The organism is Brachybacterium hainanense (assembly GCF_042434575.1).
GTDB lineage: Bacteria > Actinomycetota > Actinomycetes > Actinomycetales > Dermabacteraceae > Brachybacterium > Brachybacterium hainanense.
Genome location: NZ_JBHLSV010000029.1, coordinates 1 through 55985 on the forward strand (window position 1 = coordinate 1; position 55985 = coordinate 55985).

General features: G+C 72.9%; 51 protein-coding genes (1 of these 51 running past the window's edge). 22 read left to right on the top strand and 29 right to left on the bottom strand.

The features are described from left to right. The 5 genes from ACFFF6_RS17385 to ACFFF6_RS17405 form a co-directional block, all read left to right on the top strand. Nucleotides 1–264 (top strand): hypothetical protein (locus ACFFF6_RS17385; protein ID WP_376982759.1); only part of this gene is annotated, 264 nt, incomplete at its 5' end. Nucleotides 265–408: 144 nt separating this feature from the next. After that, nucleotides 409–1062: a ribonuclease FAU-1 family protein gene (locus tag ACFFF6_RS17390; RefSeq protein WP_376982760.1), complete on the top strand. Its 654-nt coding sequence runs from the start codon at nt 409–411 to the stop codon at nt 1060–1062. 37 nt (nt 1063–1099) lie between these two features. After that, a complete protein-coding gene (pepN, locus tag ACFFF6_RS17395; RefSeq protein WP_376982761.1) occupies nt 1100–3646 on the top strand; it encodes an aminopeptidase N in 2547 nt (848 codons plus the stop codon). A 69-nt stretch (nt 3647–3715) separates the two neighbouring features. Beyond that, a complete protein-coding gene (locus ACFFF6_RS17400; protein WP_376982762.1) occupies nt 3716–4663 on the top strand; it encodes a mechanosensitive ion channel family protein in 948 nt (315 codons plus the stop codon). Next, complete coding sequence (locus tag ACFFF6_RS17405) at nt 4660–5124, top strand: globin (protein ID WP_376982763.1); 465 nt, start codon at nt 4660–4662, stop codon at nt 5122–5124. The genes ACFFF6_RS17400 and ACFFF6_RS17405 overlap by 4 nt, the downstream gene beginning before the upstream one ends. A 15-nt stretch (nt 5125–5139) precedes the next feature. Here ACFFF6_RS17405 and ACFFF6_RS17410 read toward each other — a convergent pair whose 3' ends face one another. Beyond that, nucleotides 5140–5622, bottom strand: coding sequence for an acyl-CoA thioesterase (locus ACFFF6_RS17410; RefSeq protein ID WP_376982764.1), 483 nt, complete (start codon nt 5620–5622; stop codon nt 5140–5142). A gap of 47 nt (nt 5623–5669) precedes the next feature. Here ACFFF6_RS17410 and ACFFF6_RS17415 point away from each other — a divergent pair, with 47 nt between their 5' ends. Continuing rightward, entirely contained in the window at nt 5670–6548 is an 879-nt protein-coding gene (locus ACFFF6_RS17415; RefSeq protein ID WP_376982765.1) for an acyl-CoA thioesterase, read from the top strand. A 13-nt stretch (nt 6549–6561) separates the two neighbouring features. On the opposite strand, the gene ACFFF6_RS17420 is transcribed toward ACFFF6_RS17415, so the two are convergent. The 8 genes from ACFFF6_RS17420 to ACFFF6_RS17455 form a co-directional block, all read right to left on the bottom strand. Then, nucleotides 6562–7869 (bottom strand): ABC transporter substrate-binding protein, encoded by a 1308-nt coding sequence (locus tag ACFFF6_RS17420; RefSeq protein WP_376982766.1) that lies wholly within the window; start codon nt 7867–7869, stop codon nt 6562–6564. 64 nt (nt 7870–7933) lie between these two features. Further along, a complete protein-coding gene (glgP, locus tag ACFFF6_RS17425; RefSeq protein ID WP_376982767.1) occupies nt 7934–10507 on the bottom strand; it encodes an alpha-glucan family phosphorylase in 2574 nt (857 codons plus the stop codon). 67 nt (nt 10508–10574) lie between these two features. Beyond that, nucleotides 10575–11897, bottom strand: coding sequence for an ABC transporter substrate-binding protein (locus ACFFF6_RS17430; protein WP_376982768.1), 1323 nt, complete (start codon nt 11895–11897; stop codon nt 10575–10577). 54 nt (nt 11898–11951) lie between these two features. Further along, nucleotides 11952–12782: a carbohydrate ABC transporter permease gene (locus ACFFF6_RS17435; protein WP_376982769.1), complete on the bottom strand. Its 831-nt coding sequence runs from the start codon at nt 12780–12782 to the stop codon at nt 11952–11954. Between the two features lie 10 nt (nt 12783–12792). Continuing rightward, nucleotides 12793–13650, bottom strand: a complete 858-nt coding sequence (locus ACFFF6_RS17440) for a carbohydrate ABC transporter permease (protein WP_376982770.1) — start codon at nt 13648–13650, stop codon at nt 12793–12795. A gap of 26 nt (nt 13651–13676) precedes the next feature. After that, nucleotides 13677–15359 carry an energy-dependent translational throttle protein EttA gene (gene ettA, locus ACFFF6_RS17445; RefSeq protein WP_376982771.1) on the bottom strand — a complete coding sequence of 561 codons (1683 nt, stop codon included), beginning with the start codon at nt 15357–15359 and terminating at the stop codon, nt 13677–13679. Nucleotides 15360–15458: 99 nt separating this feature from the next. Beyond that, nucleotides 15459–16145 (bottom strand): HAD family hydrolase, encoded by a 687-nt coding sequence (locus ACFFF6_RS17450; RefSeq protein ID WP_376982772.1) that lies wholly within the window; start codon nt 16143–16145, stop codon nt 15459–15461. Beyond that, a complete protein-coding gene (locus ACFFF6_RS17455; protein WP_376982773.1) occupies nt 16142–17281 on the bottom strand; it encodes a YlbL family protein in 1140 nt (379 codons plus the stop codon). The genes ACFFF6_RS17450 and ACFFF6_RS17455 overlap by 4 nt, the downstream gene beginning before the upstream one ends. 122 nt (nt 17282–17403) lie before the next feature. On the opposite strand from ACFFF6_RS17455, the gene ACFFF6_RS17460 reads away from it, so the two are divergent. Then, on the top strand, nt 17404–18849 hold the full coding sequence (locus ACFFF6_RS17460) for a zinc-dependent metalloprotease (RefSeq protein WP_376982774.1): 1446 nt from the start codon (nt 17404–17406) through the stop codon (nt 18847–18849). After that, entirely contained in the window at nt 18836–19396 is a 561-nt protein-coding gene (locus ACFFF6_RS17465) for an NUDIX hydrolase (protein ID WP_376982775.1), read from the top strand. The genes ACFFF6_RS17460 and ACFFF6_RS17465 overlap by 14 nt, the downstream gene beginning before the upstream one ends. Nucleotides 19397–19399: 3 nt before the next feature. Here the strand turns inward: ACFFF6_RS17465 and ACFFF6_RS17470 are convergent, their stop codons facing one another. Next, on the bottom strand, nt 19400–19996 hold the full coding sequence (locus tag ACFFF6_RS17470) for a M48 metallopeptidase family protein (RefSeq protein ID WP_376982776.1): 597 nt from the start codon (nt 19994–19996) through the stop codon (nt 19400–19402). Between the two features lie 515 nt (nt 19997–20511). On the opposite strand from ACFFF6_RS17470, the gene ACFFF6_RS17475 reads away from it, so the two are divergent. Next, entirely contained in the window at nt 20512–20670 is a 159-nt protein-coding gene (locus ACFFF6_RS17475; protein ID WP_198025429.1) for a DUF5679 domain-containing protein, read from the top strand. A 52-nt stretch (nt 20671–20722) separates the two neighbouring features. Here the strand turns inward: ACFFF6_RS17475 and ACFFF6_RS17480 are convergent, their stop codons facing one another. The 3 genes from ACFFF6_RS17480 to nudC form a co-directional block, all read right to left on the bottom strand. Then, a complete protein-coding gene (locus ACFFF6_RS17480; RefSeq protein ID WP_376982777.1) occupies nt 20723–21019 on the bottom strand; it encodes a WhiB family transcriptional regulator in 297 nt (98 codons plus the stop codon). A 311-nt stretch (nt 21020–21330) separates the two neighbouring features. Then, complete coding sequence (locus ACFFF6_RS17485) at nt 21331–23448, bottom strand: ATP-dependent DNA helicase UvrD2 (protein ID WP_376982778.1); 2118 nt, start codon at nt 23446–23448, stop codon at nt 21331–21333. A gap of 39 nt (nt 23449–23487) precedes the next feature. Then, nucleotides 23488–24408, bottom strand: a complete 921-nt coding sequence (gene nudC / locus ACFFF6_RS17490; protein ID WP_376982779.1) for an NAD(+) diphosphatase — start codon at nt 24406–24408, stop codon at nt 23488–23490. Nucleotides 24409–24457: 49 nt separating this feature from the next. On the opposite strand from nudC, the gene ACFFF6_RS17495 reads away from it, so the two are divergent. Then, nucleotides 24458–25471 (top strand): phosphotransferase, encoded by a 1014-nt coding sequence (locus tag ACFFF6_RS17495; RefSeq protein ID WP_376982780.1) that lies wholly within the window; start codon nt 24458–24460, stop codon nt 25469–25471. Here the strand turns inward: ACFFF6_RS17495 and ACFFF6_RS17500 are convergent. Further along, nucleotides 25426–28740, bottom strand: a complete 3315-nt coding sequence (locus ACFFF6_RS17500; RefSeq protein ID WP_376982781.1) for an ATP-dependent helicase — start codon at nt 28738–28740, stop codon at nt 25426–25428. The two genes, ACFFF6_RS17495 and ACFFF6_RS17500, sit on opposite strands and share 46 nt — an antisense overlap. Further along, complete coding sequence (locus ACFFF6_RS17505) at nt 28737–31907, bottom strand: PD-(D/E)XK nuclease family protein (protein ID WP_376982782.1); 3171 nt, start codon at nt 31905–31907, stop codon at nt 28737–28739. The genes ACFFF6_RS17500 and ACFFF6_RS17505 overlap by 4 nt, the downstream gene beginning before the upstream one ends. A 58-nt stretch (nt 31908–31965) precedes the next feature. Here ACFFF6_RS17505 and ACFFF6_RS17510 point away from each other — a divergent pair, with 58 nt between their 5' ends. The 3 genes from ACFFF6_RS17510 (at nt 31966) to ACFFF6_RS17520 (ending at nt 34841) form a co-directional block, all read left to right on the top strand. Then, a complete protein-coding gene (locus ACFFF6_RS17510; RefSeq protein ID WP_376982783.1) occupies nt 31966–32562 on the top strand; it encodes a TetR/AcrR family transcriptional regulator in 597 nt (198 codons plus the stop codon). A 105-nt stretch (nt 32563–32667) separates the two neighbouring features. After that, nucleotides 32668–32889, top strand: coding sequence for a DUF3107 domain-containing protein (locus tag ACFFF6_RS17515; protein ID WP_376982784.1), 222 nt, complete (start codon nt 32668–32670; stop codon nt 32887–32889). A gap of 293 nt (nt 32890–33182) precedes the next feature. Continuing rightward, the gene (locus ACFFF6_RS17520; protein ID WP_376982785.1) at nt 33183–34841 is read left to right on the top strand and encodes a DEAD/DEAH box helicase; all 1659 of its coding nucleotides are present in this window, start codon (nt 33183–33185) and stop codon (nt 34839–34841) included. 81 nt (nt 34842–34922) lie between these two features. Here ACFFF6_RS17520 and ACFFF6_RS17525 read toward each other — a convergent pair whose 3' ends face one another. Continuing rightward, the gene (locus ACFFF6_RS17525) at nt 34923–35552 is read right to left on the bottom strand and encodes a MarC family protein (RefSeq protein ID WP_376982786.1); all 630 of its coding nucleotides are present in this window, start codon (nt 35550–35552) and stop codon (nt 34923–34925) included. After that, nucleotides 35549–36457 carry a PHP domain-containing protein gene (locus tag ACFFF6_RS17530; protein ID WP_376982788.1) on the bottom strand — a complete coding sequence of 303 codons (909 nt, stop codon included), beginning with the start codon at nt 36455–36457 and terminating at the stop codon, nt 35549–35551. Before ACFFF6_RS17530 ends, ACFFF6_RS17525 begins: the two co-directional genes overlap by 4 nt. 39 nt (nt 36458–36496) lie before the next feature. On the opposite strand from ACFFF6_RS17530, the gene ACFFF6_RS17535 reads away from it, so the two are divergent. The 4 genes from ACFFF6_RS17535 to ACFFF6_RS17550 are packed head-to-tail and all read left to right on the top strand — an operon-like array spanning nt 36497 to nt 41199. Next, entirely contained in the window at nt 36497–38083 is a 1587-nt protein-coding gene (locus ACFFF6_RS17535; RefSeq protein ID WP_376982830.1) for an aminopeptidase P family protein, read from the top strand. Continuing rightward, nucleotides 38080–39402, top strand: a complete 1323-nt coding sequence (locus tag ACFFF6_RS17540) for a magnesium transporter MgtE N-terminal domain-containing protein (RefSeq protein WP_376982789.1) — start codon at nt 38080–38082, stop codon at nt 39400–39402. Before ACFFF6_RS17535 ends, ACFFF6_RS17540 begins: the two co-directional genes overlap by 4 nt. 2 nt (nt 39403–39404) lie before the next feature. After that, entirely contained in the window at nt 39405–40022 is a 618-nt protein-coding gene (locus ACFFF6_RS17545) for a DUF1003 domain-containing protein (RefSeq protein ID WP_376982790.1), read from the top strand. A gap of 34 nt (nt 40023–40056) precedes the next feature. Continuing rightward, on the top strand, nt 40057–41199 hold the full coding sequence (locus ACFFF6_RS17550) for a P-loop NTPase (protein WP_376982791.1): 1143 nt from the start codon (nt 40057–40059) through the stop codon (nt 41197–41199). A 21-nt stretch (nt 41200–41220) separates the two neighbouring features. Here the strand turns inward: ACFFF6_RS17550 and ACFFF6_RS17555 are convergent, their stop codons facing one another. After that, on the bottom strand, nt 41221–41607 hold the full coding sequence (locus ACFFF6_RS17555; protein WP_376982792.1) for a twin-arginine translocase TatA/TatE family subunit: 387 nt from the start codon (nt 41605–41607) through the stop codon (nt 41221–41223). Nucleotides 41608–41758: 151 nt separating this feature from the next. Here ACFFF6_RS17555 and ACFFF6_RS17560 point away from each other — a divergent pair, with 151 nt between their 5' ends. Beyond that, nucleotides 41759–42412 carry an O-methyltransferase gene (locus tag ACFFF6_RS17560; protein WP_376982793.1) on the top strand — a complete coding sequence of 218 codons (654 nt, stop codon included), beginning with the start codon at nt 41759–41761 and terminating at the stop codon, nt 42410–42412. A 105-nt stretch (nt 42413–42517) separates the two neighbouring features. Here ACFFF6_RS17560 and ACFFF6_RS17565 read toward each other — a convergent pair whose 3' ends face one another. The 6 genes from ACFFF6_RS17565 to ACFFF6_RS17590 all read right to left on the bottom strand — a co-directional run bounded on the left by ACFFF6_RS17565 (nt 42518) and on the right by ACFFF6_RS17590 (nt 48755). Next, the gene (locus ACFFF6_RS17565; protein ID WP_376982794.1) at nt 42518–42688 is read right to left on the bottom strand and encodes a DUF3117 domain-containing protein; all 171 of its coding nucleotides are present in this window, start codon (nt 42686–42688) and stop codon (nt 42518–42520) included. 151 nt (nt 42689–42839) lie between these two features. After that, nucleotides 42840–43049, bottom strand: a complete 210-nt coding sequence (locus ACFFF6_RS17570; RefSeq protein ID WP_376982795.1) for a hypothetical protein — start codon at nt 43047–43049, stop codon at nt 42840–42842. Then, nucleotides 43046–43783 carry an LOG family protein gene (locus ACFFF6_RS17575; RefSeq protein WP_376982796.1) on the bottom strand — a complete coding sequence of 246 codons (738 nt, stop codon included), beginning with the start codon at nt 43781–43783 and terminating at the stop codon, nt 43046–43048. The genes ACFFF6_RS17570 and ACFFF6_RS17575 overlap by 4 nt, the downstream gene beginning before the upstream one ends. Continuing rightward, nucleotides 43780–44901, bottom strand: a complete 1122-nt coding sequence (gene dapE / locus ACFFF6_RS17580; protein ID WP_376982797.1) for a succinyl-diaminopimelate desuccinylase — start codon at nt 44899–44901, stop codon at nt 43780–43782. The genes ACFFF6_RS17575 and dapE overlap by 4 nt, the downstream gene beginning before the upstream one ends. 40 nt (nt 44902–44941) lie before the next feature. Then, nucleotides 44942–47425 (bottom strand): FAD/NAD(P)-binding protein, encoded by a 2484-nt coding sequence (locus ACFFF6_RS17585; RefSeq protein ID WP_376982798.1) that lies wholly within the window; start codon nt 47423–47425, stop codon nt 44942–44944. 37 nt (nt 47426–47462) lie between these two features. Then, the gene (locus ACFFF6_RS17590; RefSeq protein ID WP_376982799.1) at nt 47463–48755 is read right to left on the bottom strand and encodes an MFS transporter; all 1293 of its coding nucleotides are present in this window, start codon (nt 48753–48755) and stop codon (nt 47463–47465) included. A 90-nt stretch (nt 48756–48845) separates the two neighbouring features. On the opposite strand from ACFFF6_RS17590, the gene ACFFF6_RS17595 reads away from it, so the two are divergent. Genes ACFFF6_RS17595 through ACFFF6_RS17605 form a run of 3 tightly spaced genes read left to right on the top strand, consistent with a single transcriptional unit; the run spans nt 48846 to nt 51436 of the window. Beyond that, nucleotides 48846–49481, top strand: a complete 636-nt coding sequence (locus tag ACFFF6_RS17595; RefSeq protein WP_376982800.1) for an ArsR/SmtB family transcription factor — start codon at nt 48846–48848, stop codon at nt 49479–49481. A gap of 54 nt (nt 49482–49535) precedes the next feature. Further along, on the top strand, nt 49536–50513 hold the full coding sequence (gene dapD, locus ACFFF6_RS17600) for a 2,3,4,5-tetrahydropyridine-2,6-dicarboxylate N-succinyltransferase (RefSeq protein WP_376982801.1): 978 nt from the start codon (nt 49536–49538) through the stop codon (nt 50511–50513). A gap of 5 nt (nt 50514–50518) precedes the next feature. Next, nucleotides 50519–51436, top strand: a complete 918-nt coding sequence (locus ACFFF6_RS17605) for a hypothetical protein (RefSeq protein ID WP_376982802.1) — start codon at nt 50519–50521, stop codon at nt 51434–51436. 172 nt (nt 51437–51608) lie between these two features. On the opposite strand, the gene ACFFF6_RS17610 is transcribed toward ACFFF6_RS17605, so the two are convergent. From ACFFF6_RS17610 to fdxA, 3 genes are read right to left on the bottom strand one after another with little or no spacing between them, the layout of a single operon-like run. After that, nucleotides 51609–53006 carry a citrate synthase gene (locus ACFFF6_RS17610; protein ID WP_376982803.1) on the bottom strand — a complete coding sequence of 466 codons (1398 nt, stop codon included), beginning with the start codon at nt 53004–53006 and terminating at the stop codon, nt 51609–51611. Nucleotides 53007–53050: 44 nt separating this feature from the next. Then, nucleotides 53051–54211: a succinyldiaminopimelate transaminase gene (dapC, locus tag ACFFF6_RS17615; protein WP_376982804.1), complete on the bottom strand. Its 1161-nt coding sequence runs from the start codon at nt 54209–54211 to the stop codon at nt 53051–53053. 26 nt (nt 54212–54237) lie between these two features. Beyond that, nucleotides 54238–54561 (bottom strand): ferredoxin, encoded by a 324-nt coding sequence (gene fdxA / locus ACFFF6_RS17620; RefSeq protein ID WP_376982805.1) that lies wholly within the window; start codon nt 54559–54561, stop codon nt 54238–54240. A gap of 109 nt (nt 54562–54670) precedes the next feature. Here fdxA and ACFFF6_RS17625 point away from each other — a divergent pair, with 109 nt between their 5' ends. Then, nucleotides 54671–54949: an acetyltransferase gene (locus tag ACFFF6_RS17625; RefSeq protein ID WP_376982806.1), complete on the top strand. Its 279-nt coding sequence runs from the start codon at nt 54671–54673 to the stop codon at nt 54947–54949. Nucleotides 54950–54972: 23 nt separating this feature from the next. Here the strand turns inward: ACFFF6_RS17625 and ACFFF6_RS17630 are convergent, their stop codons facing one another. Then, complete coding sequence (locus ACFFF6_RS17630) at nt 54973–55404, bottom strand: hypothetical protein (protein ID WP_376982807.1); 432 nt, start codon at nt 55402–55404, stop codon at nt 54973–54975. Continuing rightward, nucleotides 55401–55985 carry the 3' end of a translational GTPase TypA gene (gene typA, locus ACFFF6_RS17635; RefSeq protein WP_376982808.1) on the bottom strand. Its footprint extends 1338 nt past the window's final position, so 585 of the gene's 1923 nt are visible here — the last part of the coding sequence; its start codon lies off the right edge, out of view — the gene reads right to left on this strand; it ends in the stop codon at nt 55401–55403. Before typA ends, ACFFF6_RS17630 begins: the two co-directional genes overlap by 4 nt.

A 55985-nucleotide genomic window follows, 5' to 3' on the forward strand; every position in this document is an offset into this window, starting at 1 on the left:
CCGCGCCGGCGCGGGCGGCGCCTCCTGGCCGGGGCGGGGATCTGCGCCCTCGCGGTCTCCGCGCTGCTCGGCGTGCTCGCGGCCCGCGGGGAGCTCGGCGCTCCGGACGCGGAGGAGCTCGCGCGCCGCGACGCCGGCGTCAGCATCGGCGCGCCCTGCTCCTGGACGGAGGAGGGGACGCAGGTGACGAGCGCCTCCGGGACCCCGGCGGTGTGCACGCTCGAGGAGCCGGGGACCTACCGGTGGGAGCGCGCGAGGCGGTGAGCCCTCCGCGCGCCGCTCGCACCGCCGGCTCCTGCGAGGGGTAGGGTCGCCCCATACACCTTCCCCCTCGAGGGCGAGCATCGTCCGGGCCGTCGGCCGACCGGCCCGGATCACCCGCGGGGGCCGACGCGGCCAGGAACCGACATGCCACCGACGAAGCGCTGGTCGCCCGGCGACCAGGTGACCTGGACCTACTACACCCTGCAGCACACGACACGCACCGTGCGCCCCGGCACCGTCGTCCTCGACGACGACCGCGGCATCGTGGTGTGGATCGCCCCCGGCACGGAGGTGCTGCTCCCCGTCCTCGAGAACGGTGCTGCTCTGCGCCGCGCCGGCGACGAGGGCATGTTCACACGCCCTCGCGTGCAGTCCAAGCAGCTGTGGACCGGGAACGGGATCCTCATGATCGGACTTCCCGACGCCCCCTATTCGGTGTGGCTCTTCTACAAGGACGACGGCTCCCTGGGCTGCTACTACGTGAACCTCGAGACGCCGCTCGAACGCACCGAGGAGGGCGTGCGCACGCGCGACCTCGTGCTGGACCTCGTGGTCCTGCCGCGGCGGGACTGGCACTACAAGGACGAGGACGAGCTCGAGGGCGCCGAGCGCGTCGGCTACTTCAGCGCCGAGGAGGCCCGGGAGATCCGTGCCGCGGGCCGCCGCGCCGTCGCCGACATCGACGCCTGGCGCTACCCGTTCTCCGCCGGATTCGAGCACTTCTTCCCCGACCCGTCCTGGCCGATCCCCGCCCTGCCGGACCACTATCGCTGGGATCTGGACCTCACGCGCCGATGACCCGGGGCGGTGCCGCGCAGATGGCAGGATGGGAGGCATGTCCTCTGAGAACCTCACGCGCGACGAAGCCCGGGACCGGGCCTCCTTCCTCCAGACCGACGCCTACGACGTCCGCCTGGACCTGACCACGGGTCCCACGACCTTCCGCACGGAGTCGACGATCCGCTTCACCTCGACCCAGGCGCGCAGCACCTTCGTGGACCTCATCGCCCCCGCGATCCACGAGATCGAGCTCAACGGCGTGCTGCTGGAGGACCCCGCCTCCCGCTTCGACGGGGCGCGCGTGCAGCTGCCCGAGCTCGCGATCGGCGAGAACACGGTCCGCATCCTCGCCGACGGCGCCTACATGAACACCGGCGAAGGGCTGCACCGCTTCGTCGACCCCGTCGACGACGAGGTCTACCTGTACACCCAGTTCGAGGTGTCCGACGCGCGCCGCATGTTCGCGAACTTCGAGCAGCCCGATCTGAAGGCCGAGTTCACCTTCACCATCACCGCCCCCGCGCACTGGCGCGTCATCTCCATCTCCCCCACGCCCGTCCCCGCCCCGGCCGGCGAGGGCACCGCCACCTGGTCCTTCGCCCCGACCCCGCGCATCTCCACCTACCTCACCGCGCTGATCGCCGGGAAGTACGAGGGGACCGAGGGCACGATCCGCTCCCGCAGCGGTCGTGAGATCCCCGCGGGCGTCTTCGCCCGAGCCTCGCTCGCCGAGCACCTGGACGCCGACCACATCCTCGCCGTCACCCAGCAGGGCTTCGACTTCTACGAGGAGAAGTTCGACGTCGACTACCCGTTCCCGACCTACGACCAGATCTTCGTGCCCGAGTACAACATGGGCGCGATGGAGCACCCGGGCGCGGTCACCTTCGTGGAGGCCTACGTCTTCCGATCCGAGGTGTCCGATGCGATCCGGGAGCGCCGCGACCTCACGATCCTGCATGAGCTGGCGCACATGTGGTTCGGGGACCTCGTGACCATGCGCTGGTGGGACGACCTGTGGCTGAACGAGTCCTTCGCCGAGTTCGCCTCGACCCTGTGCTCGGCCGAGGCGACCTCCTGGACCGATTCCTGGACGACCTTCGCCGGGTCGGAGAAGGCCTGGGCCTACCGTCAGGACCAGCTTCCCTCGACCCATCCGATCGTCGCCGACATGGTCGACTTCGACGCCGTGGAGACGAACTTCGACGGCATCACCTACGCCAAGGGCGCCTCCGTGCTGCGCCAGCTCGTCGCCTACGTCGGCGAGGAGGCCTTCTTCGAGGGGCTGCGCGCCTACTTCCGCGCACATGCCTGGGGCAACACGGAGCTGGCGGACCTGCTGGTCGAGCTCGAGGCCACCAGCGGCCGCGACCTGCGTTCCTGGAGCGCGCTCTGGCTCGAGACCGCGGGAGTGAACCTGCTGCGCCCGGTGATCGAACGGGACGCGGACGGCACCGTCACCTCCTTCGCGATCGCCCAGGAGGCGGTGCCCGAGCATCCGACCCTGCGGCCCCACCGCCTGGGCGTGGCCGGTTTCACCGTCCAGGGCGACAGGCTGGTGCGCACCACCACCGTCGAGGTCGACATCGACGGCGAGCTCACGCAGATCCCCCAGCTGATCGGCGAGCGCGCGGACCTGTGGCTGCTCAACGACGGGGACCTCGCCTACGCGAAGATCCGTCTGGACGCGCCGTCGCTCGAGACGGCCCTCGCCTCCCTGCGCACGATCGAGGAGCCGCTCGCCCGCACCCTGATCTGGTCCGCGGCCTGGGACATGGTGCGCGATGCGGAGCTGCCCTCGCGCCGCTTCGCCGAGCTCGTGCTCGCCAACATCACGGGCGAGGACTCCTCGAGCGTGCTGCGCACGCTGCTGGGGCAGCTCGCCACGGTCTCGACCGCCTACGCCGCCCCTGCCGAGCGCCCCGTCCGACGGGCCGCGGCCGCCGATGCCCTGCTCGCCCTCGCCCGCGAGGCCGCCCCCGGCTCCGATGCGCAGCTCCAGTTCCTGGAGGCCTTCGCGCAGCTGGCCTCCACGCCCGAGCACCGCGACCGGATCGCGGCGCTGCTGGACGGGAAGGACTCGCTGGACGGCCGCACGATCGACACCGACCTGCGGTGGAAGCTCGTGATCTCCCTGGCCGCCGTCGGCGGGGTCGACGAGGCCGTGATCGACTCGGTCCTGGCCGAGGACGACACCCAGTCCGGGCGCAAGAGCGCGCTCACCGCCCGCGCCGCCCTCCCCACGGAGGCGGCGAAGGCGGAGGCCTGGGCCCGCACCGTCAGCAGCGACGAGCTTCCCAACGAGTCCCTCACCGCGGTCGTACAGGGCTTCGGCCGCGTCGTCGACCCGGCGCTGATCGCCCCGTACGTCGAGCCGTACTTCGCCGCGCTCGAGCTGATCTGGGAGCAGCGCTCGAACGAGATCGCGAACCGGCTCATCCAGGGCTACTTCCCGGACTCCTTCGGGGACCAGGACGTGATCGACGCGGCCGATGCGTGGCTCGCCGCGCATCCGCAGGCGCCGCTGGGACTGCGCCGCCCGATCCTCGAGGGACGGGACACGGTCGCTCGGCAGCTGCGGGTCCAGGCCGCCGACGTCTGAGCCCGCTGCGGGATCGGCGCGGGGCGGGTGTCCAGCCCGCGCCGATCCCGGCGAGCTAGAGTCTCGCCCATGCCCGAGTTCGACCTCCCCCTGCTCGCCGACCCCTCCGCCGAGGCGACCCTCAGCTACCTCGACCAGGCCCTGCGCTGGCTGCTGAGCAACGGCCTCATGATCGCCGTGATCCTCGTCGGCGCCGCGATCTTCACCGCCCTCGCCCGCTGGCTGATCCACCGCTTCTTCCGGACCATGATCGCCTCGAGCACCAAGCTCACGGGCATGGCCGGCTCGGTCGCCAAGCGGGACCGCCGCGATCAGGCCGCGAGCGCGAAGCGCATCGAGCAGCGCGCCTCGACCCTCTCGAACGTCGCCGTGAACGTGGCGACCCTCATCATCTGGCTGATCGCGACCGTGATGATCCTCGACAAGATCGGGGTGAACATCGCCCCGGTGATCGCGTCGCTCGGCGTGGTGGGGCTCGCCGCCGGCATCGGCGCCCAGACCATCATCAAGGACATCGTCGCAGGCGTCGTCATGCTGTTCGAGGACATCATCGCCGTGGGCGACGTCGTCGACCTCGAGTACGCGACCGGCACCGTCGTGAACATCAACCTGCGGGTCACGCAGCTGCGTTCCCTGGACGGCAGCCTCTGGACCGTCCGCAACGGCGAGATCATCCGGGTCGGCAACATGTCCCGCGGCTACTCCAAGGCCGTCGTCGTGCTGGATCTGGACGCGGGCGCCGATGACGCCCGGGTCTCCGAGGTCCTCGCCCGGGTGGGCGAGGAGCTCACCGCCGACCCGGAGTGGGATGACGTCCTGGCCGGCCAGATCGAGGTCAGCGGCATCCTCAGCGAGGACGGCGCGCGGTACCAGCGGCGCGTCGTGGTCACCGTGACGCCGGGCTCCCAGTGGGCCACGGAGATGGAGCTGCGTCGCCGCATCCGGGAGGCCTTCGCGTCCGAGGGCATCAGCTTCGCCCTGCCCCGCTTCGCCGACACGACAGGAGCCTCCGCATGACCATCCCGCTGCGCCCCGCCGGACCCGGCCACGAGGTCGAGCAGACCTTCTACGAGGCGGTCGGAGGGCACGAGACCTTCGTGCGGCTCGTGGACCGCTTCTACGAGGGCGTGGCCGACGACCCGCTGCTGCGGCCGATGTACCCGGAGGAGGACCTGGCCGGTGCCCGGGAGCGCCTGACGATGTTCCTCGCGCAGTACTGGGGCGGGCCGAAGACCTACGGGGAGCGCCGCGGGCATCCGCGCCTGCGGATCCGCCACGCCGTCTTCCCCGTCTCCCCCGCCGCCCGGGACGCCTGGCTGCGCCATATGCGCGAGGCCGTGGACTCTCTCGCGCTGCCCCCGCTGCAGGCGGAGACGCTCTGGGACTACCTCGAGCGTGCCGCGCATTCCCTGGTCAACACCGTCGACGGCGGCGAGGCCCCGATGCCCGGCGGACAGGTCCCCGGGCACCTGGGCTGAGGCCGGGGCCGCGGCTCAGGCGCGGAAGAGGATCGGCTCGTCGCGATACTCCTCGAGCTGCCGCCGGGTGGGCCCGTCCAGGCGGGCCGCACGGTTCGTCCCCCGGTCCACGACGACGACCACGGTGCGCGCGGAGACGTACGGGGCCTGCGCCCCTGCATCGTCCTGGCGCAGCACCCGATAGTCCACATCGAGGCTGGCGCCGCCCAGACGGGAGATCCACAGCCGCACGAGCGCGCCCTCGCGCAGGTACGGGATCGGCCGGTGGTACTCCAGGCGCTGGGAGGCGATGAGGGTCAGCTGGGGGCTCGCCGCGTCGAAGACCCCCATCGCCGTGGGCAGACGCACCGCGCCCCGGGCGATCTGCTCCTCATCGGGCGCCCAGAAGGCCGCGATCCGCGCCTCCTCCAGCAGCCGCACCACTGCGGCGTTGTTCACATGCCCGTAGGCGTCCAGATCGGTCCAGCGCACGGGCACCGTGATGTCGAGATGAGCCATGGGGCCATCGTACGGAGCGGTGTCCTCTCGAGACGTAGCATCGGGTCATGACCGATCCCAGCCATGTCTCCGCCGCCCTGCTGGACCTGCTCGACCTGCGCCCGCAGGAGGCGGGCCCGGGGCAGGCCGCCGTCTTCGAGGGGGACACGCTCGCCCATCCGGGCGGACATGTCTTCGGCGGGCAGGTCATGGGCCAGGCGGTCGTCGCGGTGGGTCGCACCGTGCCCGAAGGCCGCGCGATCCACTCGATGTACTCGTACTTCCTGGCCCCCGGCGTCGCCGATCAGCCGATCCGCTTCGAGGTCGACGCGCTGCGGGACGGCGGCTCCTTCTCGGTGCGCCGTGTGCTCGCCCTCCAGGAGGATCGGACCATCCTCGCGATGACCGCGTCCTTCCAGGAGCGCCAGGACGGCCTGGAGCACCAGCTGCGCGCCCCCGCCGCGCCGAGCCCCGCGGACCTGCCCACGACGGCGCAGGTCCTCGAGGGCATCGACCATCCCGTCGCCCGCTACTGGGCGACCCAGCGTCCCATCGACATCCGCCACGTCACCGATCCGATCTACCTGCGGCCCGACGGATCCGGCTCCGAGTCGCAGATGCTGTGGATGCGCACGGTCGCGCCCGTCGAGGCGGACCCGCTCATGCACGACGCGATCCTCGCCTTCGCGAGCGACTACACGCCCTTCGAGCCGATCCTGCGCCGGCAGGGCCTCAGCTGGGTCACGCCCGGACTGCGGATGGCGACGATCAACCACGCCATCTGGTGGCACCGCCACGTCGAGATGGACGAATGGCTGCTGTACGTGCAGCGCTCCCCCTCCGCCTCCGGTGGGCGCGGCCTGACCGAGGGCAACCTGTTCGACGAGGCCGGCGACCTCGTCGCGACCGTCGTCCAGGAGGGGATGATCCGCGTCAAGCCGGCGTGAGGGCCGGGCCGGCTCAGGCCGCGGCGGCCTCGTTCGCGGCGGCCTGGGCCCGCGGCAGGGCCTCGGCGGCCTCGGCCTCTCCGGTGAAGACCTCCTGGATGATCGTCATCGCCGCGGCGGTCCCCGCCGCCGAGCGGGCCCCGAGCTCCGGCATCGCCACCTGTCCCATGTCCTCCAGCAGCGGTGCGACGTCCACGCCCTGCCCGCTCCAGTGCTCCTGCCAGGCCCCGCGCAGATCGCGGTGGGCCGGGATGCCCAGGCCCGTCGCGACGAGACCCCGCTGCGCGTCGGCCGTGCCGAGGAAGGCGAGCAGCTCGGCGATCGCCGCCGTGCGGTCCTCGCTGTCGGTGGCGATCCCGACCGCGGCCGTCGCGTGGACGAGGGGCCTGCGCCCCTGCGGCCCCGCGACGACGGGATGCAGGTCCCATGCGAAGGCGCCGTCGATCCCCGCGACCAGCTTCGGGAGGTCGTAGCTGCCGCTCTGCAGGAGAGCCAGGCGACCGCCGATGAACAGGTCCCGGCACAGCGCCGGATCCGCCGCGGTCTGCACCCCCGGGGGCGCGGCGAGATCGACCCCGGCGAGGTCGGCGAGGTACTGGACGGCGGAGATGCCCTGCTCGGACGCGAAGGAGAAGGCATCGTCCTCCCCCTGCCAGGCCCCTCCGGCCCCGGCGATGAAGGGACCGAGCACGCCGGTGCGGTCGGCCTGGGCGCTGAAGCCGTACACGGGCTCGCGGGCGTCGGTCCCGGAGCCGGCCGACGCCGCCATGGTCGCGAGCGCCGCCTCCCGCAGCGTGTCGTTCCCTCCCGCGGGATCGAAGACGAGGCCGCGCGGATCCACCTCGACCGGGTCGACGAGGGCGCGATCCGCCGCGAGCATCGACACGTTCCACAGCTGCGGCACGCCCCACAGGACGTCCTCGCGGCGGTACAGCTCCGTCGCCGCCGTCTCCCAGGCCCCGGCCGCATCGCCGACGGCGGAGCCCACCTCGACGATGCTCTCGGCCTGCTGCAGCTGGACCAGGTTCGCGGTGTTCATCCAGTAGACGTCGGCCGCGGACTTCGTGGCGAGGTCCTGGGGCAGCGCCGTCCAGTACTCGTCCCACGCCTGCGCCTCGACGGCCACCTCGATGCCGCTCTCCTCCGTGAAGGAGCGCAGCGCCTCCTCGTAGGGGGCCACGGCGCGCTCGTCCCAGATCCGCAGCACGAGCGTGTCCTCGTCCGGTTCCGCATCCTCTCCGCTGCCGCGGCCGCAGGCCGAGGCCGTGCTCGCGATGCCGAGGGCGGCCAGGGAGGCGAGCAGCTGACGGCGACTGGGCATGAGGGTCCTTCCGACGGGAGCGGGGGCGGGGCACCATTGTGCCCCGCCCCCGCCCCGGAGATGCTCAGGCTGTCGCGACCAGACCCAGCTCCGCCCGCGAGGCGAGGGCCGGATGCTGCGGGAGGACCCGCACGCTCGTGCCCACCGTGCCCGGACGACCCAGGGTCAGCCGTGCCTGGAAGCGGCCGTCCTCGCCGCGCCGCAGCGTGATGATCTGCGGGTCCACGAGCTCGCCGTCCTCCCCGACCGGGCCCAGCAGGGCCTCGACCGTGACCGAGGACTCCTCCAGGGACCCCAGCTCGACCGCGGCCGACAGCGTGATCTCCGCTCCCGTGCCGACCTGACCGGTGTCCTCGACCGGCGCGCCGTCCGCGGTGCTCATGCGCACGTCCTGGACCGAGACCTGCGACCACGCATCAGCCGTCCGGCCCTTCCACGCGGTGAAGGACGCCGCGAGCGACGGGTCCTCGGCGTAGGCCGCCGCCGCATGGGCCGCCGGCAGGTACAGCTCGGTGACGTAGTCGCGGACCATGCGCGCCGCGGTGATGCGGGGCGCGATCTGGACCAGCGACGCGCGCACCTTGCGCAGCCACCCGGCGCGCTGCCCGCGGGCGTCGGTGTCGTAGAACAGCGGTGCGATCCGGTGCTCGAGGATGTCGTAGAGGGCGGCTGCCTCGAGCTCGTCGCGATGGTTCTGGTCGGCGACCTCGGCGGTGGGGATCGTCCATCCGGCCTCGTCGGTCGCCATCTCGTCCCACCAGCCGTCGGAGATCGAGAAGGTCAGCCCGCCGTTGAGGACCGCCTTCATGCCGGAGGTTCCGGAGGCCTCCTCGGGACGGATCGGGTTGTTCAGCCACACGTCGGACCCGGCGATCAGCACGGAGGCCATGCGGATGTCGTAGTCCGGGAGGAAGGCGATGCGGTGGCGCACCCCGGCCTCGTCCGCGAACCGCACGAGCTGCTGCATGAACTCCTTGCCCGGCCGGTCGGCCGGATGCGCCTTTCCGGCGATCACGAGCTGGACCGGCCGGTCCGGGTTCAGCAGGATGCGACGCAGCCGCTCCGGGTCGCGCAGCATCAGGGTGAGGCGCTTGTAGGTCGACACGCGGCGGGCGAAGCCGATCGTGAGGATCTCCGGGTCGAGGATCTCGCGGGTCCAGGCGAGCTCGGACTCGTCGGCCCCGCGGCGGATCCAGGCGTCGTGCACATGCGTGCGGGCCATGTCGACGAGGGCGGCGCGCAGCTGGTCCCGCGCCCGGTCGAGCTCGGCGTCCTGCAGCGTCGCCAGCGGGCTCCAGTCGCTCAGCGCGGAGATGTCCACGTCGCCGAGCGCCTTCTTGAACAGGTCGTCCATCGTGTGGGAGATCCAGGTGCGGCGGTGGACGCCGTTGGTGACCGAGGTGATGGGCACCTCCGGCACCTCGAACCCCGGGTACAGGTCGGCGAACATGCGACGCGACACGGCGCCGTGGAGGGCGGAGACGCCGTTGGCGCGCTGGGCGAGGCGGAAGCCCATATGCGCCATGTTGAACACCTGGCCGCCGTCCTCGGTGCCGAGCGCGAGCGCGGCCTCGACCGGCAGGGCGCCGATGAGGCGGGAGATCCCGGCCGGATCCGCGTCGAGGTAGCGGCGCAGCTCCTCGACGTCGAAGCGGTCGATGCCCGCCGGCACCGGGGTGTGCGTGGTGAACACGGTCCCGGCGCGGACCTCGCTGAGGGCCTCCGCGAAACCGGCGCCGCCGCGCATGAGGCGGCCGATGCGCTCGAGCCCGGAGAAGCCGGCGTGCCCCTCGTTGAGGTGGAAGACCTGCGGGGTCGGGAAGCCGGAGGCCTGCGTGTACGCCTCGACGGCGCGGACCCCTCCGATGCCCAGGACGATCTCCTGCACGATCCGGTGCTCGTGGTCGCCGCCGTAGAGGCGGTCCGTGATGTTCCGGGCGTCCTCGTCGTTGCCCTCGAGATTCGTGTCCAGCAGCAGCAGCGGCACGCGCCCGACCTGCGCGACCCACAGGCCGATGCGGACCTCCCGGCTGCCGGGCAGGGTCACCGACACCGTCAGCTGCTCCCCGTCCTCGCCGCGGACCGGCTCGACGGGCAGCTTCGCGGGATCGTTCAGCCGGTAGGTCTCCTGCTGCCAGCCGTCGCGGTCCAGGCTCTGGGAGAAGTACCCGTACTGGTACAACAGGCCGACGGCCACGAGCGGCACGCCCAGGTCCGAGGCGGACTTCAGATGATCGCCTGCGAGGATGCCCAGGCCCCCCGAGTAGATCGGGAGGGTCGGGGTGATCCCGAACTCCATCGAGAAGTAGGCGACGGCGGGGACGGGGCCGCCGGTGGGCACGGTGCGCTGGAACCAGCGGCCGGATCCGAGATAGGTCTCCAGGTCGCCGAGCTCCGCGCGCATGCGCGCGAGGAAGGACTCGTCACGGGAGGCCTCGGCCAGCCGCGTGGCGGAGACCATCGGCAGCATCGCGACAGGGCTCTCGCCGCTGCGGGAGAACGCCTCCGGGTCCAGGGTGCGGAACAGGTCCTCGCTCTGGCGGCGCCAGGTCCAGCGGAGGTTCATGGCCAGGGTGCGCAGCGGCTCGAGCGCGGCGGGGAGCGCAGAGGTGACCTCGACGGTCATGGTGGGCTTCATGGCGCTCACCGTACCTGGTCCGGATGCGCCCCATCAGGTGCTTCCGGGGACCGGCCAGGGACGTTCGTCACGCCATCTCCGCGTTGCCCTTCTCCTGCGCCTGCGGGACCCCCTCGGCCGCGCTCAGACGGCCGATGAAGATCTCCTGGAAGATCGGCATGACCGCCGTCAGCCCGGCGTTCGCCCGCGCGCCGGTGTCCGCCGGGGCCGGGTCCTTCGCCGCCTCCACGAAGACGTTCACGTCGACGCCCCGCTCCTCCCAGTAGGACAGGAAGGCGGGCTGCGCCTCCCGGTTCGCCGGGAAGGACACGCCCATCTCGCCGAGCGGCGCCTGCCCCTCGGCCGAGCCCAGCCACGTCAGCAGCTGCGCGATGCCTTCCTGCCGCTCCTCCTCCGCCTTGGCGTTGCCGACCGCGACCACTCCGTGCACGAGGGACTTCGCGCCCTCGGGCCCGGCGATCATCGGGGCGAGCGCCCACTCGAAGGAGTCCCCGACCCCGTCCTCGACCGCGGGGAGGCTGTACGGGCCCGACTGGAACAGCGCCAGCTTCCCCTGGGTGAACAGGTCCCGGCAGAAGTCGCCGTTCTCGTTCGTGTCCGCGGCGCTCGGCGCGATCTGCGCGTCGTTCACGAGAGCGGCCATGTAGGCGAAGGCGTCGATCCCCTGGGGGCTCGCGAAGGAGTACAGGTCATCGGTCTGCCAGACCGCACCGTTCGAGGCGAGGAACGGGCCGATGATCGCCTGCCGGTCCGCGGAGGAGTTGACGCCGAACTGGGCGCGGGAGTCCGCGTCGAAGCCGTCGTCGCCGGGATGGCGGCCCTCGCCGTCCACGGTGAGCGCGCGTCCCGCCTCGCGCAGCGGATCGCTCGCCGCCGACGGGTCGAAGGACAGGGCGGCGGGGTCGACGCCGGCGGCCTCGACGAGGGCCTTGTTGTAGAACAGGGCGATCGAGTCCCACAGCTGGGGCACGCCCCACAGCTTCCCCTCGCGCGTGTAGAGGTCCACGACGGACGTCTCCCACTGGTCCGCGCCCTCGGTGACCACGTCGTCGATCGCGAGCAGGTCGCCGGACTCCTGCAGGAGCACGAAGTTCGCGGAGTTCAACCAGTACACATCCGCGATGTCTCCGCTGGCCACGTCCAGGGGGAGCTTCGTCCAGTAGTCGTTCCACGGGACCAGGTCGATGCTGACCTCCCAGCCGCTCTTCTCGGTGAAGGCGGCGAGGGACTTCTCGTAGGCGGGCTTCGCGGCCTCGTCCCAGAGGCGGAAGGTCAGGGTCTTCGCCCCGCCTCCCTCGCCGCCGGAAGGGGCCGACGGCGAGCAGGCGGCGACCGCGCCGAGCGCGCCGGTCGCGGCAGCGGAGGCCAGGAGGTGACGACGGGTGATCATCTGCGGTCCTTCCAAGGGCGGGATACGGATCACCCCACTCTATCCGCGCACGGCCTACCGCATCTGCGCCTGTCCGATCGAGCTCGTGATCTGCCGCTGGAAGGCGACCATGAGCACGACCAGCGGCAGCATCGCGAGCGTCGTGCCCGCCATCACGAGCGTCCAGTTGCTGTTGTACTGCGACTGCAGGGCGCTCGTCGCGACGGTGATGGTCCGCCAGGCGGGCCCGGAGGTGATCACCAGGGGCCACATGAAGCTGTTCCAGTGGGTGACGATCGTGATCAGCAGGAGGGTCACGAGGACGGGCCGGTTCAGCGGGACGACGAGGTTCCACAGCAGACGCCGGGTGCCGGCCCCGTCGATCCGCATCGCGTCCATGAGCTCCGAGGGCAGGGAGCGGAAGCTCTCCCGCAGCAGGAAGATCGCGTAGGGGGACCCCAGCACGAAGGGGAGCACGAGCGCCCAGAAGGTGTTGCGCAGCCCGGCCTCGCTGAGCATCAGGTAGAGGGGGACGACAACCACGACCTGCGGGACCATGAGCGTCGCGACGTACACCCAGAACAGCAGGTCCCGCCCCGGGAAGCGGAGGAAGGCGAAGGCGTAGGCGGCCAGCACCGAGAGCACCATCTGCCCCGCGAGGATCACCAGCACCATCTGCACGGTGACGACCACCGGGGTGAGGAAGCCGTCCCGGGAGCTCAGCAGGGACCAGAAATTCTCGAAGGTGGCGGGGTCCGGCAGCGACAGCGGGCCCTGCTGCGCGAACTGGCGCGCGGAGGTGAGCGCCGTCAGCACCGAGAACGCGAAAGGGGCCAGGGTGCACGCGGCGGCGAGCAGCAGCACCGCGTAGGTGCCCGCCAGCGCCAGAGAGCGTCGCAGCGTCATGATCGGCCCCTCAGCTCATGTCGTAGGTGATACGCCGGGCGAAGTAGCGCTGCTGCACCACGGTGATCGCCACGAGCAGGACGAACAGGATGACGGCGACGGCGCTCGCCCGACCCAGGCGGCTCGCCCCGAAGGCCTCGTTGTACACCAGGGAGGCGATCACCTCGGTGCGGTGCTGCGGTCCGCCGCCGGTGAGGGCGTAGACCATGTCGAACACCTGGAAGCTCGCCACCACCTGCGTCACGGCGAGGAAGAAGGTCGTCGGGCGCAGCAGCGGCACCGTCATCGACCACAGGATCCGGGCCGGGCCGGCGCCGTCGATCCGTGCGGCCTCGTAGATCGAGGACGGGATGCGGGCCAGGCCCGCGCTGAAGAACAGCGACACGTAGCCGACGTTCTGCCAGACCGCGACGAAGGCGACCGCGGGCAGCGCGAGGCTCGGCGAGGTCAGCCATTCGACACGGAAGCCCAGCAGGGCGTTCAGCGCTCCGTTCGACGGCTGCAGGATCCACGTCCAGACGACGCCGAGCGCGAGCGGAGCGCAGACCCACGGGACCACGACGATCACCCGCACGAGGGAGGAGCCGGGCAGGCCGCGGTCCAGCTGGGTGGCCAGCCCCAGCCCGAGGACGAGCGAGAGCGGGACGGAGATCAGCGTGAACAGGGCCGTCACGGCGAGGGAGTTCAGCAGAGCTCCCCCGCCGATCAGGTCCCGGTAGTTGCCCAGCCCGATGAACTCGCGCGTGCCCAGCAGATCCCAGTCGAACAGCGACACCGCGAAGGCGGCCGCGACCGGGAGCACCAGGAAGCAGGCGACGCCGATCAGGCTCGGCGCCACCAGCAGCCAGGCGAGCAGGGGTCTGCGCATCGGACCTCGTCCTCGGTCGCGCCCGATCAGTCGCGGGTCAGGCGACGGTGCGTCACACGATGCGGGCGCGCCGCGTCCTCGCCCAGGCGCTCGACCTTGTTCTTCTCGTAGGCCTCGAAGTTGCCCTCGAACCAGTGCCAGTTCGCGGGATCCTCCTCGGTGCCCTCATAGGCGAGGATGTGGGTCGCCACGCGATCGAGGAACCAGCGGTCGTGGGAGACGACGACGGCGCAGCCCGGGAACTCGAGCAGGGCGTTCTCCAGGGAGCCCAGCGTCTGCACGTCCAGGTCGTTCGTGGGCTCGTCCAGCAGGAGGACGTTGCCGCCCTGCTTGAGGGTCAGCGCCAGGTTCAGGCGGTTGCGCTCTCCGCCGGAGAGGATGCCCGCCTTCTTCTGCTGGTCCGGGCCCTTGAAGCCGAACTGGGAGACATAGGCGCGCGAGGGGATCTCGACCTTGCCGACCTGGATGAAGTCGAGCCCGTCGGAGACGACCTCCCACAGGTTCTTCTCCGGGTCGATGTTCTCGCGCCCCTGGTCGACATAGCTGATCTTCACGGTCTCGCCGATCTTCAGCTCCCCGCCGTCCAGCTCCTCGAGGCCCACGATCGTCTTGAACAGGGTCGACTTGCCGACGCCGTTCGGTCCGATCACGCCGATGATGCCGTTCGGCGGCAGGGAGAAGCTGAGCCCGTCGATGAGGACGCGCTCGCCGAAGCCCTTCTTCAGGTCCTTCGCGTCGATGACGATGTTCCCCAGGCGCGGGCCCGGGGGGATCGTGATCTCCTCGAAGTCGAGCTTGCGGGTGCGCTCGGCCTCCGCGGCCATCTCCTCGTAGCGGGCCAGACGCGCCTTCGACTTCGCCTGGCGGCCCTTGGCGTTGGAGCGCACCCACTCCAGCTCCTCCTTGAGGCGCTTGGCGAGCTTCGCGTCCTTCTTGCCCTGGACGCTCAGGCGCTCCTCCTTCTTCTCCAGGTAGGTGGAGTAGTTGCCCTCGTAGCCGATCAGGCGGCCGCGGTCGACCTCGGCGATCCACTGGGCGACGTGGTCCAGGAAGTAGCGGTCGTGGGTGACGGCGATGACGGCGCCCTCGTACTGCTGGAGGTGCTGCTCGAGCCACAGCACGCTCTCGGCGTCGAGGTGGTTGGTGGGCTCGTCCAGCAGCAGCAGGTCCGGCTTCTCCAGCAGGAGCCGGCACAGGGCCACGCGGCGGCGCTCGCCGCCGGAGAGGTGGGTGACGCTCTCGTCGCCGGGCGGGCAGCGCAGGGCGTCCATCGCCTGCTCGAGCTGGGAGTCGAGATCCCAGCCGTTCGCGGCGTCGATGTCGGTCTGGAGCTTGCCCATCTCCTCCATGAGGGCGTCGAAGTCGGCGTCCGGCTCGCCCATCTCCTCGCCGATGGCGTTGAAGCGCTGGACCTTGCGGTACAGGTCGCCCATGCCCTCCTGGACGTTCTCGAGCACCGTCTTGTCCTCGTCCAGCGGCGGCTCCTGCAGCAGGATGCCGACGCTGTAGCCGGGGCTGAGCCGGGCCTCGCCGTTGGAGGGCTGGTCCAGGCCCGCCATGATCTTCAGGATCGTGGACTTGCCGGCGCCGTTGGGGCCGACCATGCCGATCTTCGCCCCCGGGTAGAAGCTCATCGTGACGTCATCGAGGATGAGCTTGTCGCCGACGGCCTTGCGGGCCTTGTACATGGTGTAGATGAACTCTGCCACTGCGTGGATCTCCTGGGGGTTCAGAGGTGGAGGGACGTGTCGTGTGGGCTGCGCGGCGCTCGCGCGGGGCCGCGCGCCCGGCCCAGCCTACCCGGGCGGTCAGTCCAGGACGATGCCGCGCCCGGCGAGGACCTCGCGCGCGATCTCGCTGCCATGGCGGACGCCGTCGGGATGCGCCTCGCCGTTGCGGGGCCACAGGTGGGCGTCGATGCCGAGCGCCCGGGCGGCGTCGACGTTGTCCTGCCGGTCGTCGAAGAAGAGGACGCTCCCGGGCACCGCCACACCGCCCGACTCGTGGGCGAGCACGTCCAGCAGGATCCGATAGATCGCGGGCTCGGGCTTGGCGACCCGCTCCTCGGCGGAGATGATCGCGAAGCTCATCGCCTCGAACCAGTCGGCGCGGCGCACCGACTCCCCGAAGGCGGCGGACGCGTTGGACAGCAGCGCGAGGCGCAGGCCGGAGCGGGCCATGTCGTGCAGCAGGGCGCGGGAGAGCGGGTCCAGCCGCAGGAAGTAGCGGTCGTCGACCTCCTGGAGCTCCGCGATCTCCTCCTCGGAGAGGTCCTCGAGCCCCGCCGCCGAGGCCACGCCCCGCCAGTACTCGTCCCGCCCGATCCGCCCCTCGTCATAGGCGGGCCGGCCCTCCCAGACGGCGCGGCGCAGCGTCTCCGCGTCCCCGCCCAGCAGGGCATGCAGGTCGGGCACCGGGTCGTGCCCGGCGGACAGCACGCCGCCGAAGTCGAGGACGACGGTGGGACGGGGCGGGGTGCGGCGCTTGCGGCTCATGAGTCCTCACAGGTGGGAAGGCCGTCCACGGATCCCGTGTCGGCGATGGTCCGGGTGGCGTGCAGCGCCTGGTCGAAGGTGTCCACGCGCACGACCTGCAGGCCCCCCGGCTCGTAGCCGGTGACCTCCTCGCAGTTCGCGCCCGGGGCCAGGAAGAAGTCGGCTCCGGCCTCGCGCGCCCCGACCATCTTCTGGCGGATCCCGCCGATCGCGCCGACGGAGCCGTCCGCGGCGATGGTCCCGGTCCCGGCGATGTCCTTGCCGCCGGGCAGGGCGCCCTCGGTGAGCTCGTCGTAGATGCCGAGCGAGAACATGAGCCCCGCGCTCGGGCCGCCGATGTCCCCGACCGCGAGATGCACGTCGAAGGGGAACTCGTAGCCGTCGGCGAGGACGATGCCCATGCGCGTCGCCCCGTCCACGACGGCCGTGGGGACCGACAGCTCCCGCTCCTGCCCGTCGCGGCGGACGGTCACGGCGAGGGGTTCCCCGGGGGGCGCCGCCGCGGTGAGCTCCTGGTATCCGGCGATGTCCGGGGCGCTCCTGCCGGCGATCGCGAGGATCTCGTCCCCGCTCTCGAGGACGCCGGAGGCCGGGGCATCGGCCTGCAGACCGGCGACGACGACGGTGCGCTCGTAGTCGATGCCGAGCTCGTCCAGGGCGACGGCGACCGCGCCCTGCTGGGAGGTGCTCATCTGCACGGAGTTCTCGAGGGCCACGTCCTCGCGCGTGCTCCCCTCGGGGAACAGCACCTCGCGCGGGTACACGGCCCGGGTGCGGTCGAACCAGGCCATCATCACCTGCGCGGGGGTCACCGTGAACCCGGGCCCGCCGTCGACGGAGACCGTCGTCATCATGAGCCGCCCCTGCGAGGGGAAGGTCTCGTGCCCCGTGGCCGTGATGATGTCCGCGTCGTCGTACCGGCCCAGCACATCGATCGCGGGCCCCGGCTGCTCGATCACGTACGGGACGGGGATCAGCGATCCGCCCACCATGAGGGCGACCAGAGCCGCTCCGCTCGCGAGCGCGGTGCGCGGATGCGCGAACTGGGCGCGCCGCAGCACCTCCTCGCAGGCGGCGGCCAGGCGGCCCCGCGGGCGCGGGGGCGCATCGGGGACAGGGGCAGGGGCGTCAGGCACCGGACCATTGTGCCAGGCGGCCCCGGTCGCGCCCACAGCGAACACCGAGCGGGCGGCCAGCTCCCCCGGCGACGGCCTGGATAGGCTCAGGGCATCCGCGATCCCCAGCAGGAGGTACCCCGATGGCGTCCGACGACATGTCCCGCGATCCGCAGGAGGAGGCGCTGCGCCGCCTGCTCGAGGAGGCGTTCGGGGGGGCGCTCCCGCCCGAGGCCCTCGAGGGGATGGACCTCGGGGAGCTGGCGCGGCAGGCGAACCTGCCGACCGACCCGAACCAGCTGCGCGCCGCGGCCGCGCAGATGCAGCATCTCTTCGCCCAGGGCGGGGACGGCCCGGTGAACTGGAAGCTCGCCGGCGACCTCGCCCGGCAGACCGCCATGGGCGTGCAGCGCCTGCCCGGGCAGGAGGCGCCGGCCGGCTCCCCCGGCGATCCGACGCCGTCCCCCGAGCAGGTCCGCGCGCTGCGCGAGGCCTCCCAGATCGCCTCGCTATGGCTGGGCGCCGTGATGGACTTCGACGTGCCCGCGCAGGAGCTGGATGTGTGGGGCCGCGCGACCTGGGTGCATCGGACCCTGCCGCGCTGGCAGTCGACGGTCGAGCCGGTCGCGAAGTACATGGCGGGGGCGATCGGCGATGCGATCACGGCGCAGATGCAGGGGTCCGGCATGGCGCTTCCCGGGGATCCGGCGCAGATGATGGAGCGCATGGGCGGGACCCTGTTCGGCATCCAGTTCGGGCAGGCCATCGGCTCGCTGGCGCGCGAGGTCGCCGGCGGCTCGGATCTGTCGCTCCCGCTGGGCCCCGAGGGCCGGCCCGCCCTGGTCGCCGCGAACGTCGAGGACTTCATCGCCGCGCAGTCCCTGGACCCCGCGGCCGCGAGGATCTTCCTCGCCTCCCGCGAGCTCGCCCACACCGCCCTGTTCACCGCCGCGCCCTGGCTGGGCCGCACCCTGTTCGCCGCGATCGAGGACTACGCGCGCGGCATCACCCTGGATCTCGATGCGCTCGACGAGATGGTGCGCGGGCTGGACCTGTCCGATCCGGAGTCCCTCCAGGCCCACCGGCCCGAGGACCTGTTCGTCTTCACCCGCCGCGCGGCGCAGGAACGGGCGCTCGAGGAGCTCGCGACGACCCTCGCCCTCGTGGAGGCCTGGGTCGATCACGTGACCACGCGCGCGCTCACGGGGAAGCTCCCGCAGGTCGAGGCGATGCGCGAGGTCCTGCGCCGTCGTCGTGCGAGCGGCAGCCCGGCCGAGGGCATGCTGGCCCGGACCGTGGGCATCGAGCTGCGCCCGCGCCGGGTGCGCGAGGCCCTCGCCTGGTGGGAGAGCGTCCTGGCGACAGAGGGCGAGGCCGGCCGCGAGGCGCACTGGGCGCATCCGGACCTGCTGCCCGGCGTCGACGTGCTGGCGGGGACACCGCAGGCGCCCCGCCCGGCCGAGGCCGCCACCGCGGATCTCGCCGATGCGGCGCTGCCCGAGGACTTCGATGCCGAGCTCGAGAAGCTCCTCTCCGGCGAGGACGGCGATGCGCCGCAGCAGGACGAGCCGGGCGATGAGCGTCCCTGAGGCGCTCGCGGAGCTCGCGGCGGCACGCTCCCCCGCGATCGACGAGACGCTGCGGGCCCGCTTCGGCGCGCTGCTCGAGGCGGAGCCGCGGCTCCTGCACCGCGACGGCGGCCCCGGACACATGACGGCCAGCGCCTTCGTCGTCGATGCCCCCGGGGAGCACGTGGCGCTGCTGTGGCATCGCAAGGGCGGCTTCTGGGTGCAGCCCGGCGGTCATGTCGAGGAGGACGAGACGAGCTTCGAGCGCGCCGCCCGCCGCGAGGTCGCCGAGGAGATCGGGCTCGCGGGGCTGCAGCGCCTGGGCCCGGGACCGGCGATGCTGCACCATCACGGGCTCGACGCCGCCTTCGGCAGCTGCCGGGAGCACTTCGACGTGCAGTTCCTGCTGCGCGCCCCGGCACCCGCCGCGCAGCTCCCCCTCGCGCCGAGCCCGGAGAGCCCCCGGGTCTGCTGGGCGCGCTGGGAGGAGTACCCCGCGGGCACGGTCGCGGACATCGTCCCGACCCTGCGCCGGCTGCGGCCCGTGGTGCGGGAGCTGATCGGCTGAGGCTCAGGCCTGCGCGGCCTCGGGGACGTCGTCCTCGAGCCCGAGGTCCCAGCTCTGGGCGTGCGAGACCCCGTCGAGGAACCCCATCGCCCTCTCCATGCGCGGATAGCGCCGGGTGAGAGCCTGGAAGTCGGGACCGTGCCCGGGGACGAACAGATGCGCGAGCTCGTGCACGAGCACCGCCTCGACCACGTAGGAGGGCATGCCCTGCAGCCGATGCGAGAGGCGGATCGTCCTCTCCGAGGGGGTGCAGGAGCCCCAGCGGCGGTTCTGCCGCGTCGACCAGGTCACCGCGGCGGGATGAGCTCTGCCCTCGAAATGCGCGACGGAGAGCTCCTGCGCGAGGTGCTGCAGATCCTGGTCCGTGCTGCCGCGCGAGGTCCGGGCCGCCTCGGAGCGGCCGAGGCGCTCGAGCATCCGGTCGACCCATTCGCGCTCCTCGCGCCGGCTGAAGGAGGCGGGGATCGCGACGACGAGGTCGCCGTCCCGCCGGGTGATCGAGACGCTGCGGCGGCGACGGGCCGAACGCCGTACGAGGACGCGCTCCCCGCGGGGCCCGGTGCGCTCGCTCAGGCATGTCTGGGCGGTGGTGCGTGGCATGCTCCCAGACTCGCAGAAAAAAGTTGCCCGTGCGTGTCGTCCACAGCTGTGCACGGCTGCCCGTGCACGTCAGAGGCCCCCGGGTCGGATGCGTCCCCGTATCATCCACAGGTGCGCCCACCGTCGCCCACCGTCTTTCCACACAGATCGAGCACTTGTCCACAGCGTCGGGGAGATCCGCCTTTGACCGCCGTCCCCCCGAGGCACTAGGTTCGCTGAGAAGTGAGGCCCCGGGATAACTAGCAGACGCACACGGGGAAGGTGCGCGTGGTGCTGAGCGCCCCCGGGGCCTCGCCCGGACTGCCGCTCCGCACGGTTTCCGGCACTCACGGTCGTGGTCCGTCGCGCGCACTTCCCCCGCTCCTCGAGCATCCTCTCCCGAAGCGCGCGACGGGCCCCCGGCCCGCCTCCCCGGATTCGTGAGGACCCCTCCGACCCCGTTAGAGTGGACCGACCCCGCTCGGCGCGGGCGGCGCAGCAGGTGCTGGTCGCGCGAGCCCACTGAAGGAGATTGCATGGCTGACGAGAAGTACGCAGGGGAGTTCTACTGCGTGAAGTGCCGCGAGAAGCGCGAGGCCGAGGGCGACGTCGTCGTCTCGAACGGTCGGCGCATGGCGAAGGCCGTGTGCCCCGAGTGCGGCACCAAGCTCAACCGGATCCTCGGCAAGGCCTGAGACGTGGGGAAGGGGCGGGACACCATCGGTGTCCCGCCCCTTCTGCATGCGATCACGCCGCGGCGTTCTTGCGGGGGCGGCCGCGGCCGCGCTTGACCGCGATCACGCGGCCGTCGGCGAAGATCTCGCCGCCCCAGACGCCCCACGGCTCACCGCGCATGACGGCGCCCTGGAGGCACTCCTGGCGCAGCGGGCAGTCGGCGCAGAGCTTCTTGGCCTGCTCGAGCTCGGCAGGCCGCTCGGAGAAGTAGAGGTCCGCGAGGTCGCGGCGCTGGCAGGGCAGCCCGTCGAAGGCGGGGACCTGTGCGGATGCGGGTGCGGAGGAAGTATGGGTGAGGACGTTCGTCATCGTCTCGCTGCTTCAGAGTCGTCGTTGTCGGAGGGTTCGGCTGCGGTGCCGCCCACTCCGGGCTGAGGCAGGGCCTCAGATCAGCATCAGTGGGTGCACACCAGGGGGCGCTTGTTCCGGAAGCGCGGCAGCTGCACGGCGCGCACGAAGGCGCCGAGGGTGTCGCCGTAGGGACCGGATTCGGCCTCGATATTCCTGTCGATCACAGCGACACCTCCTTTCTGGCTGCGCGCTCCGGTGCCCCGGACCACGATGCGGACGATGAACGAGAGCAACTCTACATGGTCTTCCCGACCGCGCCAATCTTTTTTCTACCTGGGGTTTTGCCGATCCGGACGGTGCTTCTCGAGCAGCGCGAGGATCTGCGAGCCCTCGGCCTCCCGGGCCACGGCACCGGCCCCGGGGATGCGCACCAGCTCCGCGGCATCCTGCGGATCGCGCTCCGCGATCGCCTCGAGCGCGGCATCGGTCAGCAGGGAGTGCGGCGGGATGCGCAGCTGCCCGGCACGGCCGCCGCGCCAGCTGCGCAGCGCGTCCAGCAGCTCCTCGGGATAGCTGGGCGGGCAGGTCTCGTGACGACCGATGCGGGACTCGTGCGGGGTCGCGAGCCCGCCGCGGCAGACGCGGCACACCGTGTGGACGCTCGCGCTGCGGCGGCCCGTGCGTCGGGCGCTCGCCCCGGCGCTCTGCGGAGCCGCCGGGTGATCCTCCACGCCGTCGAGGAAGCGGCTGGGCTTGCGGGATCCCCGGGATCCGGGGGTGCGGGCCGCGGCCCAGGACACCGTCAGCAGATCCCGTGCCCGCGTGAGCGCGACGTACAGCAGGCGGCGCTCCTCCTCGATCTCCGCCGCGGTCTGCGCCATCGAGATCGGCAGCAGCCCGTCGCTCGCGCCGATCAGCCAGACCGCGGACCACTCGAGACCCTTCGCGGCGTGCACGGAGGCGAGGGTCACGCCGTCGACCTCGGGGGCGCTCTGCGCCTCCGCCCGCTCCTCGAGCTCGCGCACGAGCTGCGGGAGGTCCGCGCCAGGACGGGCCAGCACCGTGTCGGCCAGGTTCACGAGGGCGTTGAGCGAATCCCAGCGCTCGCGCACGGCGCCGCTCGCAGCAGGGGGCTCCGCCGCCCACCCCTGCTGCCCGAGCACGTCGCGGACCATGCGCGCAGGATCCTCGGCCTCGAGCCGGGCCGCGGCACGCAGCGCCATCACCCCGCGGCGCACCTCCTGCCGCTCGAAGAAGCGATCCCCTCCGCGGACCAGGTATCCGATCCCCCGCCCCGTCAGAGCCTCCTCCACCGCCTCGGACTGGCTGTTCGTCCGGAACAGGACGGCCATGCCGGAGGCCGGATGCCCCTCGGCCATGCGCGCCGCGATCCGCTCCGCGACGCCCTCTGCCTCGGCCACGTCGTCGGCGTAGGTCTCGATCACCGGCACCGGTCCGGTCTCGCGCTGGGAGACGAGGGTGAGACGGTGCTCGCGGGTGCGTCCGCGGGCCCCGTCGAGCACGGTGTTGGCCAGGCGCACGATCTGCGGGGTGGAGCGGTAGTTGCGCTCGAGGCGGATCGTCTGCGCGCCGCGGAACTCGCGGCCGAAGTCCAGCAGGAAGGACGCCCTCGCGCCCGCGAAGGTGTAGATGGTCTGGGCGGCGTCGCCGACCACGCACAGATCCGTGCTGGGGCCCAGCCACAGACGCAGCAGGGCGTGCTGGAGGGTGGAGACGTCCTGGTACTCGTCGACCACCAGATGGCGGTACTGCGCGCGGACCTCGCGGGCGACATCGGCCCGCTCGGAGAGGAACCCGACCATGTGGAGCAGGACGTCCTCGAAGTCGAGCACGCTCCTCTCCTTCTTGACCTCCTCGTACTGCGCGAGGATCCGGGAGATCGAACGGGCGCCGAAGCCCGCGACGCCCGGGCGGCGGGCCCGCTCGGCCGCCTCCGGGTAGTTCTCCGGGGTGAGCATCGAGACCCGGGACCACTCCACCTCCGCGACGACGTCCCGCAGAGCCGCCCGGTCCACGCTCATGTGCAGGCGGGCGCACGCCTCCGCCACCCCCGCGAACTTGTTCGGCATGATCTCGGGCATCGGCCCGCCCACCACGCGCGGCCAGAAATGGCGCAGCTGACGCAGCGCCGCGGCGTGGAAGGTGCGCGCCTGCACAGCCGGAACCCCCAGGTCCCGCAGGCGGGCGCGCATCTCCGCGGCGGCCTTCGCCGTGAACGTCACGGCGAGGACGTGGCGCGGGTTCAGCTGGCCGGTCGCGACGCCGTAGGCGATCCGGTGCGTGATCGCCCGGGTCTTGCCCGTCCCGGCGCCGGCGAGCACGCAGACCGGCCCGCCGAAGGCGCGGGCCACCTCGCGCTGCTCAGGGTCGAGGCCCGCGAGGATCGAGTCCGCGGAGGTGCTGGGGTCGGGGATGCTCTGGTTCATCGCCTCCCAGTGTGCCAGCGGGGCCCGACGGACGGATGCTCAGGCCGCGGGCAGCTCCCCGCCGTACCAGTCCTCGATGAGCGCCCGGCCGATCGAGGATCCCGCGGGCACCTCGATCTCCCCGTCCGCCAGCGCCGCGGCGAGCTCCTCGCGGGAGAACCAGCGCGCCTCGGCGAGCTCGCCGTCCTGCAGGCGGAGCCGCTCCGGATCCGCGACCCAGGCGCGGTACCCGATCATCAGCGACCGGGGGAAGGGCCAGGGCTGCGAGCCGATGTACTCGAGCTCGGTCACCGCGAGGGAGACCTCCTCGTGGACCTCTCGCACGACGGCGTTCTCGAGGGTCTCCCCCGGCTCGACGAAGCCCGCCAGCACCGAGTGGAAGCGACTGCGGAAGGCGGCGTTCCGCGCCAGCAGCAGGCGGTCCTGCCCGTCGCGCACCCCCATGATCACGGCGGCATCGGTGCGCGGGAAGTGCTCGGAGCCCTCGACGGTGCAGCGCAGCACCCAGCCGCCCGTGGTGGGCTCGAGCAGCGCCCCGCAGGCCGGGCAGAAGCGAGTGGTCCGATGCCAGGTCGCCATCGCGCTGGCCGTCAGCGCGTAGCTCGCGGTGACGGGGTCCAGGCGCGGCGCGACCTGCCGGATGTCGTGCATCTCGCGCCCCGGGTCCTCCAGCTCCGGTCCCGGCTCGGGATCCTCCGCCGCGATGATCCGCATCCCGTCCAGCCGCCCCAGATACACCAGGGGGTTCTGCACGCCGATCCGCGGGTCGCGGGTCTCGAGCGCCAGCTCGAGACGACCGCCCTCGCCCTCGCGCAGGCTCACCGATCCCGCACGGGTGACCAGATAGCGGGCGTCCTCCCCCGCATCGAGGATCCCGTCCCCCGTCCGGCGCAGCGCATCCCGGTCGGGGCCGAAGTGCGTCAGGGGCGTCATGAGCTGGGTTCCACGCATCGTCACCATGGCGGCAAGCCTACGCGGAGCCCGGAGCCGCGGACGGTACGGTGAACGGGTGCGACGCAATCCTTACGCCCTCGCCGCCGTGGCGGCAGCCGCCGTCCCCGGCATGGTCCCGGTCTCGACGGTCCCCATCGCGACGCCTGCGGAGGACCTCGAGGTCGCCGGGGTCACCGGGGAGGACGGGCGGCGCGTCATCGTCGCCTGCCCCGTGACGGCCGCGGCCGGCGCCGAGCTGGAGAAGTCGGTGCGGGTCGCGGACTCGCTCTCGGGATCCGATCTGCGGGATCTCGTGCCCGAGGTGCTGGGGTTCGTGACCCTCCCGGAGGGCGGCCGCGCCGCCGTGACCGCCGCCCCCGAGGGCGTCCCCCTCATGTTCGACCGGCTCGCGTCGGACCGGAGCCTCGCCGCCTCCCTGGGCGCGACCCTCGCCCGGATCCACTCCCTGCGCGGCTACGCGGCGGAGGCGACCGGGGTGGAGTCCTTCAGCGCCGCGGCGCTGCGCGCCATGCACCGGTCCCAGGTCGCGCGGCTGCGCGCGGCGCAGCACCTGCCCGCGGCGGTGTCCCAGCGCTGGGTGCGTCTGCTGGAGGACGACGAGCTGTGGGACTTCACCCCGGTGTTCACGCATGCCGATCTGTCGGAGGAGGCGCTGTTCGCCCGCGAGGGCCGGATCAGCACGGTCCAGGGCTGGGCCTCGGCACGGATCGGGGACCCCGCGACGGACCTGGCCTGGCTGGTGGCGGCCCTGGACGCCGAGGCCTTCGACGACCTCTACGCCGCGTACGTGGAGCGTCTGGCCGTGCGCCCGCATCCGCGGCTGCTCGAGAGGGCGCAGGCGGTGGGCGAGTTCGCCGTCGGGGACTGGCTCCTGCACGGGCTCGACGCGGAGGACCCGGAGATCGTCGAGGATGCCCGCGGCATGCTCGCCGACCTCGAGGCGGACCTCGCGCAGCTGGCCCGCGACGAGGCGGAAAAGGCCTTCGACGCCCTGCGGGGCGACCGGGCCGGGGACGAGGACGATCAGCCCGAGGACGACCGTCCCCTCGAGGCGGACGGGACCCGCTGAGGCGCGGAGGGGTCGAGCATCGCCAGCAGCTCCTCCGTCTCCGGGTGGTCCTCGACCCAGAGGGTGCGCCCCTCGGCGACGTAGTGGAAGGCCGTGCGGATCCGCGCGAGCGGCATGCCCGTCTGCTCGTGCCACGCCAGCCGGTACACGGACAGCTGCAGGGCCTTCGCCGCGCGGCGTGAGGGCGGCGGGACCCGGCCCGTCTTCCAGTCCACGATGATCACGCCCGGTCCCGCCGGGGTCTCCTCCTCGTAGACGGCGTCGATCACCCCTCGCACGCTGAGCGGACCGATGCGCGTGGTCACCGGATGCTCGACCGCCACCGGGGTCCGTCCCGCCCAGGGCGAGGACTCGAAGGCCTCGCGCAGGGCGGCGAGGTCCCCGGGTCCGGCCAGCTCGTCCTCCTCCGCGGCGGGGAGATCCAGGAGGTCCTCGAGGTCCAGGAGGGTGCCCCCGGCCAGATGCCCCTCGAGCCAGGAGTGGAAGGCCGTGCCGCGGCGGGCCGAGGCGGCCGGCGGGCGCGGCACGGGACGCAGCAGATCGAGCGCGGCGCCCGCCGGGTCCTGGGCGCGGCGGACGATCTGGCTCGCCGACAGACGCACCGGCGAGTGCACGCTCGCGGCCTCCCTCCGGGCCGCGAGATCCGCCAGCACGCGACGGGCCGCCTCGGCCAGCGGGTCCTCCTCCGGCACCTCCTCGAGCTCGCCCGCCCGGGCCCGGGCGAGCAGCTCCCGCGCCGCGGCGACCCGCTGCTCGGGAGCACCCGGCTCCGGCGGCCAGGACTCCACGAGAGCGGCGGCCTCGAGCGGATTCTGCTCGGGCACGTCCTCCCGCACCTGGAACGGCCCGGGGACGACGGGCAGGGCCTCGGCGAGATAGCGGGAGCGGGGGCGAGGCCGGGCGAGGCCCTGCCTCCACGCCGCGGAGGTCAGCAGCAGGCTGCTGCGGGCCCGCGTCACGGCGACGTACATGAGCCGGCGGTCCTCCGCCAGGCCCGCGGCCCCCTCCTCCTCCTGGTACTCCTGGATCAGGGCCTCCGCATCGACCTGCGTGTCCGCCTCCGCCCAGCGCAGCTGCGGGAGGATGTCCGCGTCCCCGCGCAGGGAGGAGGGCACGGCGGCATCGGCCAGGGGCCCCAGCCAGCCGCTCGCCGCGACCCGCACCCGGCCGTCCTCCCCCGTCTTCGCGCGACGCAGGTCGTAGCTGGGAACCCCTCCCTCCACGAGACCGGCGACCGCGACGAGGTCCCATTCCAGCCCCTTGGCGGAATGCATCGTGATGAGGGTGACAGCCGCGGGATCCGGGTCGACCTCCCCGGCGGTGACGGCCAGCCCGGCCTCCTTGTCCTCGCTGATGTCGAGCAGGGCGAGGAACGGGCCGAGGCCCGGATGGCGCGCGCTGCGCTCGAACTGCACGGCGTAGCTGCGGAAGGCCTCGAGATCCGCGAGCGACGCGCCGGCGGCCATCTGCTCCAGGTCGAGGCCGAGCGCGCGCACCGCTGCGGTGACCAGGTCGCCCAGCGGCACGGCCAGCCGCCGGCGCAGGGAGCGCAGCAGCTCCTGCAGGTCGCGCAGCCGCGCGCGGGCCGCGTCGCTGAGGCGGCGGCCCTCGGGATCGGTCCAGTCCCGGGGCGGGAGATCGTCGAGGGCGTCGACGAGGCCCACCGCGTCGACGTCGTCGCGCGCGGCCGGGTCGGTGCGCCGACGCGCCCCCTGCCGGTCCCGCCAGCGCCCCAGCACCGCCACGTCCCGGGCGCCCAGCCGCAGGCGCGGTCCGGCGAGCAGCCGCATGAGGGAGTCCCCGCGGCCCGGGTCGTGGACGCATTCGAGCAGGGCCCGGACGTCGGCGACCTCCGGCCGGTGCAGCAGTCCGCCGAGCCCGACGATCTCGACGGGCAGGCCCGCGGCCTCGAGCTCCTCGGCGAGGACGGGGATCTGGCGGCGCGCGCGGACCAGGACGGCGGCGGTGGGCACGGCATCCTCGGCGCTGCCGTCGTGCTCGCCCCGGCGGGCATGGATCCAGGCGGCGATCGCCCGCGCCTCGCCGCGCTCGTCAGCCGCCTCGTGCGTCCAGACAGCCCCCTCCCCGGCTCCGGGACGGGGCCGCAGCTGCGGGATCTCGATGCCGACGGAGGCCTCCCTCAGGGGCGCAGCGATCCGATTGGCGACCGCCAGCGGCGCCCGGTCGTTGCGCCAGGACGTCGACAGGGTGCGCTGGAGGACGGGCGCCCGCGGGGACGAGAACGCGCGGACGAAGCCGGAAAGGCTCGCGGCCGAGGCTCCGCGCCAGCCGTAGATCGCCTGCTGGGGGTCCCCGACCGCGCAGGTGGCGTGCCCGGGGCCGAACAGTCCCGCGAGCAGCTCGAGCTGGGCCACGGACGTGTCCTGGAACTCGTCCAGCAGCACGACCCGGTGCAGGTCCCTGGCCAGGTTCCCCGCGGCGGGGACGGTCCGGGCGATGCGTGCCGCGATCGTCACCTGGTCGGCGAAGTCCAGGGCCCCCTGCTCGTGCCGGATCTCCGCGAAGCGCTCGAGCAGCGGGACCAGGGCGCGGCGCGCGTCGAGGGCGGCGATCGCGTTCGCGACGGCCTTGGGCGTCGTGCGTCGGCGGCCCTCGACCTGCAGCGGGATCTGGTCGAGGTGCTCGCGGATCCGGGCCAGCTCGGCGTCCAGCTGAGCGGGTTCGAGGAGATGGTCCGCGAGCGAGCTCGTCAGCGAGATGAGCGCCGCGGTGATCGAGGCCGGGGAGGCGTCGAGGTCGAGCGTGTCGTCCCAGCCCTCGACGATCTCGTGGGCGAGCTGGAAGGAGGCCGAGGGCGACATCATCGTGAAGTCCGGGGTCAGCCCCGCGGCGAGCGCATGCTCGGTCACCTGGTCCAGGGCGAAGCCGTTGTAGGTGTGGACCAGGGGCCGCTGGCCCACGAGCTCGTCCTGCCCGCGCACGAGCCCCGGGGGCAGCGCCATGCCCTCCCGCTCGAGGGCGTCGGCGAGCGTCGACAGGCGGACGCCGATCCGCTCGCCGAGCTCGTGGGCGGCCTTGCGGGTGAAGGTCAGCCCCAGCACCTGGCGGGGCTGGACCAGGCCGTTGGCGATCAGCCACACCACCCGGGCGGCCATCGTCTCGGTCTTGCCGCTGCCGGCTCCGGCGACGACGAGCATCGGGGCGAGCGGGGCCTCGATCACGGCGGCCTGCTCCGGGGTGGGCGGGTGCTGCCCCATGAGAGCGGCGAGGTCCAGGGCGCCGAGGCGCGGGAGGCGGTCCGTGCTCACAGCTCCGCTCCTTCCGGGAAGAGAGGGCAGCTCCGCCGCACGCTGCAGCGGTCGCAGTGGGCGGTGCGGCGGGCCTGGACCCGGCTGCCGCGCAGATCCGCGGAGACGTCCGCGACGACGGCGTCGAACCAGGCCGGGTCCTCCGCCTCCTGCAGGGCGCGCTGATCGCGGATCGCGGGTCTGGCCGAGGGCGTGCCGAGGTAGACGAGGGAGGCTCCGGCGCTCCGTGCGCGTCCGCCGAGCGCCTCGTCGAGGGCCCCCTCGCGCAGGGCCGCCTGGTACGCGGCCAGCTGCAGGTCCTCCTGCGCCTTCGCCGCCGTCTTGGCCTGTCGCCCCGTCTTGAGGTCGACGATCCGAGCGGCCTGCGCCGTGCCCTCGATCCGGTCGACCGCCCCGCGCAGGACGACGTCGCCGAGCTGCACCTCGAAGGGGGCCTCGATCGCGAGCGCCGGGGCCGCGGAGGAGAGATAGGCGACCAGGGTGCGGGCGGCGGCATCGGCCTGGCGCAGGCTGCGGCGTCCCGACCAGGTCTGCTCGAGGCCGAGGGGTCGCAGCAGTCGGTGCAGCTGCGCGAGCAGATCGGGGATCCCCGCCTCGGGGACTCCGGCGGGGTGCTCCTGGGCGAGGGCGTGCACACCCGTCCCGATCGCCTGGGCGGGGCCGGCCTCGGGTGTGCCGCCGGAGCGCTCGAGCAGCCAGGCCCGCGGGCAGTCCGCGGCGCGCTCGAGGGCCGAGGGGCTCAGCCGCAGCAGGGAGCCCTCCTCCGCGATCGGGGCTCCGGTGCTGGGCTCCTGGTGGTACCAGCGGTCGGGATCGGTGCCGTCGACCTGCTCCTGGGCGAGACGTGCCAGGAGCACGGCGGCGCGTTCGCGCCGGGTGGGGTCCTCTCCCGTCAGCTGGGCGCGCAGCACCGCGACGAGGCGCCGCGCGTCGGGGGCGGGACCGGGATCGGCCCGCAGGCGCGCCGGGTCGACCCAGCTCGTTCCCGCGGACCTCTCGAGCGCGTCGAGGAGCGCCGAGGGGCTGAGCTCCCCGCCGTCGACCGCCGTCACGAGGACCCGGTCGCGCGCGCGGCTGAGGGCGACCACGGCCAGCCGGATCTCGTCGGCGATGACGATCTCGCGCTGCACGGCCCGCAGCGCGGCCGCCTCGAGCCCCGGGTCCGGCTGCTCGAGCTCGAGGGAGAGCTCCGCGGCGCCCATCAGGGTCGAGCGCAGGCGCGTGTTGGGCCATGATCCCTCCTGCACGCGGGCGAGGACCACGATCTCGCGCTCATGGCCCATCAGCTGTGCGGGGGTGAGGATGCTGACCCGGCCGCGGGGCTCCGCCCGCTGCGCGAGGGTGTCCTCCGCGATGGCCGATGCGCGCACATGGTCGATGAACACGAGCGCATCGGCCTCGGGACGGCGGTCGGTGAAGCGGTCCGCCGCGGCGAACAGGGCGGTGACGGCGTCGAGACGGTGCGCCGTCAGCCGGGCGCGGGCGTCGTCGGCGCGGTCCTCCGCGCCGAGCGCCGCGGTCCTCCAGCCCTCGGCGACGCCGGCCGCGTCCCAGGCCGCCCACAGCGCATCGGTCGCGGCGGGCTCGGGGCCGAGCTCCGCGACCGCCGCGATCATGCGTCGGAGCCGATGCACGGGGGCGGCCGCCCGGTCGCGCTCCTCGGGAGCGGGCAGGCCCGGCACGTCTGCGCCGATCACGGCCCGGGCGAGCAGGGAGATGCTCGGGACCGGGTCCTCGCCCTCCGCGGCGCGCTCGCGGCGCGCATCCAGCAGGAGGCGACGGATCCGGCGCAGCCGCAGGGCGTCCGCGTCTCCGAAGGGACCGCGCAGGAGCGACATGGCCTCCTCGCCCGCGAGCGCGTCGCCGGTCGCGGCGAGCTCGACGATGCGCAGCAGGTCGGTCACGACGCGCTCCTCGCGCAGGGGGCGCAGACGCGTCGAGGTCGACACCGGGAGGTCCTGGCGCTGCAGCAGCTCGGCGACCTCGTCGACGACCCCGCCCGAACGGCAGACGACCGCCATCTCGTCGTAGGGGATGCCCTCGCTGTGGTGGAGGTCCCGCAGCACCGCGGCGATCAGCTGCGCCTCCTCGAGGGGGTCCGCGGCCCGCAGCACGGCGAGGCTCCCGTCCTCGCCCTGCCGAGGGGGACGGCGCAGGGCAGGCGGCGCCCCGGCGCGCGGGAGCCGGGCGCGGAGGTCGTCGCAGGCGCGCTGGACGGCGCCCCGGCCGCGGCGGCGCGCGGGCAGGACGACCTCCGCGCCGAGCGCGAGCCGCGTCCCGGCCTCGGGCACCGATCCGCGGAACGTGTCGACCGCGAGGTCAGGACAGGAGGTGGCCAGGACCGGCACGCCGAGCGCGTGGATCCGCCGCACGAGGGCGACGCCCGCCGCGGTGAGGTCCTGGACGTCGTCGACCACGAGGGCGGGACCGGGGCGCCGCTCGAGAAGCCGGGCGGCGGTGCGGACGATGTCGCCCGAGTCCAGGCGCGGGCCCGCGTCCAGCGCCGTCGTCTCCTGCAGAGCCAGGACCTCCCGATAGCTTCCGAGCAGCGCGGCGGCGTCGCACCAGGCCGGGCGGCCGCGCCGGCGGCCGAGCTCCGCGAGCTCCGCGGGGCCGAGGCCGAGCTCGCTCGCGCGGGTGATCAGCTCACGCAGCTCGGTGCGGAAGCCGGGCAGCGCGCGGGTGGCGGCGTCGAGCTCGAGATGCCATGGCTCGTGCACGGCGATCAGCTCCGCGAGCAGGGCGTCCTGCTCCGCTCCCGTGACCAGGCTCGGCTCTCCGCGCCCGCGGGAGAGGGCATCGGCGCGCACCAGGGCGAAGGCGAGGGCGGCGGGCGTGGAGACCCGCACCGTCCCCGCGGCCCCGGCGAGGGCGACCGCGTCCCGCAGCGGGGCGGCGGTCCCGCGCCGCGGGGACAGCAGCAGCACCGGCTCGGCGGCCCCGCGGGCCTCGCCCGCACAGGCGAGCGCCGCGCTCAGCGCGAGGGTCGTCCGGCCGCTCCCGGGTGCGCCGTGCACGAGCACCGACCCTCCCGATCGCAGCAGATCGCAGGCCTCGCGCTGTGCGGGATCCAGGTCCGCGCCCTCCCGCGGCCGCGGGAGCCGGCTCAGGTCCGGGTCCAGCAGGCGCACGGCCGCCGCGGCCTCCGTCCCACCTCCTCGTCTCATGCCCCCATCCAATCGCATGGCCCGGACATCCGAGGTCCGGCCCGCCTAGACTGGGAGCATGACCACCCGGAGAATGCCCAGGGAGCAGCGTCGCGCCCAGCTCCTCGCGATCGCGGCCGAGCACTTCAGCGAACACGGCTTCCAGGGCACCTCGATGGACGACGTCGCCCGCGCGGCCGGGGCGACCAAGCCGGTGGTGTACCAGCATTTCGCCTCCAAGGAAGCCCTGTACCTCGCCGTGCTCGAGCAGCGGGCCGCGGTCGTGCACGCGGCGATCGACGCGCTGGGCGCGCACACCGGGCCCCCTCTCGAGCGCGTCGAGTCGGGTCTGCGCACCTTCTACCGGCTCACGGCGACAGGCACCCCGCTGCGCCTGTTCCTGGGCGAGGAGCTGGTCTCCCTCGCCTGTGCGGAGCGCGTCGGAGAGCTGCTGGACGCGATGGCTCTGCGGCTCGCGCGGCTGCTGATGACCTATCGCGAGCTCGACGACGTCGAGGCGCGCGTGCTGGGCCGGTCCCTCATCTCCGCCGCGCAGAACTGCGCCCGGCTGATCGGCCAGGACGCGACGCCGGAGCGGGAGGACGAGGTGATCGCCATCGTGGCCCGGCTGCTCACCGAGGGGCTGTCGGGCTTCCGCGCCGTCCCCGTGCCCTGAACCGCTTCTCCCCTGCGCGAACAGGGATCATGCCCCGGCCCGACCTCCGCGCCGGCGGGCTAGACTCGCGCCGTACCCGACTCCCTTCCGGAAGGTCCGTCCACCATGGAGATCCGCATCGGCATCCAGCACTCCCCGCGCGAGCTCGTCATCGAGATCGACGAGCCGATCGAGCACACGCTCGAAGCCCTCACGGATGCCGTGAACGCCGGCACCGTCGCCTCCCTGCGCGACGCCAAGGGCCGCACCCTGCTGGTCCCGGGCGCGAAGGTCGCCTATGTCGAGGTCGCCGCGCAGGAGCAGCGCCGCGTCGGATTCCTCGGCTGAGGACGACGAGCCCGGACGAAGCGGACCCGCTCCCGCTGACCGTCGATGAGGCAGAACGCTGGTCCTTCTGTCTCATCCACGGTCAGCGGCTCCGGGACGACGAACGCGTGGCTCAACCACGGCCAGCGGCTGGTGCCAGGTCCGTGGCGTGCCTCGGCGACGGTCATCACCCGCATCACCGCCGCGGTCCTCGTCCGCGGCTGATACGCGCGTGACGCACGCCCCTGGGGCCGGACCCGCCCGGGCCGCAGGGGATACAGTGAGGGTGCAGACCCATATCAGAGAGATGAACTGTGCCCGAAACCACCCCGCACATCGATGAGGCCGAGTCGGCCTCTCCCGCCGTCGAGCAGAGCTCCGGCACCCCCGCCCCGACCTTCGCCGACTTCGACGTCCGCCCGGACATCGTCGAGTCCCTGGCGAAGAAGGGCATCATCCACCCGTTCCCGATCCAGGCGATGACCCTCCCGGTCGCCCTGCGCGGCCGCGACATCATCGGCCAGGCCAAGACCGGCACCGGCAAGACCCTCGGCTTCGGCATCCCGATGCTGCAGAGCGTCGTCGCCCCCGGCGAGGACAACCCGCAGGACCGTCCGGTCGGAAAGCCGCAGGGCCTCGTCGTCCTGCCGACCCGCGAGCTGGCCGTGCAGGTCGCCCAGGACCTCCAGGACGCGTCCCTGACCCGTCCGGTGCGGATCCTCACCGTCTACGGCGGCCGCGCCTACGAGCCGCAGATCGAGGCCCTCGAGACGGGCGTCGAGATCGTCGTGGGCACTCCGGGGCGCCTGATCGACCTCATGCGGCAGAAGCACCTGGACCTGTCCCAGGTGCGCACGGCCGTGCTCGACGAGGCCGACGAGATGCTCGACCTGGGCTTCCTCGAGGACATCGAGAAGCTGCTCAGCGCCGTGCCGACCGCCCGGCAGACGATGCTGTTCTCCGCGACGATGCCCGGGCCGATCATGGCCCTGGCGCGCCGCTTCATGTCGCAGCCCACGCACATCCGCGCCCACGACCCGGGCGACGAGTCGCGCACCAAGGCGGACATCACCCAGGTCGTCTACCGCGCCCACCAGCTCGACAAGATCGAGGTCCTCGCCCGCATCCTGCAGGCGCGGGGCCGCGGTCTGACGATCGTCTTCATGCGCACCAAGCGCGAGGCCGACCGGGTGGCCGGAGATCTCCAGGGCCGCGGCTTCGCGGCCGCGCCGCTGCACGGGGACCTGGGCCAGGGAGCCCGGGAGCAGGCCCTGCGCGCCTTCCGCAACGGCAAGGTCGACGTGCTCATCGCGACCGATGTCGCGGCCCGCGGCATCGACGTCACCGACGTCACCCATGTCATCAACTGGAACTGCCCGGACGACGACAAGACCTACCTGCATCGCACGGGCCGCACCGGCCGCGCGGGCAAGAAGGGCACCGCCGTCACCTTCGTGGACTGGGAGGACCTCGCGCGCTGGTCGCTGATCGCGCGTCAGCTGGGCCTCGAGACGACCGAGGCGGTGGAGACCTACTCGACGTCCGAGCACCTGTACGCCGACCTCGACATCCCGAGCGGCACCAAGGGCACGCTGCCCCGGGACAAGCGCGTCCGCGAGGGCCTCGAGGCGGAGGAGATCGAGGACCTCGGCGGGCCCGACTCGGGGCGGGGTCCCCGCGAGGGCGGCCGCGGCGGACGTGGCGGCCGCGAGGGGCGCGGCGGCGGTCGCGGCGGACGTCCCGACGCCCGTGGCGAGAAGCGTCAGGAGGGCGAGGCCGCCGCGGAGGAGCGTCCGCGGCGGAACCGGTCGCGCACGCGCACCCGCCGGGTCAACGGCGAGGTCGTCTCCTCCGGCGAGTCCGCCGGTCCGGATGCCGGCGGCGACAGCGGCAGCGGCGAGAAGCGCTCGGGCTCCCGCGGCCGTCGCCGCTCGCGCGGCGGCCGGGGCCGCGGCGGCGCCTCCGAGGCCTGATCCCGGCGACGAGTGCCGCGTGAGGAGCCGGATCCCGAAGGATCCCGGCTCCTCACGCGGCACTCGTCGTTCCCGGCCGCCTCAGGCGACGAGCATGCCCCAGTCGGCGAGGAAGGCGCGGATCGCGTCGAAGATCATCTGCGTCGAGATCGCGGCGAGGAGCACGCCGGAGATGCGGGTCACCAGGGTGACGCCGCCCTTGCCGAGGACCTTCGCGATCCCGCCCGAGAAGCGCATGAACACGTACATCATGACCGCGATCCCCAGCAGGGCCAGGACGATCGCGCTCACGTGGGTGATCCGGCCGTCCGTGCGCTGCACGAAGAGCATCATCGCGACGATCGCTCCGGGGCCGCCCAGCAGCGGTGTGCCCAGCGGCACGAGGGCCACGTTCACGCCCTCGGAGGCCGCCATCTCGTCCTCCTTGCCCGTCAGCAGCTGCAGGGCGATGAGCAGCAGGAGCAGGCCTCCGGAGAACTGCAGGGCCGGCAGGGAGATGTGCATGTAGGACAGGATGAACTGGCCGAACAGCGCGAACCCGCCGATGATCAGAAGGGCGACGCCCACCGCGACCAGCGCCGCGCGGGACCGCTGCCTGACGGTCATCGAGCCCGTGAGGGCCATGAAGATGGGGATCGTCCCCGGCGGGTCGACGATGACGAAGAGGGTGACGAAGACTTCCGCGAGAAAGCGGAGATCCACCAGGTTCACGGATGGAAGACCTCGGTTTCGCTCGTGGCGCGATCAAGGAGCGCGGAGAGGACAGCCGGACTGGTGAGGTTCTCCCCCAGCCGGTTGGGTTTGCCTGCGCCATGGTAGTCGCTCCCCCCGGTGATCAGGAGCCCGTGCTCCTGCGCATAGGCGCGCAGCCGCTCCCGCTCGACCGCATCGTGCTCGCGGTGCTCGACCTCGATCGCGGCGAGCCCCGCCTGCGTCATGCGCTCCAGCAGGTCCACCGGCACCGCGCCCTCGCGCATCCCGGAGGCGGGATGCGCGGCGATCGCGACCCCGCCCGCCTCCACGATCGCGCGCACCGCGGTGTCCGGAGCCGGGGCGTAGTAGGGCACGTAGTAGGGGCTCGAGGGAGCCAGCAGCCCCGCGAAGGCGGCGCTGCGATCGGCGACCACGCCGCGCGCGACGAGGGCGTCGGCGATGTGCGGCCGGCCCACGGTCGTGTCCGCCGCGGCGAGCTGCTCGAGCACGTCGTCCCAGCCGACCGGATGGTCTCGGCCGATCCGGTCGACCATGGCGCGGGCCCGCCGCGTCCGGGACTCCCGGGCGCGGCGCAGCTCCGCGGCGAGCGCCGTGCCCGGCGAGGGGTCCACGAGCAGCGCGAGGATATGCACGCTGAGGCTCCCGTGCTCGGCGGAGACCTCGATCCCGGGGATCACCGCGACCCCGCTCCCCCGCGCAGCCGCGCGGGCGTCGTCCCAGCCCGCCGTGGTGTCGTGATCGGTCAGGGCGATCATGTCGAGACCCGCCTCGCGCGCCTCGCGCAGGAGCTCCGGCACGCTCGAGGTGCCGTCGGAGAACGTGGAATGGGTGTGCAGGTCGATGCGCGCCGCCTCCGGGATCCTCGCCCCGCCGCTGCGCGTGCTGCTCGATTCTTCGCCCATACGCCCCACAGTAGCCCGGCGTGAGAGCATCGGACCGTGATGAACCAGGAGCGCACCCCCAGCACCGACCCGACCACCGACCCCTCGACCGGCCCGAGCCCCGAGGAGCTCGCCTCTCGCGGCGACGCGCGTTCGCAGCGCCCCACGAACGAGGCGTTCCGCGCCTTCATCGCGGAGGACTGGGACGAGGAGGTCCCTCGGCCCGAACGGCGCGAGGTCGCGGACTTCACCCCCGCCCGTCACGACGCCCTGGTCGGGGCGATCCCGGCGACCCGCCTGGTGCTGCCCGCGGGTGTGTTCAAGGTCCGGTCCAACGACACCGACTACCCCTTCCGCCCTGACACCGCCTTCGCCTACTACGGCGGCCTCGTGGCCGATGAGGAGCCCGACAGCGTGCTGGTCGTGGAGCCCTCGGCCGAGGATCCCTCCCGCGGCGAGGCCACCTACTTCTTCCGCCCCCGCGCGGGCTTCGACACGACCGAGTTCTACGCCGATGCCCGCTACGGCGAGCTGTGGGTGGGGCGGCGCCCCACCCTCGAGGAGACCGAGCAGCGCATCGGCATCCCCTGCCGCCACATCGACACGCTGCGCGACCACCTGGCCAAGGACGTCGGCGCGCAGCTCTCGCTCTCGGTCATGCCTGCCGTCGACCCGGGCGTCGAGGAGATGGTCCGCGAGATCCGTTCCGAGAACGGGCTGCCCGGCGGCGAGGAGGAGACGCAGGAGTTCGACCGATTCGCCGAGGTCGCGAGCGAGCAGCGCCTGGTCAAGGATCCCTACGAGGTCGCGCAGATGCGCAGGGCGGTCGCCGCGACGATCGACGGCTTCGCCGATGTGGTGCGCAACCTGCCGGCCGCGGTCGCCCATGCGCGCGGCGAGCGCGTCATCGAGGGCGTGTTCCAGCGCACCGCGCGCGGCGACGGCAACGGGGTGGGCTACGACACGATCGCCGCGGCCGGGGACCACGCCTGCACCCTGCACTGGGTCCGCAACGACGGCCGGGTGCGCGAGGGCGAGCTGGTGCTCATCGACGCCGGGGTCGAGGTCGACTCCCTCTACACCGCGGACATCACCCGCACCCTCCCGATCAGCGGCACCTTCACCGACGTCCAGCGGCGCGTGTACTCCGCCGTGCTCGAGGCGGCCGACGCCGTCTTCGCCGTCGCGAGGCCGGGGCTGCGCTTCGGCGACCTGCACGCGACGGCGATGCAGGTCATCGCCCGCCATCTGGAGCAGTGGGGGCTGCTGCCGGGCACCGCCGAGGAGTCCCTCGCCCCGGAGGGCCAGTTCCATCGGCGCTGGATGGTCCACGGCACGAGCCATCACCTGGGTATGGACGTGCACGACTGCGCGAAGGCCCGCAAGGAGATGTATCTCGACGCCCTCCTCGAGCCCGGCATGGTCTTCACCATCGAGCCCGGCCTGTACTTTAAGTCCGAGGACCGGAAGATCCCCGCGGAGCTGCGCGGCATCGGCGTGCGCATCGAGGACGACGTGCTCGTGACGGAGGACGGGGTGGAGAACCTCAGCGCCGCGCTGCCCCGCGATCCCGACGCGGTCGAGGCCTGGATGGCGTCGCTTCTCACGGGTTCGCCGGAGCGGTCGGGCACTACGCTGGAGGGGTGAGCTCAGCCCCGCAGCGCGTCTTCGCAGCCCGTCTCGCCGGCACGCGGGTCTTCGACCCCCTCGGCGATGCGGTCGGCACCCTGCGCGACGTCGTGATCCTTCCCCAGGCCCACGGCGCCGCGCGGGCGGTCGGCTTCGTCGTCGAGGTCCCCGGCAAGCGGCGCGTGTTCCTGCCCACCACCCGGGTCACCGCCGTCTCCCCCGGGCAGGTCATCAGCTCGGGGCTGCTGAACATGCGCCGCTTCGAGAAGCGCAGCGGGGAGTCCCTCGCGATCGGCGATCTGCTCGAGCGCCGCGTGCAGCTCGTGGACGGCTCCGGCGAGGCGACCGTCGAGGACGTGGGCCTCGAGCAGAACCGGCACCGCGACTGGGTGCTGGACCGGCTGCATCTGCGCCGCCGCAAGGGGGGCTCCCTCAGCCGCCTCGTCTCGCGCGGCGAGACCCTCACGGTGCCGTGGCGCGCCGTCTCGGGCCTCTTCGGCACACAGGCGGAGCAGTCCGCGGCCCTGCTGCTCGCCTCCTACCAGGACCTCAAGCCCGCCGACCTCGGCGAGATCATGCAGGAGCTGGAGCCCAAGCGACGCATCGAGCTGGCCGAGGAGCTGTCCGACGAGCGCCTGGCCGATGTCCTCGAGGAGCTCCCGGAGGACACCCGTGTCGAGGTGGTCACCGCGCTGGACGCCCGGCGTGCGGCCGACGTCCTCGATGCGATGGACCCCGACGACGCCGCGGACCTCGTCCAGGAGCTCCCGGACCCGGTCGCGCAGGAGCTGCTGGACCTCATGGAGCCCGAGGAGGCGGAGGACGTCCGGCGCCTGCTCGCCTACGACGAGTACACCGCCGGGGGCATGATGACGACCGAGCCGCTCATCGTCGCCCCGGAGACGCCGGTCGCGCACTGCCTGGCGATGATCAGCCGCCAGGAGCTGCCGACCGCGCTCGCCTCGACGGTGCACGTGTGCCGCTCCCCGCTCGAGACCCCGACGGGAAAGCTCCTCGGGATCGTGCACTTCCAGCATCTTCTGCGCGAACGCCCGGACCGCCCCGTCGGGGAGATCCTGGACGCGGACCGGCACACGGTCCCCGCCGGGGCCCCGCTGTCCGAGGTCACGCGCGAGATGGCGACCTACAACCTGGTCTCCCTCCCCGTCCTCGACGAGGAGGGCCGGCTGCTGGGGGCCGTCACGGTCGACGACGTGCTCGACCACGTGCTGCCCGAGGACTGGCGCGAGCAGGACGAGCCCGTGCCCACCACGACCGGGCAGATCGACCTGTCGGAGATCGCCCGTGGTCTCCCCCGTCACGGGAAGGAGGCCTGAGCATGCCGGAGAGCCCGCCCACGCCCCTGGATTCCCCCGGCCCGCGCCGACGGGGCCTGCGCAACCCCTTCCGCGGCGACGCCTTCGGCCGCGGTGCGGAGGGCTTCGCGCGGCTCATGGGCACACCGGGATTCCTGGTCGGCATGACAGTGTTCTGTGCGGTCTGGCTCGCCTGGAACTCCCTCATGCCGGAACCGGCGCAGTTCGACCCCCGGGCCCTGAACTTCACCCTGCTCACGCTCATCCTGTCGCTGCAGGCCTCCTATGCCGCGCCTCTGCTGCTGCTCGCGCAGAACCGGCAGGACGACCGCGATCGCGTGCAGGCCGAGCAGGACCGCCAGTCCAACGACCGCAACCATGCGACCACGGACTTCATCACCCGGGAGATCGCCTCCCTGCGACTGGCCCTGAACGACGTCGCCACCCGCGACTTCGTCCGCGGCGAGCTGCGCGATCTGCTCGAGGAGCTCGAGCATCCCCTCCCGGAGGCCGAGGCCGCGCCCGTGCAGGACGACGCCCGCCTGCGGGAGATCCTGCGCGAGGAGCTCGCCGCCGTCCTCGCCGAGCGCGCGAGCGCGCCGGCCTCCCCTGCCGTCCCCGACGAGGACGGCTCCCGCTGACTGGGCACCCGGTGCCCGAGGAGTGCATCCACCCGTGACCGACACGACGTCCCCCGATCCCCGCATCGACCGGATCCGCACCGCCCTGGACGGGGTCATGGACCCGGAGATCCACCGGCCCATCACCGAGCTGGGGATGGTCGGCTCCATCACGATCGATGAGGAGGACTCCGCCCTGATCCACGTCCTCGTGACGATCGAGGGCTGCCCGATGCGAGACCGCATCGAGCAGGCGACCGCGGAGGCCGCCGCGACCGTCCCCGGCCTGTCCCGCGTGCGCGTGGAGACCTCGGCGATGAGCGAGGAGCAGCGCCGCGAGCTGACCCTGCGACTGCGGCAGGGGCGCCGCGCCATCCCCTTCAACCAGCCCGGCTCCCTCACCCGGATCCTCGCCGTCTCCTCCGGGAAGGGCGGGGTCGGCAAATCCACGGTCACCGCGAACCTGGCCGCCGCGATGGCCGCCGACGGGCTGCATGTGGGCGTCATCGACGCGGACATCCACGGCTTCTCGATGCCCGGCATGTTCGGGATCTCCGAGCGGCCCACCAAGGTGGGCGACCTGCTCATGCCGCCCGCCGGGCACGGCGTGCACGTGATGAGCATCGGCATGTTCGTCCCCGAGGGCCAGGCGGTGGTCTGGCGGGGGCCCAAGATGCATCGGGCGATCGAGCAGTTCGCCTCCGACGTGTTCTGGGGGGACCTGGACGTGCTGCTGCTGGACCTGCCTCCGGGCACGGGCGACGTCGCGATCTCCGTCGCCCAGCTGCTCCCGCAGGCGGAGATGGTGGTGGTGACCACGCCCCAGCAGTCCGCCTCGTCGGTCGCGGAGCGGGTCGGCTCGCTCGCCCGCTCGACGGAGCAGCGGATCGCGGGAGTGGTCGAGAACATGGCCGGGCTCGCGCTTCCCGACGGAACCCGCATGGACGTGTTCGGCACAGGAGGCGGAGACCGGGTCGCCGCGACGCTCTCCGCGGCCGTGGACGCTCCCGTGCCGGTCCTGGGGAGGGTGCCGCTGGCGCCCGCGCTGCGGGAGGGTGCCGACCGCGGCGTGCCGCTGGTGGTCTCGGATCCCGAGGACCCGGCGGCCCTGGAGCTGAGGTCGGTGGCCCGTGGGCTCGTGCGCAGGCCTCGGGGGCTGTCCGGGATGAAGCTGCCGATCGCGGTCTCGCGCCGCTGAACGGCGCGGCGGCGCCTCGGCTCAGGTCGCCTCGTCGTCGAAGGGCGCCCGCTTCGGGCCGGTGTCCTTCTTCGACCGGGAGCTCCCGGTCTTCTTGGCGGCGCCGCCGGTCGAGGCGGTGAGCGCCTCCTTGTCCGGGAGGATGTCCTCGACGGAGGTGTCGCCCCAGGCCTCGCGGATGATGCGGCGGGGATCATACTGGCGGGGGTCGTACTTGCGCAGATCGTCGACGGCGATGCCCATCTCCGACTCGACAGTCTCCCGGGAGTCGTCCACCCAGCGCCGGGCCTTGCGGACCATGCCGATGACGTTGCGGGTGTACTCGGGCAGACGCTGCGGGCCGATGATCACCAGGAACACGATCAGCAGGACGATCGGCTCCCAACCGCTCAGCCCGAAGATCTCCACGTTCCCACCTGTCGTCGCATCCGAAGGACCGGTGGATCTGCCCGGTCCGGCGATCATTATGGCAGAGCCGGGGGACGCGGGAGCTGAGAGCCCGCAGCCTGTCGTACTCTGGGACCGACGTGCGAGGACACGAAGCGGAAGGACGGCGCCGATGGCATCGGGCAAGGTCGCCAGCTGGGCATACAGCGAGGCGTTCGTCGACGAGGAGACCGTCTTCGCCGACGAGTCCGTGCTCGCCCGGGCGCGCGAGCGGGGGGCCGAGCTGGGCGTGGCCCCCGTCCTGCCCGGGGCGGGCGCGCTCATGCGCCTGGTCGCGGCGGCCGTGGACGCCCGCGCGGTCGTCGAGGTCGGCACCGGCTCCGGGGTCGGCTCGCTGTATCTGCTCTCCGGCATGCACCGCAGCGGGGTGCTCACGACGATCGACACCGAGGTCGAGAACCAGCGAGCCGCCCGCGAGTCCTTCGCCGAGGCCGGGCTGCGCCACACGCGCGTGCGCACGATCGCCGGGCGCGCCCCCGAGGTGATCGGTCGTCTGACCGACCACGCCTACGACATGGTCGTCTTCGCCGCCGATGCCCCGCAGGCCGACCTGCTGCTCACCCATGCGCTGCGCCTGCTCCGGCCCGGCGGGGCGCTGCTGGTCACGCAGGCCCTCTTCCACGACCGGGTCGCGGATCCCGCGAGCCGGGACGCGACCACGACCGCGGTGCGCGCGCTGCTGCGACGCATCTCGGCGGAGCGGACGCTCGCCCCCGCGCTGGTCCCCTCCGGGGACGGGGTGCTCGCGGCGATCTCCCGACCCTGACGGGCCGCATGCAGAAGGGCCCGCACCCACGGCCCTCGGCCGGGGAACGGGCCCTGTCCGGCTCCGGCCGACGGATGCGCGATCACCGGCCGGAGCCCTCGTCTCTCAGGCCGTGATCACGCCTTCGAGGGCATCTCGCAGCGCCGCGGCCTCGGACTTATCGATCTCCACCACGAGACGTCCACCGCCTTCCAGCGGGACGCGCATGATGATGCTGCGACCCTCCTCGACGACCTCGAGCGGACCATCGCCAGTACGCGGCTTCATAGCAGCCATGAGCGTGCCTTCCTCTGTTCTCTTGTGCGCCCCGAGGGCCGCCGGGAGCGGCCTCGCGCACACGTTCTCGGGACCATTATCCCAGGTTTTGCAGCGGAGGTGTGCACGGCGTCACGCAACGGGGCCCACGCCGCGCCCGCACGGGAGCGGCTCAGGGGCGATCCGCGGGGTCGTCGGAGCTCTCTGCGGGCGGCGAGGTCGGCATCCGCGGGGCGATCGGGCCGGGCCGCGGGGACCGGCGACGGGCCGGAGGGGGCTCCATGCCGAGCGGGATCCGCCCGGTCGCAGCGAGCACCATCAGCGCCGCGACGAGGATCGCGACGCCGATCAGCAGCAGGACCGGCGCGGAGACCGCGGTCATCGCGGGGCCGCCCCGATGAGCTCGTGCAGCAGCGCGACGGCTTCGTCGGCGGTGTCGACCACGCGCAGCAGGTCGAGGTCCGTCCCGGAGATGACCCCCTGCTCGAGCACGCTGCGCGAGAGCCAGTCCAGCAGGCCCTGCCAGTAGTCCCGTCCGACCAGGATGAGGGGGAACAGGTCGATCTTGTGCGTCTGCATGAGGCACAGGGCCTCGAACAGCTCGTCGAAGGTGCCGAACCCGCCGGGCAGGACCACGAAGCCGCGCGAGTACTTCACGAACACGGTCTTGCGGGCGAAGAAGTAGCGGAAGTCGACTCCCAGGTCGACATACTCGTTCATCCCCTGCTCGAAGGGCAGCTCGATGCCGAGCCCGACGCTCACGCCCCCGGCCTGCTTCGCGCCCTTGTTGGCCGCTTCCATCACCCCGGGCCCGCCGCCGGTGATGACCGCGTAGCCGAGGCGGGCGATGCCCGCGCCGATCTGCTCGGCCGCGGCGTAGCTCGGATCCTCGCGGGCCGTGCGCGCAGAGCCGAACACGGAGATCGCCGGACCCAGCTCCGCGAGGGCGCTGAAGCCCTCCACGAACTCCGACTGGATCCGCAGCACCCGCCACGGGTCGGAGTGCACCCAGTCCGCCTCCCCCGTGCTCTCGAGCAGGCGCTGGTCCGTGGTCCGGGCAGGACGCTGCGCGCCGCGCAGCGTCACCGGGCCTCTGCGATACTCCTCCGGTGTCATGCCGGAAGGGTATCCGCTTCCACCGGCTGCGACAGGCCGAGCCAGCGGCGCAGCGCCGCGAGGGACCGCCGCAGGTCCTCGACGGGCACGTGCTCGTCGTCGGTGTGGGCGAGAAGCGGATCCCCGGGGCCGAAGTTCACGGCCGGGACGCCCAGGGCGGAGAAGCGGGCGACGTCCGTCCACCCCTGCTTCGCGTCGACCCGCACGTCCTCGCCGAGGGCGGCGAGGAACTCCCGCGCCGGTGCGGTGTCCAGCCCCGGGAGCGCCCCGGCGGCGGCGTCGGACACCTCGATCTCGAGGTCGAGGTCGCAGAGCAGCTCGCGCACATGCGCCTCGGCCTGCGCGACGGAGGTGTCCGGTGCGAAGCGGTAGTTGAGCGTCACATGGGCGCGGTCGGGGATCACGTTGCCGGCGATGCCTCCGTCGATCGCGACCACGTTGAGGCACTCGCGGTACTCGAGCCCGTCGATCACGGCGCGCCGCGCCTCATAGGCGGCGAGCCGCTCGAGCACCGGAGCGAGGCGGTGGATCGCGTTGTCCCCCACCCAGTCGCGGGCGGAGTGCGCGGCCGTGCCCCGCGCGGTGACCTCGAGCTTCATGGTGCCCTTGCAGCCGCCTTCGACACCGGCGGAGGTCGGCTCGCCGAGGATCGCGAAGTCCCCGGCCAGCAGGTCGGGACGCTCGGCGGCGATCCGGGTCAGCGAGTTGTCGGCGCTGGCGACCTCCTCGTGGTCGTAGAAGATCCAGGTGAGATCCATCGGCGGGGACGTCGCCTCGACGGCGAGGGCGAGCAGCACCGCGACCCCGCCCTTCATGTCGCAGCTGCCGCGCCCCGCGAGCTCCTCGCGTCCCTCGCGGATCCGGCGCACGGAGGGCAGGTTCCCGGCGACGGGGACGGTGTCCAGGTGGCCGGCGACGACGACCCGCTGCGAGCGGCCCAGCTCGGTGCGCGCGATCACGGTGTCGCCGTCGCGCAGGACCTCCAGGTGAGGGGCGTTCTCGCGCAGGGCCTGCTCCACCGCATCGGCGAGCGCGGCCTCGTTCCCGGAGACGGACTCGATGTCCACGATGGCGGCGGTGAGATCGACGATGTCGGCGTGGGGATCCAGGATGACCATGCCCCGATCCTGCCATGGCCGCGGCGCGGCCCGCCGCGCCTCACCAGATCGCGCGGGCGGTCTCGGTGGGGCCCTCGAGCTCCGTGAACCCGGCGTCGATCACCCGGACCGGACGTTCGGCGGCCTTCCACTGCGCGGCATCGGGGCGCTCCAGGCGCAGGGGGAAGCCCTCGGCCCGCCATGTGCGCCGAACCCGCTCGTCCATCGCCCGGTACGCCAGCTGGGCGGCGTGGGAGGCCTGCGCGGCGAGCTTTCCGCTGGTCATGGTGACCAGGGGGCTCACCTCGATGCGCACGAGCGCTTCGTCCGGACGCGGCGAGGACTCCACCCGCCCGGGGAAGGTCGTCCCGCCCACCTGCAGCTTGTCCAGGGCCTTCGGAAGCGGCGCCGCGGGGGCCGGGACGAACGCGCGCACCTGGGCGCGGCCGACCTCGGAGGCCACGGTGACGCCGTCGAGCGCCTGGACATCGCTCCAGCGCTTGCCGTCGGCGCGGCGCACGAGCTTGCGGATCCGCCCGCCGTCCTCCCAGCGGCGGACCGCGCCATGCCAGGGACCGCCGGCGGCGCTGCGCGGATCATCGAGCAGCGTCAGGACCGCGCGGGCGGCGGTCTCGGCGACGTCCTCCTCCTCCGCAGGATCGTGCCGGTCCCGCAGGACGACCAGCTGCATCGCCCAGGGGACGTCCTCCTCCGTCCCCGGATCGCGCAGGGCGGTCGCGGGATCCGAGCCCTCGGGCGGCACGACGCCCGCCATGCGGGCCAGGCGCAGGGCGACCGCCTCGGCATGACGCAGCAGCTGTGCGGAGGAGCCGGGCTGGGCGGTGATCGCGGAGCCCGGCTGGGCGGTCGAGACGGGCACGCCCACCAGGAAGCGGCGTTCGAAGACGCGCCCGTCGGTGCCGACCGGCGCGTACAGCCCGTCGACGGCGATCGATCCGGTCAGGATCCGGGTGCCGCTGCCGCGGGAGCTCCAGGAGTCCTTCTGGACCTCGCCGCGCTCGCGCCAGGCGCCGAGGAGCGCGCTGCGGTAGGCGGGCAGGTCTACGGGCGGGAGGTGCGCCTCGAGCACGCCGTCGCAGAGGTGCTCAGGGCCCCGGAGAAGGCCGGTCCCGCCGTGGACCGCGAAGCATCGGCGCTCCACGTCGACGTCGATGTTCATGCCGGGACCGGTGAAGACGGCGAGCCCCGCCTCCTCGAGGGCGAGCAGCTGGCGCACCCGCTGCAGCGGCGGCCCGGAGGCCCACGAGGCGAAGGCGTTGCGGAGATGCCCGTCGATATCCCGACGGAGGCTGCCCGTCGTATAGGCGCCCAGGTCGACCAGGCGGTTGACCTGGATGCGCAGGGCCGTGAGGACTCGGAAGGTGAGGACCCAGGCGGGATCCGGCTCCGCCGCGCGCCGCAGGCTCTCGCGCAGCACGGCGACGGTGCGGCGGTGCGCGTCGTCGCTACGTCCCCCGCGCCGTCCGAAGGGGAACAGGAGCTCGACGAGGGCCTGGTCGCTCGCGAGCTGGGCGTGCCCTGCCTCGTGGTGGGCACCGCGCAGCTCGGCGAGCATGAGCGGCATGACGTCGCGCTCGTGGTCCACGCCCGCGGGGCGCACGGCGAGCTCGAGGACCCGCTCGCTCGTGAGGATCCGCGGGGCGTACGGGGCCGGCAGCTCGTGCCCGAGGTCGGGCTTGGGGCGGTAGACCATGCCGGAGCGGGAGCCGATGATCAGCTGAGGCTCTCCCCCGCCGGGCAGGTAGCGCAGGCCCGAGGGCGCGCCCGGATCCTCCTCGAAGACGCCGCCGGCGGCGGCCGTGATCATGCCGATCGCGTCGTAGAAGTTCAGGCCCATCCCGGCGACAGCGACCCGCTCGCGGCCCAGCAGGGAGCGGTAGTCCACCTCGAGCGGGTTCGCCGGGCCGATGTGGAGCAGGTCGAAGCGCTCCGCGGCATCGGCCAGCTGGAGGGAGCGCGGCCCGAGGGCGGTCGCCAGGTGCCCGAGGGCGAGGGCGAGGGCGTCGACCGTGAGGACCCGCCCGTCGTCGAGGCGGACCCGCTGGGGGCCGTCGGGCTCTCCCGTGACGTCCACGGCCTCGGCGCGGTGGCGGACGATCCGCAGCCGCGAGGGGTCCGCGTCGCGCTCGGCGGTCTCGAGGACATGGGCGAGGTAGCGCCCGTGCGCGGCGCGGGAGGCGAAGTCCGCGGGCCCCAGCCCTTCGGCGGCGAGGACGTCGGCGAGGGTCTCGCGGTGCGGGGTCGGCAGGTCCGGGTGGCAGCTCGCGTCGGGGTACATGGTGGTCTGGCAGGTCGTGGTGTTCATCAGCAGCACCTCGCCCTGGTCGTGCCGCCAGACCGCGCCGCCCAGGCCGACGTGCGGGTCCACGAGGTGCACGGTCGCGCGGCCCTCCCAGGCCGGGGTGAGGGAGGCTGCCACGAGACGCTCGACGATCGCCGTGCCCCGCGGCCCGGCCCCGATCACCGCGACCGCCCGGTGCGGGGCGGCGGGGACGGTGCGGCGGGTCTCGGGATGCGCGGTCATGCGCCCAGTATCGCGCCCTGCCCGCCGCATCCCGGCATCAGTCCGCCTGCAGGCCGCGGCGTCGCGCATGCTCCTCCCAGCCTCGGGCGGCGGGGACGGCGCGCAGGTGAGAGCCGCACAGGGTGATCAGCACGGCGAGGACGCAGATCCCCGCGAAGATCAGCATCGTCCCGAGCCGGCCCAGCCCGTCGAGGCCCCAGCCCGCGACGGCGGGGGCGAGCGGCATCAGCGCGGTCGCCACGAGAGACATGAGCGCGCCGATCCTCCCCTGCATCGCGACCGGTGTGATGAGCATGAAGAAGCCCGAGCTCGCCGCGTTCAGCGGTGCGATGCCGAGGCCGATCGCGGCGTAGACGACGGCGATCACGATCACCTGATCGGTCAGGGCGAGCACGAGCCCGAGCACGGCCATCAGCATGATCTGCCCGAGGATCAGCAGGCCGGTCGGGATGTGCTCGACGATGCGCGGGGCGAGCAGGGCTCCTGCCAGGACCGATCCTCCCAACACCGAGGAGAGCAGGCCGATCTGCACGGCGGGCACGTGCTGGAGGGCGAGGCTCAGCGTGACCGTGAGGATGAGTCCGTTCGAGCCGAGGTTGATGAGCGCGGCGACGGCGCCGAGCTGCAGGCGGATCGGCTGGGCGAGGACCCAGGCCCCGGCTTCGCGGAGGTCCTCGCGCACCCGGGTCGGCGGCGCGTCCTGGGCGCGCGGGCGGTAGTCTCCGCGCAGCAGCAGGGTCGTCAGCCCCGCGGCGAGGGCGCCGATCAGCTGGGCCAGGGCCGGCAGCGCGAGACTGACCGCGAGGAGCGCTCCGCCGAGCGGCCCGGCCCCGAGCTCCACCGCGGCGTCGCGGCCCTCGTTGACCGCGACGGCCCGGGGGATCTGGCGCGGGGTGACGATCTGCTTGAGCATCGCGTCCGAGGACCTGCCCAGCAGCGCGCCGCGGAAGCGGTCGGCGACGGCGAGGGCGGCGAGGATGCCGACCGATCCGGCCCCGGCGAGCAGGATGAGGACGAGGATCCCCTGGAGGAGCGCTCCGAGCATCCCGTCGAGCATCCGCAGCCGCCGCCGGTCGACGCGGTCGCAGAGCAGGCCGCCGGGGATCAGGCCCAGGAGCCCGCCGATCCCCTGCACGAGGCCGACCAGACCGGTCGCGGCGGCCGAGCCGGTCACGGCGAGGGTGACCAGCGGAAAGGCGAAGGCGCCGATGCCGGAGCCCGCGGACAGCAGCACGTCGCCGAGCAGCCAGATGCGGTATTCGCGGTTGCGGCGCAGAGGGATGTCGGCAGGGGCGGCGGGCACGGCGGCAGGGGTCCGAGTGGCGTCCATGTCCCGAAGCCTAGATCCGCACCACTTATTGCGCAATACTTCTTGCGCACTGGTTCGTGCATGCCGCATGCGCACGCCTAGACTCGGGGCATGCCTGCCGAGGAGAAGCCCGAGTACGCGACGCGCGACATGATGCGCGCCATGGCGCACCCCCTGCGCCTGCAGATCCTCGAGCGCGTGGGGCGCCGCGGCACCGCGCGGGCCGCGGACGTCGCCGCCGACCTCGGGATCCCCGCCAACTCCGTGAGCTACCACCTGCGGATCCTCGCGCGCGGCGGGGTCGTCATCGAGGCGCCGGAGGCCGCGACCGATCGCCGGGACCGGGTGTGGAAGCTCAGCCAGTCCTCGTACCGCGGCGACCGGCGCGCCGCGCTGGCGAACGACCCGGAGGTGACCGAGGGCGAGTACGTCGAGGCGAGCGACGCCATGTCGGTCGCCGCGATCGACTGGATCCGCGGGGCGTGGGTGGCCGAGGCCGCGCGGCGGGCGGCCGCCGGGAGCACCACAGAACCGGCGCTCGGGTCCCTCTACGCGACGACGCTCCATCTCACCCAGGACCAGGCGAGGGAGCTGTCCTCCGTCATCACCGAGAAGATCTCCGAGTTCAACCGGCTGAACCGGGACGCGGAGGGCGTGGACCTGCCCGGCGACGGCGAGGAGGAGCTCGCCGACTACGCGGTCGTGTACGCGCTGCTCGCAGACCCGCGCTCGCGTCCCTCCTCGTGATCTTCACCCCGCCGCTGCGGCGCGCCCCCGGGCACGCTCCGTAGGATCGGCGGCATGACGACTGCTGCGACCTCCGCCTCGACCCTCCGCACCGCCTGGGGCACCGGCCTGGCGACCCTCGCCGCCGACGGCTCCGTCCTCGACGTCCGCTACCCCGAGCCCCACCTCGGCCCCGCGCCCGAGGATCCCGCCGCCGAGGAGATCCACGCCCTGCTGGCCGACGCCGCCGCCGAGGACGCGGCGCGCGGCACCCGCCAGGAGGTCGTGGTCCGCGTGATCGACCTGGACGCCGCCCCGGCCGACGCCGCCGATGCGTACCTGCGCCTCCACCTGCTCTCCCACCGCCTGGTCCCGCCGAACTCCCAGAACCTGGACGGCCTGTTCGGCGCGCTCACCAACGTCGTGTGGACCACCGAGGGACCCTGCGCCGTCGACGGGTTCGAGCGCACGCGTCTGCGCCTCCTGGCCGCCGGGCGCACCCCGACCGTGCTGAGCGTCGACAAGTTCCCCCGCATGGTCGACTACGTGCTGCCGACCGGCGTGCGGATCGGCGACGCGGACCGGGTGCGCCTGGGCGCGCACCTCGCCGAGGGCACCACCGTCATGCACGAGGGCTTCGTGAACTTCAACGCCGGCACCCTCGGCACCTCCATGGTCGAGGGCCGCATCTCCCAGGGCGTCGTCGTGGGCGATGGCTCCGACGTGGGTGGCGGGGCCTCGACGATGGGCACCCTCTCCGGCGGCGGCACCCAGCGGGTGAGCATCGGACGCCGCTCCCTCATCGGGGCGGAGGCCGGGGTCGGCATCGCGATCGGCGACGACTGCGTCGTCGAGGCCGGGCTGTACATCACCGCCGGCACCAAGGTCACGGTCCTGGGCGAGCCCGGCGTGGAGCCCCACGTGGTCAAGGCCCGCGAGCTCTCCGGCGCCTCGAACCTCCTGTTCCGCCGCAACTCGCTGACCGGGGCCGTCGAGGTCGTGGCCCGCGCCGGTCAGACCGTCGCGCTGAACGCCGCGCTGCACGCGAACTGAGCCCGATGGCGAGACGGCGCTCCCTCCTGCGGCATCTGGTGGTGCCGCTGTCGATGGCGCTCCTGCTGGGCGGCATCGCCGGCGGCACCTACGTCGCGCTCAGCACCTACGGCGACCGCCCGCAGGCCGGCACGTGCGTCGCCTCGGGCCTCGGCACCACGCACCGCTACTCGACGGAGCAGACCGCGAACGCCGCGCTGATCAGCGCGATGGCCGTGGACCGGCAGCTGCCTCCGCGCGCCGCCTCGATCGCGCTCGCGACCGCCTACCAGGAATCCCGCCTGGAGAACATCGACCACGGCGACCGCGATTCGCTGGGCCTGTTCCAGCAGCGCCCCTCGCAGGGCTGGGGCACGCCCGAGCAGATCATGGACCCGATCTACTCGACGGGCGCCTTCTACGACGCTCTCGAGGAGGTGCCCGGCTACCTGGACATGTCCGTGAACGACGCCGCCCAGACGGTGCAGCGCTCCGGCTTCCCGGAGGCGTACGCCGATCACGAGACCGAGGGACGCCTGTACGCCTCGGCGCTGACCGGACGCTCGGGCGCGAACCTCGTGTGCTCGCTCGAGAACCCCTCCGGACCGGGGCTGCCGCAGGAGGTGCGCGACCGCCTGTCCGAGCAGTTCCCGCGCGCCGTGGACGCCGGGCGGCTGCGCGCCGAGCTCTCCTCCGACGCCGCCCTGCGCGCCGGAGCGCCGCAGGGCACGGGTGCGACCGCCCTCGTCATCGACGTCGGAGAGGACGACCCGCTCGGCTGGGCGGTCGCGAACTGGGCCGTCGCCCGCGCCGCCGACGACGGGATCGTCCAGGTCTCCTACGGCGGCCGCAGCTGGGACCGCAGCATCCACGGCGAGGACGGCGTCTGGCGCGAGGGAGAGGATCCGGCGCCGGGACGCGTGGTCGTGCTGGTCGCGGGCTGAGTCCGGCGTGCGGGGATCTGCTGTCCTCCTGCCGGTGACGGCGCCGATCCCGTCCGAGCGATGCCGCTGAGACGACGGCGGGTTCACGCGGCCGCGAGCCCCTGCTCGAGGCCGGAGCCCCGCCACCCCGTGCTCGAGGGACGACAGGGCTCCGACGCGAGGAGCCGAGCGCTCAGTGGTCCAGGCGACGCTCCTGGGCGAGCTTCTGCTGATGCGCCCGATGCTCCTCCTCGAGCTCGGACTGGAGCTGCTCCAGGCGCAGCTCCGTGGTGCCGGTGCGGGACTCCATGGGCACGTACTCGCGCTCGGCATGGCCCGTGTAGATCTGCCGCGGACGGCCGATCTTGGTCTCCGGGTCGTGGACCATCTCCTGCCACTGCGCGATCCAGCCGGGGAGGCGGCCGATCGCGAACAGCACCGTGAACATCTGCGTCGGGAAGCCGATCGCCTTGTAGATGATCCCCGTGTAGAAGTCGACGTTCGGGTAGAGGCGGCGCTCGACGAAGTAGTCGTCCTTGAGCGCGATCTCCTCGAGCTTCATCGCGAGCTCGAGGGACTCGTCGTGCACCCCCAGGCGCTCGAGCACGTCGTCGGCGATCTTCTTCACGAAGCGAGCGCGCGGGTCATAGTTCTTGTAGACCCGGTGCCCGAAGCCCATCAGGCGGATCCCGTCCTCCTTGCGCTTGACCTTCTCCATGAAGTCGCGCGGGTCCATGCCCTGCTCCTGGATGGTGCTGAGCATCTCCATGACGGCGGCGTTCGCGCCGCCGTGCGCCGGCCCGGAGAGCGCTCCGATGCCCGCGGAGATCGAGGTGAACAGGTTCGCCTGCGCGGAGCCGACCAGGCGCACCGCGGAGGTCGAGCAGTTCTGCTCATGGTCGGCGTGCAGGATCAGCAGCTGCTCCATCGCCCGGACGACGACCGGGTCGGCGATGAACTCCTCGACGGGGAAGCCGAAGGTCAGGCGGAGGAAGTTCTCGATCAGCGAGAGACGGTTGTCCGGGTAGAGCAGGGCGTGGCCCTGCGCGATGCGATGCGCGTAGGCGGCCATCGTCGGCATCTTCGCGAGCAGCCGCACGGTCGACAGGCGGGTCTGCTCGACGTCGAAGGGGTCCAGGGAATCCTGGTAGAAGGTCGACAGCGCGGAGACCCCGGCCTGCAGGACCGCCATCGGATGCGCATCGCGCGGGTAGGCCTCGAACATGCGCTTGAAGCGCTCGTCGAGCAGGGTCCGGCGCTCGACCTGCGTGGTGAAGCTGTCCAGCTGCCCCTTGGTGGGGAGCTCGCCGTTGATCAGGAGATAGGACACCTCGAGGAAGGTCGAGTGCTCGGCCAGCTGCTCGATCGGGTAGCCGCGGTAGCGCAGGATCCCGTTCTCGCCGTCGATGTAGGTGATCGCGGACTTCGTGTTCGCGGTGTTCATGAACCCCGGGTCGTAGGTCACCGACCCGGTGGTCTTCCGCAGCGGCGCGATGTCGATCCCGTGATTGCCCTCGACGGCGGGGACGAGGGGGAGGTCGAGGTCGTGCCCCGAGTAGGACAGTCGGGCGGAATCGTTCGCGTGATCCATGGGCTCTCCGTTGTGCAGGTCGGATCGGATGACGGACAGGACGCTCAGGCCGAGGCCAGCCGGGTCGCGGCGGCCGCGATCCTCTCGTCCGTGGCGGTGAGGGCGACGCGGACGAACGCATCCCCGGCTTCACCATAGAACATTCCCGGGGCGCAGAGGATTCCGAGGTCCGCGAGGCGGCCCACGCTGCGCAGGGCGTCCTCCTCGAAGGTCGTCCACAGGTACAGCCCGGCCGCGGAATGCTCGATGCGGCCGCCGAAGGCCTCGAGGGCCGGGCGCAGGGCATCGCGACGGTCCCGGTAGCGCTCGCGCTGCTGGGCGACGGCCGTATCGTCCTCGAGGGCGACGGCCATGGCCGCCTGGATCGGGGCGGGGAGCATCATCCCCGCCTGCTTGCGCACGGCCGTCAGCTCGCCGATCAGCTCCGCGTCCCCGGCCGCGAAGGCCGCGCGGTAGCCGGCGAGGTTGGACTGCTTGGACAGCGAGTACACGCACAGCAGTCCGCTCAGGTCCCCGCCGTTGACGTGCGGGTCCAGCACGGACGGCACGGACTCCACGTCCCAGGGCAGGAGGGCGTAGCACTCGTCGGAGGCGACGATGATCCCGCGACCCCGCGCCCACGCGAGGATCGCCTGCAGCTGCGAGGCGTCCAGGACCGCGCCCGTCGGATTCGAGGGGCTGTTCAGCCACAGCAGCCGGATGCGGGAGGGGTCCGCGCCCCCGAGGGCCGCGTCCCCGCGGGCGGCGAGGTCGGCCATGTCCACGGGCAGCGCCTGAGCCCCCGCGAAACGGGCCCCCATGTCGTAGGTCGGGTACGCGATGTGGGGGTGGGCGACGACGTCACCGGCCCCGATGCCCAGCTGGAAGGGCAGGTGCGCCACCAGCTCCTTCGAGCCGACCGTCGGCAGCACATGCTCACGGCTCAGCTCCGCTCCGGCGCCCCGACGGCGCCGGGCGAAGCCGACCAGCCCGTCGCGCAGGGCGTCGCTCCCGACGGTCGTCGGGTAGCCGGGGGCGTCCGACGCATCGGCGAGGGCGCGTCGCACGCCCTCCGGGGTCGGATCCACGGGGGTGCCCACCGAGAGGTCCACGATCCCGTCGGGATGGGCCTCGGCCCGGCGACGCGCCTGCGCGAGGGAGTCCCAGGGGAAGGCGGGCAGCCGGCCGGCCAGGGACCGGCGGCGGGGTGCGCTATCGATGCTCATGCTCTGTCCTGGACCTCTCCGGGCCCTCAGGCCTCGTGCTGCGGGGGAAGTGCGGCGATCAGCGGGTGATCCTTGTCGATCACGCCCATCTTGGCCGCGCCGCCGGGAGCGCCGAGCTCGTCGAAGAACTCGACGTTGGCGTTGTAGTAGGCCGCCCACTCATCGGGGAGATCGTCCTCGTAGTAGATCGCCTCGACCGGGCAGACCGGCTCGCAGGCCCCGCAGTCCACGCATTCGTCGGGCTGGATGTAGAGGGAGCGGGTGCCCTCGTAGATGCAGTCCACGGGGCATTCGTCCACGCATGCCCTGTCCTTCACATCCACGCAGGGCAGGGCGATGACATAGGTCATGACGGGGCAGATCCTTCCGGGGGCGATGCGCGACGGGTCCATCCTCTCACCGCCGCGGGTGCTGGCCGAGCCGGGGCCTGTCGTGTCGGCCACGCGCTACCCTGCGTCCATGACCGCTCCCCCGCCGCCGCCCGCCGTGCGCCCGGGCTGGGCGCCGTTCCTCGTGCCCGGGACCCGGGTCGTCCTCCGGCATGCGATCGATCCGGGCGCCGCCCCGCACGGGGAGACGAGGAGCGACGCGCTGGGCACGGTGCAGGCGGCTGATGCCGATGCCGTCACGATCATGACGCGACGCGGGGAGGTGACGGTGCTGCGCGGCCTCGTGCTGGCGGCGAAGGAGGTCCCGCCCCCGCCCCGGCGACGGCCCCGCACTCCCCCGCCGGGGTGAGCCACGGCCCCGGCGGCGGGCTCTCAGCGCCGACGGCGTCGCAGCAGCGTCACGGCGAGCGCGACGAGGAAGGGGATCAGCACGCCGAGCCCCTGCACGATCCAGCCGGAGACCTGCATCCGTCCGCCGATCACGGCCGGCATGAGCACTCCGCCCCCGGCTCCCGCTCCGGCCAGCGGCATCACGGCGATGCCCCAGACGCAGGCGAGGACGAGGACGGGCAGGCGCGATCCGGTCACGGCGAGGAGGAAGATCGAGGCGACCGTCTGGAACAGGCCCCCCAGCACGAGGCCGAGCGGCAGAGCGAGCCCGAGCACATCGATGCTCAGCCGGTGCAGGCTCACCATGAGCCCCACCGAGATGAGGGCGATGACCCCGGCGAGGACGCACTGCATGATGCGCCCGGCCGCATCCGGGGCCGGGGGCGCCGCGTCCTGCCGGGGTCCGGCGCTCACGCGGAGGCCTTGGCCCGCCCGCGGGCCCGCGCCCGCTCGCCGGCGTTCAGGATCACCTTGCGGATCCGGACGATCTCCGGGGTGACCTCGACGCACTCGTCCTCGGCAGCGAACTCGAGAGACTCCTCGAGGGTGAGCTTGCGCGGCGGGATCAGGTTCTCGAAGGAGTCGGCGGAGGCGGCGCGCATGTTCGTCAGCTTCTTCTCCTTCGTGATGTTGACGTCCATGTCCTCGTTGCGGGAGTTCTCTCCGACGATCTGGCCCTCGTAGACCTCGGAGGTCGGCTCGACGAAGAAGGACCCGCGCTCCTGCAGGTTGATCATCGCGTAGGGGGTGACCGCTCCGGGACGGTCCGCGACGAGCGAACCGGTCGCGCGGAACTCGATCGGGCCCATCCACGGCTCGAAGCCCTCGGAGATCGAGGCGGCGATGCCGTTGCCGCGCGTCTCGGTGAGGAAGCGGGTGCGGAAGCCGATCAGTCCGCGCGAGGGCACGAGGAACTCCATGCGCACCCAGCCGGAGCCGTGGTTGCTCATCGTCTCCATGCGTCCCTTGCGGGAGGCCATCAGCTGGGTGACGGT

Bases quoted from the DNA above. Each gene is read 5' to 3' on its own strand.
- ACFFF6_RS17390 (WP_376982760.1), top strand. From the start codon at position 409: ATGCCACCGACGAAGCGCTGGTCGCCCGGCGACCAGGTGACCTGGACC.
- pepN (WP_376982761.1), top strand. From the start codon at position 1,100: ATGTCCTCTGAGAACCTCACGCGCGACGAAGCCCGGGACCGGGCCTCC.
- ACFFF6_RS17400 (WP_376982762.1), top strand. From the start codon at position 3,716: ATGCCCGAGTTCGACCTCCCCCTGCTCGCCGACCCCTCCGCCGAGGCG.
- ACFFF6_RS17405 (WP_376982763.1), top strand. From the start codon at position 4,660: ATGACCATCCCGCTGCGCCCCGCCGGACCCGGCCACGAGGTCGAGCAG.
- ACFFF6_RS17410 (WP_376982764.1), bottom strand. From the start codon at position 5,622: ATGGCTCATCTCGACATCACGGTGCCCGTGCGCTGGACCGATCTGGAC.
- ACFFF6_RS17415 (WP_376982765.1), top strand. From the start codon at position 5,670: ATGACCGATCCCAGCCATGTCTCCGCCGCCCTGCTGGACCTGCTCGAC.
- ACFFF6_RS17420 (WP_376982766.1), bottom strand. From the start codon at position 7,869: ATGCCCAGTCGCCGTCAGCTGCTCGCCTCCCTGGCCGCCCTCGGCATC.
- glgP (WP_376982767.1), bottom strand. From the start codon at position 10,507: ATGAAGCCCACCATGACCGTCGAGGTCACCTCTGCGCTCCCCGCCGCG.
- ACFFF6_RS17430 (WP_376982768.1), bottom strand. From the start codon at position 11,897: ATGATCACCCGTCGTCACCTCCTGGCCTCCGCTGCCGCGACCGGCGCG.
- ACFFF6_RS17435 (WP_376982769.1), bottom strand. From the start codon at position 12,782: ATGACGCTGCGACGCTCTCTGGCGCTGGCGGGCACCTACGCGGTGCTG.
- ACFFF6_RS17440 (WP_376982770.1), bottom strand. From the start codon at position 13,650: ATGCGCAGACCCCTGCTCGCCTGGCTGCTGGTGGCGCCGAGCCTGATC.
- ACFFF6_RS17450 (WP_376982772.1), bottom strand. From the start codon at position 16,145: ATGAGCCGCAAGCGCCGCACCCCGCCCCGTCCCACCGTCGTCCTCGAC.
- ACFFF6_RS17460 (WP_376982774.1), top strand. From the start codon at position 17,404: ATGGCGTCCGACGACATGTCCCGCGATCCGCAGGAGGAGGCGCTGCGC.
- ACFFF6_RS17465 (WP_376982775.1), top strand. From the start codon at position 18,836: ATGAGCGTCCCTGAGGCGCTCGCGGAGCTCGCGGCGGCACGCTCCCCC.
- ACFFF6_RS17470 (WP_376982776.1), bottom strand. From the start codon at position 19,996: ATGCCACGCACCACCGCCCAGACATGCCTGAGCGAGCGCACCGGGCCC.
- ACFFF6_RS17475 (WP_198025429.1), top strand. From the start codon at position 20,512: ATGGCTGACGAGAAGTACGCAGGGGAGTTCTACTGCGTGAAGTGCCGC.
- ACFFF6_RS17480 (WP_376982777.1), bottom strand. From the start codon at position 21,019: ATGACGAACGTCCTCACCCATACTTCCTCCGCACCCGCATCCGCACAG.
- ACFFF6_RS17485 (WP_376982778.1), bottom strand. From the start codon at position 23,448: ATGAACCAGAGCATCCCCGACCCCAGCACCTCCGCGGACTCGATCCTC.
- nudC (WP_376982779.1), bottom strand. From the start codon at position 24,408: ATGGTGACGATGCGTGGAACCCAGCTCATGACGCCCCTGACGCACTTC.
- ACFFF6_RS17505 (WP_376982782.1), bottom strand. From the start codon at position 31,907: ATGAGACGAGGAGGTGGGACGGAGGCCGCGGCGGCCGTGCGCCTGCTG.
- ACFFF6_RS17510 (WP_376982783.1), top strand. From the start codon at position 31,966: ATGACCACCCGGAGAATGCCCAGGGAGCAGCGTCGCGCCCAGCTCCTC.
- ACFFF6_RS17515 (WP_376982784.1), top strand. From the start codon at position 32,668: ATGGAGATCCGCATCGGCATCCAGCACTCCCCGCGCGAGCTCGTCATC.
- ACFFF6_RS17530 (WP_376982788.1), bottom strand. From the start codon at position 36,457: ATGGGCGAAGAATCGAGCAGCACGCGCAGCGGCGGGGCGAGGATCCCG.
- ACFFF6_RS17535 (WP_376982830.1), top strand. From the start codon at position 36,497: ATGAACCAGGAGCGCACCCCCAGCACCGACCCGACCACCGACCCCTCG.
- ACFFF6_RS17545 (WP_376982790.1), top strand. From the start codon at position 39,405: ATGCCGGAGAGCCCGCCCACGCCCCTGGATTCCCCCGGCCCGCGCCGA.
- ACFFF6_RS17560 (WP_376982793.1), top strand. From the start codon at position 41,759: ATGGCATCGGGCAAGGTCGCCAGCTGGGCATACAGCGAGGCGTTCGTC.
- ACFFF6_RS17565 (WP_376982794.1), bottom strand. From the start codon at position 42,688: ATGGCTGCTATGAAGCCGCGTACTGGCGATGGTCCGCTCGAGGTCGTC.
- ACFFF6_RS17570 (WP_376982795.1), bottom strand. From the start codon at position 43,049: ATGACCGCGGTCTCCGCGCCGGTCCTGCTGCTGATCGGCGTCGCGATC.
- ACFFF6_RS17575 (WP_376982796.1), bottom strand. From the start codon at position 43,783: ATGACACCGGAGGAGTATCGCAGAGGCCCGGTGACGCTGCGCGGCGCG.
- dapE (WP_376982797.1), bottom strand. From the start codon at position 44,901: ATGGTCATCCTGGATCCCCACGCCGACATCGTCGATCTCACCGCCGCC.
- ACFFF6_RS17585 (WP_376982798.1), bottom strand. From the start codon at position 47,425: ATGACCGCGCATCCCGAGACCCGCCGCACCGTCCCCGCCGCCCCGCAC.
- ACFFF6_RS17590 (WP_376982799.1), bottom strand. From the start codon at position 48,755: ATGGACGCCACTCGGACCCCTGCCGCCGTGCCCGCCGCCCCTGCCGAC.
- ACFFF6_RS17595 (WP_376982800.1), top strand. From the start codon at position 48,846: ATGCCTGCCGAGGAGAAGCCCGAGTACGCGACGCGCGACATGATGCGC.
- dapD (WP_376982801.1), top strand. From the start codon at position 49,536: ATGACGACTGCTGCGACCTCCGCCTCGACCCTCCGCACCGCCTGGGGC.
- ACFFF6_RS17605 (WP_376982802.1), top strand. From the start codon at position 50,519: ATGGCGAGACGGCGCTCCCTCCTGCGGCATCTGGTGGTGCCGCTGTCG.
- ACFFF6_RS17610 (WP_376982803.1), bottom strand. From the start codon at position 53,006: ATGGATCACGCGAACGATTCCGCCCGACTGTCCTACTCGGGGCACGAC.
- dapC (WP_376982804.1), bottom strand. From the start codon at position 54,211: ATGAGCATCGATAGCGCACCCCGCCGCCGGTCCCTGGCCGGCCGGCTG.
- fdxA (WP_376982805.1), bottom strand. From the start codon at position 54,561: ATGACCTATGTCATCGCCCTGCCCTGCGTGGATGTGAAGGACAGGGCA.
- ACFFF6_RS17625 (WP_376982806.1), top strand. From the start codon at position 54,671: ATGACCGCTCCCCCGCCGCCGCCCGCCGTGCGCCCGGGCTGGGCGCCG.